Origin of the sequence: Agrobacterium tumefaciens (genome assembly GCF_031801495.1) — a bacterium.
Taxonomy (GTDB): domain Bacteria; phylum Pseudomonadota; class Alphaproteobacteria; order Rhizobiales; family Rhizobiaceae; genus Agrobacterium; species Agrobacterium tumefaciens_K.
On the sequence record NZ_JAOEGC010000002.1, the window covers coordinates 1,299,063 to 1,356,733 of the forward strand.

The window sequence follows — 57,671 nt, forward strand, 5'->3', positions numbered from 1 at the left end:
ACGATCTTTCCGAGGGGCTGAGCCACCCCGATCCGATCCTGCGCGCGCAAAAGCAGATGCAGCGCCCCTTGCCGAAACGTTTTTACAAGGACGTGACGATGACCGAGGCGCAAGACGGTACTTTCGCCATTCTTTTGGACGGCAAGACCTTGCGCACGCCCGCCAAAAACAGTCTGAGCGTACCGACAAAGGCCCTGGCCGAGCTGTTGCGCGATGAGTGGGACGCGCAGACGGACGTCGTCAATCCGGCGCTCATGCCGATCTCCCGCCATGTGAACACGGCGATCGATGGCATTGCCAGCGACACGCAGGCTGTATTCGAGGATATCCTGCGCTTCTCTTCCAGCGATCTCCTGTGTTATCGCGCCAGCGATCCCGCGAAATTGGTGGAGCGTCAGGCCACGCATTGGGATCCGGTTCTGGACTGGGCCGCCAACACGCTCGGCGCACGCTTCATTCTGGTTGAGGGCGTCATGCATCAGGAGCAGCCCAAGGAGGCCGTTTCGGCATTTGCATTCACGCTGCGCAAATACGATACGCCGATCGCACTGGCCGCACTTCACACCATGACGTCCCTGACCGGTTCCGCAATTCTGGCTCTTGCCGTGGCGGAAGAGGAACTGACACTCGAAGAAGGCTGGGCGCTTGCGCATCTCGACGAGGACTGGACGGCCGAGCAGTGGGGCGAGGACGAAGAGGCGCTGGAACGCCGCGCCTACAAGCTCGTTGAAATGCGGGCGGCGGTCGTCATTCTGGCGGCGCTGAAAGCGTCGGCTTGACGCTTTTTTAACCCTGATGATCGAATATGCGGCTACCTTACGTTAGGGGAGCCGCAGGTCATGTCCATTCGTCCAGGGCGCCTTGGCATTTTTATGCTGGCGTGTTTCGCGCTCATGTCGTTCCGGTTGGAGCCGGAAGCGACTGACGCCGGGCGGCTTCTTTACGATGTGCGCGGTGCATTCGTGGCGGCAAAACCCGACGTCTCGGCGCCCCTCATGCAATCCATTCATGCGCAGGTACTGAACGCCATCAAGAACACGGCGCGCGAAAAGATGCGGCCGCGTGTGGTGCTGACCATCCGCCTTGCATCGGTAACGCGCAACTCCATTTTCTTCGGCGAACGCGCATCAGCCCGTGTGGTTGTTCGTGCCGCAGCCGTTGCAACGGGCGAGGTGATTGCCGAAGCCAAATTCACCGCAACAGTAGTCGGCCTCAATGGCCAGTCGCTTGAGCAGGAGCTGGCCTACGGTGTCGCCGAACGGGTCATCCGGGAATTTCGCCTCAACAGCCCCGGTCCAGCGACACTTGCAACCGCGCTCTTTCCCTGACAGTTCGGAAACTACCGGGAAAGTGCGCGGGATTCCGGACAGGATCAGCCGAGGCGTTCGGCGTGCCATTTCAGGTGATCGTCCATGAAGGTCGAAATGAAGTAGTAGGAATGGTCGTAGCGCTCATGCATGCGCAGCGTCAGGCCGATGTCCGTGCCCTTTACTGCCTCTTCGAAAAGCCATGGACGAAGACCGTTTTCCAGAAAATTGTCGGCCTTGCCCTGATCGATCAGGAATTCAGGGAAACGCGCGCCATCCTCGACCAGCGAGCAGGCGTCGTACTGCCGCCATGCTGCACGATCCGCACCCAGATATTTTTCGAACGCCGGTTCCGACCAGTCTGCGGATGAGGGGGCGACGATGGGCGCAAAGGCCGAGCAGCTCTTGAAACGGTCGGGGTTCTTCAGCGCAATGGTCATTGCGCCATGCCCACCCATAGAGTGACCAAAAACGGCCTGACGGTTCATATCTGCGCGAAAATGCGTGGCGATGTAGGCGGGCAGCTCCTCGGTGATGTAGGTATACATCTGGTATTGCTCGGCCCACGGCGTTTCGGTTGCATTGAGATAGAAACCGGCACCCTTGCCCATCTGCCAGTTGGTCAGTTCGTCCGGCACGTCATTGCCACGCGGGCTGGTGTCCGGGCAGACGACGATCAGGCCGAGTTCGGAAGCCATGCGGCGATACTCACCTTTTTCCATGACATTGGCGTGCGTGCAGGTGAGGCCAGACAGATACCAGACGACCGGGCAGGGCTCGTTGATTGCCTTCGGCGGCACATAGACGGCAAAGGTCATCTCGCTTTTGCAGGCTTCGGACGTATGGGAAAATACGCCCTGCATGCCGCCGAACGCCGTATTTTGCGAAATGATGTTCATGAGATAGGTCCTTGATGATGCCTGGATTTGAAAAGATCAGCTCGCCAGGGAAACAGCAGCGTTGACGGCTGCCGCGACGAGGATCGTGTTGAAGAAGAACGAAACGACGGAGTGAGCCAACGTCACCTTGCGCATGGATGTCGTTGTCACACCGACGTCGGAAGTCTGCGCCGTCATGCCGATGACGATTGCGAAATAAAGGAAATCATAGCCGCACGGTTCTTTGGTTGCGGGAAAATCCATTCCGCCACGATGCTGCGGTTTCCCCTCGACGCTCGTCGGACGCCAGTAACGATGCGCATAATGAAGCGCCGTCATGGTGTGGATCGTCAGCCATCCAAGGACCACGGACCCGAAGGCGAGGCTCAGGGTCCAGACCGTCTGACCGGCCGTATGGTTCAGGGCTTCGAAAAGCGACACGACCGCGACGCCGACAGCCAGAAGCGTTACGGCGATGATCGCCAGCGCAGGCAGGTCGTCGCTATCGGCATGCGCTTTCAGATGTCTGGCAGTGAGGTGCGGAAGACGGACCGCCACCATGATGAGATAGACCAGAAAGAACAGGACGGCCGTAATTTCAACCGCCATCGACGGAACGAGGAGCGCTGCCGGGATGAGGCTGAGAACGCCGATGAAAAAGGCGATATAAAACGGCTGATGCCGATGGTACGAGCTGCTTTTCTGGGACGTTGTTGTCATGGGCGCACTCCGGCTGGCCGGTCACTTTTTGACACGGCGGCAGAACCGGTCAAGCGTCTCCAGAAACGCAGATCTGTCTCGCGGCGAAAAAGCTGCGTTGTACCCCTTGCTTTCGCCGGTTTCCCGCAAATGTGCACCGAGATCACGCATCGCGGTTGCCATGCCGATATTCGATTTGTCGAAGACGCGCCCCGTCGGACCGGTGACGTGGGCACCGTTCGCGACGCACCTTCCGGCCAGCGGCACGTCGGCGGTGATGACGATATCGTCTTCTCCGGCATGCTCGGCAATCCAGTTGTCAGCCGCATCGAAAGCGTTGGAAACGATGACATTGCGCACCATCGGATCGCGTGATGGCCGAAGCCCGGAATTGGCGACAAAAGTCACTTCCAGCCCATGCCGTTCCGCGACCTTCAGAATTTCCGCCTTGACCGGGCAGGCGTCTGCATCGACGTAAATTTGCGGCATGGGTGCTTCTCTGCTGTTTGGCTGTTCGTGAGCTTTCTATCGTCAACCCAAGGGATTACCAACCCCTGAGCAGGGTAGAAATGGCGGACGTACCCAACAGGTTTCAAATTGCGGAGATTCCCTTCATAAAGCTGTCATCGGTCATCCGCATAGCGTTACCGAAAGCAGGGACAAGGGGATCAGTTCGTGACATCTTCGGCAGACGCAGGCAGTGAGGATATGGCAAAGCAGCCCGGTGGTACGCCGACGGAAGTCTTTGTCGCATTCCTGAAACTTGGCCTGACCTCTTTCGGCGGCCCCATCGCCCACCTCGGATACTTCCGTGATGAGCTTGTGGTGCGTCGCAGGTGGATCGATGAAGCCGGATATGCCGATCTTGTTGCGCTCTGCCAGTTTCTTCCCGGGCCTGCCTCGAGCCAGGTAGGTTTCGCGTTGGGACTGCTGCGGGCAGGGCCGCTGGGCGGATTCGCCGCCTGGGCGGCATTTACGCTGCCATCGGCGATCCTGCTGCTGATGTTTGCGATGTCGGCGACGGCCTTTGACGGCCCTCTCGGATCAGGCCTGTTGCACGGCCTGAAAATCGTCGCCGTCGCCGTGGTCGCGCAGGCGGTCTGGGGCATGGCGCGCAGTCTCGCGCCGGACAGGGAACGTGCGAGCATCGCGCTTGCCGCCGTGGCCATCGTCGTTTTTGCAGCAGGTGCTCTGGGGCAGATAACGGCACTGCTGGTCGGAATGCTCGCCGGCCTGGTGTTCTGTCGGAGTGGTACCGTCGCGGATACGACACATCTGTCGTTTCAGGTGTCACGGGGCGTCGGCGCTGCCTGTCTCGTCACGTTTATTGTCCTGCTTGTGGGATTGCCTCTCGCTGCGGCCATTGCAGGCTCACAGGGCGTGAACCTGTTTGATGCCTTCTATCGATCCGGCTCGCTGGTGTTCGGCGGCGGTCATGTCGTGCTGCCACTCTTGCAGGCAGAAGTCGTGACACCGAACTGGATCTCAAACGATGTCTTTCTGGCAGGTTATGGCGCGGCTCAGGCCGTTCCGGGGCCGCTGTTTACTTTTGCTGCCTATATCGGCGCAACCATGGAGTCGCCGCCGAATGGCATTACTGGCGCAATCATTGGTCTGATCGCGATTTTCCTGCCCGGTTTCCTGCTGCTTGTTGGCGCGCTGCCATTCTGGAACAGTTTTCGCAGACTGCCCATGGCACAGGCTGGCATGCGCGGCGCCAATGCCGCCGTCGTCGGCATACTCGGTGCAGCGCTCTACAGCCCGGTCTGGACCAGCGCCATCCTGAACGCCTACGATTTCACGCTGGCCTTGACCGGATTCCTTCTTCTGGCCGTCTGGAAAGCGCCGCCTTGGCTCGTCGTGGTGCTCATGGGGCTTGGCGGAATGCTGCTCTCCTGACGATCTCCGGCGACCATTTTCAGAGGCGAGACAAAGGTGTTTTGTCGCGCCGCAAAACGCACGTTTAGCCTGCAGGAACGGCGCTTCCTGCCACATCTCGGTCGTTCTGCCCTTTGGGACCATGGCTGGTCCTCCGATACCGCCTAGAAACCGGGATTATCGAGGCTAAGGTAATTTTAAGCCGTTGGTTTAAGTAGGGTTTACGGAGAGGTTTGCGCCATCCGCGCCCTCCGTCACCCAAAAAGCTATCCAGAAAATCTCGTTCTTTCGACTGTTCTTTTTTTCGACTATCCGACTTTTTGCATCCGCAACTCTGCCTTGTTTTTGCAAGTCAGGGGAGGCGTCGAGGCGCTGGGTGCCGCATCGCGGCGATCGTTTTTTGGAGCGGATACAAACTTGGAATCACAGACCTCTACGTCGCTGCATGCCCATGGGCGGCAGACACGAAAATCGAACAGGATGGCGCATTTTCTTTCCGGTGTTTCCGTTTTCGTGCTGGCACTCAGCTGTTTCACGCGGCCGTCGTTTTCCGCCACTTTCACGGCATCGAACGAGACGGAACTCAATCAGGCCATCACCGACGCCGCAGCGAGTGGTGATACCTCTTCCACTATTGTGCTGACGGGCAGCTTTTCGGTTACCGGCACGCTTCCGACAGTCAGCAGCAACATCACCGTGGATACGGCGAGCTACACGCTGACCTTCGCAACAGCGGCCAACTTGGATATCGCCAGTGGGGCGACATTGACCTTTTCCGGCCAGTTGGCAGGCACCAACACAGTGCTTACCGTCAATGGCGATGGAACACTGTTGGTCGATGCCGCGGCATCCGGCATTAGCCGCATCACCGTCGACCATGGTGCGCTGGTGGTGAATGGCGGCGCAGATGTCGTCTTCGGAACATCGCTTGGCGCAACAGTCTCGCAGCTCGACATTGCCGGATCGGCTGGCGCCAACGGCAGCGTGACCGTATCGGGTGCCGGAACGCGCCTGATTGCCACCGGCTCGGATAACGTCGATCTCAGCAATGCCTCCGGCACGGTTGCGACGCTCACCATTCAGGATGGTGCGGCCCTCACCACGGGCACGTCGGCTATCCGCGTCCATACGATCAATTCGCTGGGTGTCGCGACCGTCAATGTTCTCGGTGCCGGGTCCAGCCTGCAGAGCAACAACTTCGGCTCCTATAACGGCACCACCACCATCAATATACTGGATGGCGCCGTGGTCGACATCAGTGCCGCGACAAACTGGGGTGGGCTTTCTGCCACGGCTTACGCGGGCGCCAATGTGACCGCTCTCGTTTCGGGCAACGGCTCCCGCTGGGATACTGGCGCGACATTCGCCATGCAGAAAGGCTCGCTCTCCATTCTGGACGGCGGCGTCGTGACTGCAACGACCATGAACATTGCCACGGCAGCAGGTGCCGTCGTTCCTGATTTCAGCGTGCTCGTCTCCGGTCAGGGCTCGGAACTCAGCGCAACCAACATCAATGTCGGCACCTTCGGAACGGGTGTGCTGACCATCGCCGACGATGGCGCGGTCATCGTCAATGGCGGCGCAAACGAACTGCGGATCGGTGGCACGGATGCGGACAGCAACGCATCGCTCAACATCGGTGGCGTTACCGGTCAGGCAGCACAGGCAGCCGGTACGCTCGTCGCCTCGGCGGTGACACTTGCCGCGAGCGCCGAGATCAATTTCAACCACACCGAATCCGGCTACGTGTTCGACACGCCCATCAATGGCAGCGGTGCGATCAACCAATATGCTGGCCGCACCATCTTCAATGCCGCCCAGACCGGCTTTTCCGGTACTGGCAGCATCTACGGCGGCATACTCGAAGTAAACGCGACATTGGGAGGCGTGGTGGATGTCATCTCCGGCACGCTTGCTGGAACTGGCACCGTCGGCAACACCACCAACCAGACCGGGGGCATCATCGCCCCGGGCAGCAACGGCATCGGCACGCTGACCATCGCAGGTGATTACCTTGGCAATGGCGGCACATTGGCGATTGAGAGCGTGCTGGGCGACGATGCCTCGGCCACAGACCGGCTGTTCGTGACCGGCAACACCTCCGGCAACACCCATGTCAGCGTGACCAACCTCGATGGTGACGGTGCGCTGACGGCGGATGGCATCAAGATCGTCGATGTCGCCGGTACCTCTGCCGGAGCTTTCTCACTGCTCGGTGACTATGTTTATGAGGGCGATCAGGCCGTGGTCGGCGGCGCTTACGCCTACCGGCTGTATCAGGGGGTGGATGGAGACTGGTATCTGCGGTCCGTTTTTGACGCGTCCCTGTCTACGACCGACCCCTTGTATCAGCCGGGCGTTGCGCTCTACGAAGCCTATCCGCAGATGCTGCAGATTCTGAACGAGCTGGGCACCTTGCAACAGCGGGTCGGCAACCGCTATTGGCAGACGGATCTGGAGCCGGTTGGGACATCCGGTCCGGATGGCGTATGGTTCCGCACGAAGGGCATGCACGGCAGCATTGACCCGAAATCCAGCACCAGTGGCGCTACCTACGACTACGATCTCTGGAAAGCCGAAGGCGGCGTCGACGGTGACGTTTACGAGAGCGCCAAAGGCCGTCTGATCGGGGGGCTTACTGCCCATCTCGGCACGATTACCGGCGATATTCACTCGGTCTACGGCAATGGCGAGGTCGACACGACGGGGTATGGCATCGGCGCAACGGTGAGCTGGTATGGAAATAACGGCTTTTACGCCGACGCCGTGGGGCAGGCCACCTGGTACGATACCGCCCTGAGATCCGATCTGGTAGATGGCGCTCTCATAAACAGCAGCAACGGCTTCGGTTATGCGCTGAGCCTTGAAACCGGACGCCGTTTCACCTCCGCTGCATGGGTTATCACACCGCAGGCGCAGCTCGTATATTCCTCGGTCGATTTCTCGACGTTCAAAGACCGCTTCGGTGCACGTGTATCGCTGAAAGACGGCGACAGCCTGATCGGCCGCCTGGGTGTGGCGGTGGAACGCGATGAGGCATGGCAGAACAAGGACGGCGGGGCCGTGCGCGGCCGCATCTATGGCGTTGCCAATCTCTATAACGAATTCCTGAACGGCACGACCGTCGACGTCTCGGATGTCGGCTTCGATAGCCATGGCGAGCGGCTTTGGGCAGGCCTGACGCTCGGAGGCTCCATGACGTGGAAGGAAGAGCGCTTCTCCGTCTACGGCGAACTGAGCGCCAGGACGGCACTCAACGCCTTCGCAGACCGCTATGCTCTAGGCGGTACTGCCGGTTTTCGGGTGAAGTGGTAGGGCAACCAGATGCCAATGAAAAGGGAAGGGGCGTACACTTTTGCCCCTTCTCGGAATGCCCGGTCGAGAAAAGGTGAACCGCACCGGGTGTGCCGCAGGCTCGACGCTGCCCAATAGCCGGTCAGGCAAATGTTGCCGCATCGCAGGATATGGCAGACCATTCCGAGGAGTCCACGGTGTATTCCTCGGTCGCTAATGTCGGCCGGTTTTGTTATTTCTTCTTACCTTGATCGTAATGCCACTTGATGGCGAAGAACATACCCGTGCCCAGCACGAGAATCTTGAACGGAAAGAAGACGAAAGGGAACCAATCTACCCATTCCATGACTTTGAATATCTCCTGGCTATTGTTTGACACTATCCGTCTTGAGGATCTCTCACACGGCATAAATGGACTTGCCCGATGTTTCCGGACCGGCTGTTCAGACGATCATCCGGGCAAGCGGTGATGGCTGGACGACAAGACCGGCAAGCTGGTTCAATCCGTCCTCGAGTTCGCTGCGGTCTGACGCGACGCCGAGGGAAATCCGTACAGCTTCCGTCGTGAACGTCCCAACGGCAAAGACAGAGCTTGGAACGATGAGAACGCCCGCGCGCACCGCTGCTTCGACCAGATCGTCGGCGCGCTGGCCGCTGGGCAGCCGTAGCCACAGGTGATGGCCGAACATGTTGGCGGAGCGATCAAAGTCACCGAGCAGTGATGAAGTTAGCATCTGCCTTGCCAGCGTTTCGCGTCTGATGGCGGCCGTCACGTCAGCGAGGGTCCCATCCATTATCCAGCTGCTTGCCAGTGCTGACATGAGCGGAGGCGCCATCAGCATCATGGCTCTGGTAACGGATGCAAGTTGCACGGAACCTGCCGACTTTGGCGCGAGAACATAGGCAACCCGCAAAGCCGGTGTCGCACACTTCGAAAGTGTCGAGATATGCCAGGTCGCCTCCGGCATGAGGTCCGCGAAGCTGCGGCCCGGTGCCTCAAGCAGGGGGCCGTAAGGATCATCTTCCACGATCGTCACGCCGTAACGGCGCGCAATTTCCACAATGGCCGCACGTCGCTGTGCTGGCATCGTCGTAGCCGTCGGGTTATCGATATTCGGAATCACGTACACAAGCTTTGGCGGCCTGATCCGGCAACTGCGCTCGAAATCCTCGGGTAGCAGTCCCTCGTCATCCATTGCGATCGGATCGATTGCCAAACGCATTTGAGCCGCGACAGCCTTCAAACCGGGATATGTAAATTCGCCGGCGGCGATGGTGTCGCCCCGCGACAGCAAAAGCTCGCAGATGGAAAAAAGCGCACTCTGGGCACCGGCCGCAACGACGATACGCTCGAAATCCGCAGTCTCGATACGCTGCTTGAGCCATCGGGTTGCTGCTTGTCTGTCCGGTTCCGCACCGGCACTATCCTGATAATGCAGGTTCAGAAGTCCCTTGCTGTTCGCAAGCACTGCCCCAACCCCTTTGGGTATCAACTGCTGGAAATCGACGCCCTTTGGCTGACATGGAATGTTCATGCTGAGATCGATTGGCGCGGAACGAGCCTTCGAACTGCGCTCGCTCGAATAGTCCCTCACGAAGGTGCCCCTGCCGATCTGCGCTTCTATGAGCCCGCGGCGGTGTGCTTCATTGAAGGCCCGGGTCACCGTTGTCAGGTCGACGCCAAGCGCCTCGGCGATGGAGCGCTGCGGTGGCAACCGGTCACCCGCCGTAATGATACCCGCCTGAATGTCCTGTTCCAGAGCATCCACCAGTCCGATATATTTCATGCGGCCACCGCCGACAATTCGCGCTTTCCACATAGTCCTAACCGATATTGTATGGTCGTGTATCCATACATTTTACCTATCACCCGGACATTCGGAAATGAAGCCCAATTTGCAACTCGCGCAAAATGTCGCAGGCGGCGGCAGGTTCCGAAGCAAAGCTTCCATGCGCTTCTGTACCTGTCTTGTTGAATGCTGCTTGCTGGATCAGCGCTTGAAGATGGGCAATCTTTTAAACGACGGGATATCTGCCCGACGCATGGCGGCACGATGCGCCTTGCACAGCAAGTCCCCGAAATGTCACCTCAAACGAGGCTCGGTCGCAGTTGACCGCGCTTCGGCCTACACTCGGCCTTGGCTCCTGTTGCCATCAAACGTTTGGCTTTTTCAGCTTGAAAAGTAACCACATTCGCTATGATTTGATCTGATTGCGCAGCCGGCCTTCGTTGAGCAGGATCCGAACGGTTGTCGCTGCGTTTCGGCGCATCTCTACCGCGGCATGGTCAGAATAGAATGCGTTGTGCGGGGTGATGACAAGCCTGCCTGCAAGCCAGTCTTCACGGTCACGCCACGCCGTCAACAGGGAATGGTTACCCGGCGGCTCCTTGAGGAGCGTATCGATGGCAATAGCGGCAAGCTGTCCGCTTTTAAGCGCCAGCTCCACCGCGTCGAGATCGGGTATCAATTCTCCGCGCGCAGTGTTGACGACTATTGCTCCCGGTTTCAAAGACGCGAGCCCCTGGGCGTCAAGCAGGCCGCGTGTTTCTGCGTTGGCCGGACAATGCAGCGTGATGATGTCGGAACGCGCCAGAACTTCGTTCAGTCGTTCGACGCGCTCATATCCGACGGCCTTTTCATATCCGGGTGGCTGACATGGGTCATACCCGAGGACATGGAAACCGAAAGGTTTCAGCCGATTGACAACCGCTGTTCCGATCCGCCCGACACCGATGACGCCCACTGTCGCCTTGTTGGAGCGTGATAGCGGTTTCAGACTGTGCACCTGCCAACCCGATGTGTATCCCCGCGCACGGGCATCGTGTTCCCACAATCGCCGATGCAGGGAAAGGATCATTGCCAGAGCGTGATCCGCCACTTCCTCGGTCCCGTAGTCGGGATTGTTGGCGAAGGGAATATTTGCGGCGTCGAGCGCATCAAGGTCGATTTTCTCATAGCCTACACCATAGCGGACGACGCCTTTGCAACGGTTGAGATGGGCAATGGTGACGGAACCCAGTCGAGCCCCCCAAACAAGCAAGGCATCAAGCCGTGCCAGACGCTCGGGCGTAAAGGTCGACTCGTCTGTGCTTGCGAAGAAGTCGATTTCGACGTCAGGACCGAGCACTTCGGCTTCAAGGTCTGGAATACCGATCATGTGGTCGGTAATCCCAACCACATGTTTTTTGGCGGATGTCATGCTCTGCGTCCCTGCAATCCCTGTCCTTGGTCATCGAAGCATCAAGAACCGCATTCTACTCGGCGGCAATTGTTGCCGAAAATGAGCGTGCGGCAACAAGCCGTGATGCCTCTGCCAGCGCCTGATTGACGCGGTTGTGGATTACCGGCGAAGGCACGCCGTCTGTGAAGTCTTTGCTCGATGCGTATATTGCGGTCGGAAGAACGAAGGCTTCGAAGAAGGCGAAGAGCGGCCGCAACTGATGCTCGACGATCAACGCGTGCCGATCCCCGCCACCGGTCGCGGTTAGAATGACAGGCTTGCCGCGCAGGTCGGTCGGGTCAAGCAGGTCGAAGACATGTTTGAACAGGCCCGTATAGCTGCCTTTGTAGGTCGGGGAGCCGATGACCAGCGCTTCTGCCTCGATGATTGTCTGGATGATCTTCCGGGCGGCAGGATCGAGATCGGATACGGACCTTGCTGTGGCAAGCGATGCCCCAAGATCTTCGACGTCGAAGACTGCGTGCCGCAGCCCCGACTGCGCTGCCAGAGATTCCGTCACGTTCTCAACGAAGCGCCTTGTGCTCGAAGGGCGAGCGAGATTGCCCGAAAAACCGACGATCAGGTTATTGCTCATGGAGAAGTTCCTTTCAGGCAGTCTTGAGAATGGATACGATCGATGGGTGGCTGGCTTGTGCGGCTTGTTCGCGTTTCCAGCGCTCGAAGGCGGAGCGTCCCAGGATCGAGACGGACGTGTCCTCCTGCGGGGCGTGTACCAGCACGGACTGGATATCGCGGAAATGCCGCTCGAGGCCTAAATTGGCACTCAATCCGGGGTTACCGATCCCGCGTACCGCAATCTGTGCGGCATCCCGGATTTGCCGGCCAGACAGCAATCGGGCGCGGATCAACCGGTCTGGATCGTTCAGGCTGCCTTCCAGTGCGCTGAAGATGATCTGCCGAGCCCCGGAAACAAGCAGGTCGATCTCACCTGACAATGACACGAAACGTTCGGTTTCCGCGATCGGACGGCCGAGATTGGCTGGAACGCGCTCATAGGCAAAACGAATGAAGGCTTCCTGTGCCGCTTCTGCTGCTCCCAGATAGATGGCGGTCAGGGCGAGGGTCATTGCGGCATGGGCGCGATTGTCCTGCTGGGCGACCGATGGGTCGACCAGTTCCAGCACGTTTTCTGAGGGAATTTCGACATCTGTGAATTCGACATCGTGCGAGCCTGTGGCGCGCATGCCGAGACTCTGCCAGTTTTCAATCACCGTGATACCCGACAGTCTGTTCGGAACGACAAAGGTGCCGACCCGCGGCGATGCCTCGTCTGTGTGTGCCCAGACCAGGAAATGGGTCAGGCCGTGAGCACCCGTCACAAACCGCTTCCGGCCGCTGATTGACCAGCCGGTCGCGGTGCGGTGAGCACGGGTGGCGGGCAGACCGCCACGCGCCGGCGATCCCAGTTCGGGTTCGACGCGTGCGGCATTGAGCAGCAGCGGTTGATGTTTCGCCTCCGCCAGCAGTCGACGATAGAGTGCTTCAGGCCAATGGCCTTTGGACGCCTGACCCAGATGGTTGAAGATCGTCATGGCGCTGATCAGCGCGACCGATGGATCGCCTTTTCCAAGCGCTGCGAGAATATGCGCTGCATCGCTCAGCGTGGCGGCGTCACCGCCATAACGGGCGGCAACGGTACTTTCGAGCAGACCGGCTTCGTGAACGGCCTGAATACCTGTCCACGGGAATTGACCGGTTTGATCCGCGTCAGGTGCTGCCTCGGCGAGAATGCGCGTTGTGGCGTCGAGGACGATTGGATCGTAGGACATGCAGCTTGGTACTTTCTGGCTTTCAGGCAACGGCCTCCTCATTGAGAGAGGGGGCGCTTACCTGCATTGAACGAAGAAGGCCGTGCGGTCTGGTGTCTGAGACCAGACCGCTTGCGTCACGCGGCGTTCTTTTTCTTGGCTTTTTCGCGTTCGCGAATGCCTTCGCGAACGAGCGGCAGGATGTAGCGACCGTAGTCGACCGCATCGTTGTAGTTGTCATAACCACGGATCGAGATCAGATCCGCGCCGAGATCGATATAGTCGAGAATGGAATCGGCGATGGTGCGCGGAGAGCCGACGAGCGCCGTTGTGGCACCGCTTGCATTTGTCGCGGTAACCGTCGGATACCAGAGGGCACGATCGTGCACATCGCCACGTGCGGCAATGTCGAGCAGTCGCTGGGAACCGACATTGGCGGGCGTGGCGGCATTGACGGGAGCGCGGGCCAGGCCTTTCTGGCGGTTTTCATTCAGTTTATCGAGAACTCGGTGCGCTTTTTCCCAAGCCAGTTCGTCGGTTTCTGCAACGATTGGACGGAAGGTGACCCAGATGCGCGGGCGGTCCGTTCGGCCGGCCTTGGCGGCTTCCGCATAGACCCGGTCGATCTGCTGTTTGGTCTCCTTCAGGGGTTCGCCCCAGAGCCCGAAAATGTCGCAGAGCGATCCGCCGATCCGGTACGCCGCATCCGAGGAACCACCGAGCGAAATCGGAATGAGCCCGTTTGTCGGACGCACGGCACTGCGGAACTGCTTGAACTGATAGTATTTTCCGTCGAAATCAAAGGGCTCCTTCGACGTCCAGGCAAGGCGCAGAATACGGATATATTCTTCCTGCCGTTCGTAGCGCTCTTCCTTGTTGAGGAAGTCACCCTCACGCGCCTGTTCTTCGTCGCTGCCACCGGCGATGAAGTGGACCACCACGCGGCCGCCGCTCATCTGATCGAGTGTCGCCAGGGATTTGGCTGCAACCGTCGGATAAACGGTGTTCGGCCGCAATGCCACGATGATCTTGATGTTCTTCGTATGTGCCAGAACCGTGGCGCCAATTGTGAAGGGATCGAAGGACGACGAGGAGTAGGGGATCAGCGTGTAGTTGAAACCATAATCGTCAAGCGCACGGGCGTAACGTTCGAGAAAAGCCGGGTCGACGGGGGCGTCGGGAAGTGGGGTCAGGTCGTTCGATGCGTTGGGAAAGCTGACGCTGATGAATTCCGCGGTCATGGGAGCTCCTGGGTTTTTCCGAATGTGGGGCAAGGTTAGGTTGGCGCAATGAGATGAGGAAGACAGGTCTTTCTTTTTCTATCGATTACGTAGAAAATATTCTCCACTGCGACCCGGCGCGTAGACATTGCGTCTACGTCATGTTCCGGTTGAACTGTTGCCTGCTTATGTGTCCAGCGCGGGCGACCAGCCGAAGGCGGGTGCCACCTCATGAGCAAGGTCCGTCAGCAGGCGCACATTTTCGGCAAGACCGAATGCGGGTGGCAGGAACAAGACGACCTCATCGGCCGCAGCAAGGCCGGGATCGTTATAGACCGCCTGGATCACCTGATCCGGTGTACCCTGAAAGACCGGAGAAATCTGCGCTCCCACCGGCTGCGCAACCGGTGCTAGCGCGCCCTTGGGACGGGATGCTGCAATGCCTTTCGTACGGCGCTCGAGATCGTAGGCCGCGTATTTGTCGCGCAGCTCGGCAGTTGTGCCGACGAGAATGGAAGCGGCGACTGCAACCGGCGGCGGCTCTGTTTTCCATGTCTTGCGCCATGTGGTACGGTAGGCCTCTATCAGCCGGGCCTGATATTCTCCGAACGTCTCGCCGTCCTCGTGGTCGTGCAGAACCGTCCCGGAGATGAGCCCGATACCGAGTTCTGCCGCCTGTATCGCGGAGCTGAGACTGGCCGACCCTTGACGAATGCGCGAACGCAACGTCGGGCTGTGCGGTGTTACGCGCAATTCTGCACCGGGAGAACTGCCGGGGTCGGCCTCGGTGACGGTGTGAAGAACCTCGCCCGAGATGGCTGAAAGAAAACGTGCCTGCCGGCGCTTGGCTTCGGTGCGCGCGTCGGTGTCGGACGCACCAAATACTGCATCGAAAGCGGCGTTGGCTCCGGTCGCAATGGCAAGTTCCAACCGGCCATCAATCAGAAGATCCGTGGTTCCCGCCGCTTCTGCCAGCAGGATAGGGTCCTGATATCGCATCGGGATGACGGCCGAGCCAAGGGTGATCTTTCGTGTATGCTGGCCGACCGCTGCAAAGAACGGCAGTGGTGACGACAGGTAGTGATCGAAATGTCGCTGATAGGCCCAGCCGGACTGATAGCCCAACCGCTCGGCCGCCTTGTAGAGTTCGATCCCGTCGCGCAATCCTTGCGCCGGCCCGGCATCGTCATTGAACGAAACCCGGGTGTTGAAGCCCAATCTCAGCTTCGGGCGAAACGAAGCGGGCAGGGTGCTGGCAGGTACCGCGATTGTCATGCTATTCGCTCCTCCCGGAGAATGCGATGCGGCGTCTGCTGCTGCGGTTGGCGTGCCGGGTCAGCAAAGCCCGCGGGAATGGATTCGAGGAGTGCAGCGGTATAGGGGTGTTGCGGATTGTCGAAGATGTCGGAAACGGCTCCATGTTCGACGATGCTGCCGTGCCGCATCACGGAAACGGTATGTGCGAGCTGGCGGACAAGTGCCAGATCGTGCGAGACGAACACATAGGTCAATCCGAGTTTGGCCTGTAGCGAGAGCAGCACCTCGACGATACCGGCCTGCACGCTGACATCGAGAGCAGACGTCGGCTCATCGAGAACGATGACATCCGGTTTGAGAACTAGCGACCGCGCGATAGCCACGCGTTGCCGCTGGCCGCCCGAAAGTGCGCCCGGCTTGCGTGTGAGAAGATGTTCGGCAAGTCCTACATTGGCCAGAGCCTCCCGGACCTGTTCATCGCGTTCCGCTTGTGTGCCGATCTTGAACCGGTCGAGAGGTTCTCGTACCAGATGCTCCACGGTCCAGGTCGGGTCGAGAGAGGTAAACGGGTTCTGGTAGACGAGCTGAAGATGACGCCAGACCGATCTGAGCGATGCGGTTGAGCGCCCGGCCAGGCGCTCGCCAGCGACGGAAATCTCTCCCTCATCCGGTTGCTCAAGCCCGAGCAGCAGGCGGATCGTGGTGGTTTTACCGGAGCCGGATTCGCCCACCAACGCATGGGTCGTGCCGGCTGCGACGCTGAAGGATACCTCGTCGACGGCTGTCAGGACATTTCCGTCGACGGTGAACTTCTTCGTGACAGCACTGACGTCAATCTTCGGCGCATCTCCGGCCTTGCCTCGACGCAAGCCCGGATCGCGCAGCCTGGCATAACGGTCGGGATTGAGGGCAGGCACATCGGCATGCAGCTTCCGGGCATAGGCCGACGCCGGGGACGAAAAGATATTCGATGTCTTGCCGGCTTCCTGCACATGGCCGTTCTTGAGGACGACGAGGGAATTCGTGCGTTCTGCCGCAATCGCCAGATCGTGGGTAATCAGAAGCAGGCTGATATCCAGCTCGTGCTGCAGGCGCGACAGCAGGTCGAGAATTCTCTTCTGGATCGTTACGTCCAGAGCGGATGTCGGTTCGTCCGCCACCAGAAGTGCCGGGCGCGGCAGGACGGCAAGCCCGATCAACACCCGTTGCAACATGCCGCCCGACAATTGATGCGGGTAGGAATCATAGATCCGTTGAGGGTTATCGAGCCCAACCTGAGCGAATGTTTCGAGGACCAGCGCCTTGCGGATCGCCGCATTCGGTTCATCGGTCAGAGCGGCGGCTTCCATGGCCTGTACGCCGATGGTGCGCACCGGGTTGAGCGCATTGCCGGGATCCTGCGGCACGAAACCGATGGCGCGTCCGCGAAGCGGACGGAACCGACGCTCGGGAAGCGCCAGCAGCTCCTGCTCTTCGAAGCGGACCTGGCCGCTGGCGTGTGCTCCGTTGGGCAGCAACCGCAAAACGGCGCGCGCGATGGTGGATTTGCCGGACCCGGATTCTCCGATCAGGGCAAGGCTTTTGCCACGTCCGAGTTCGAAGCCGACATTGTGAACGACCGCCTGCTTTTCATAGGCAACAGACAGATCGTTGACGCGCAGAAGAGGGGCGTCGGCCTGGGTTGCCGGTGCGGTCGTTGCGTCGCGAAGGAAAGATGCGGTCAGTCTGTTTTGCGGAGCCATCGGCTGATCCTGTTCACGGAGAGGACTGTTAAGATGGTGATGAAGGCAGGGGCGTAAACGAGCCACGGCCATTTCAGGTAGTCTTTGCCGATCGAGATCAGCAGACCCCAATCGGATGCGGGAGGCGGATCGCCATAACCGAGGAAGGCGAGGCTGGCGATCACGAGGATGGATTCACCGAACTGCAGCACGGCGAGTGGCAAGATCGAGCGCGATGCATTGGGCAGGATGTGGCGCCAGAGAATGAACCAGCGCGAGCCACCGAGCAGAAAGGCCGACTCCACGAAGGTTGCCTGTCGTGTCTTGATGACTTCCGCACGGGCTACGCGTGCGAAGATCGCGACCGCCGAAACGCCGGTGGCAATGGCGGCGTTGATGGTTTCAAAGCCGATTGCGGTCACGACGATCACGGCGAGGAGAAACTTCGGGATAGCCAGCAGGACATCGACAAGCCGGGCGAAGACGACATCGACCCAGCCGCCGAAAAAGCCTGACAGCAGCCCGATGATGCCGCCGACGACAACGCCGATCACAACGGCGACGAGAGCACTCGAAACGGAGGAGGCCGTGCCGTAGACGACGCGTGTATAGACATCGCGCCCGAGGTGATCGGTGCCGAACCAATGGCTGAGGCTCGGCCCAAGCAGTTTGTCCGCGGGGACGCCGACCACCGGACTGTAGCTGGTGAAAAGGCCGGGAAGCACCGACCATGCGATGACGATGGCGACGATCAGGAATGAAAGAGCCACGGTCGCGGGCATCCGGATGGCGGCAATCCGGCCGGCCAGACCGGCGCCCGGTAAGGATGAGTTGGAGACGAAGGTCATGGTGTCACCGTCTTGGTGGCGTCGAAGGAGGTTTCGTCCGATGTGGTCACGCGCCGTTTCGCCCCGCCCAGAATTTTGACGCGTGGGTCAAGCAGCGGGTAAAGGAGGTCGGCAATCAGGTTGACGAGAACAAAGACCACGGCTCCGAGGGACACGACGGCCTGCAGGACGGGAAGATCCTGTGTGCTGACCGAGCGCTGTACCAGACTACCGACGCCGGTGCGCCCGAAGACCGTTTCGGTAATCAGCGAACCACCCAGCAATTCGCCGACGGTTAGGGCAATAACGGTTACCACGGGCAATGAAGCAGGCTTCAGCAGATGTTTGGCGAAAAGTTTGGCCCGCCCGATGCCACGACTACGGGCGACGGTCGCATATTCCTGCTCGGCTTCCTTGTCGAGGTTTGCAATCAGGACTTCGGCTATCTGCGCGGAGACAGGTATACCGAGTGCGATTGCCGCAAACAGCGTTGCCCAGAAACTGTCCGGATTGATCACCCGAAAGAGGCCGATCTGGAAACCGAAGACGTGAATGAGGATCAGACCGATCACGAAATTCGGTACTGACAGGAAAAGCGACGGGAATCCGCGCAGCAATCCCTGACCATAACGTTTCGGGACAAAGCGAGTGCCGTAAGCCACCGCCATTGCCAGGATCAAGGCTACCGCAAGTCCTGCCCCCGCCAGAATCAGTGTCGAGGGAAGAACTTCGGCGATCAGCGTCGAGAGGGGCCGGTTGGACCGCATCGACACACCGAGGTCGCCGGTCAAAAATCCGGAGAGGGAATTCCAGAGCTGGACGATAATGGGTTTGTCGAGGCCCTGCGCCGCGATGATCTGCGCAATTTCCTCCTCGGTGAACCCGTTTTGTGGATTGCGCAGAACGCTGGTGATCGGATCGCCAGGCAGGATGCTGACGACCACGAAGGTGAAGACGTAGGCCAGAAGTATGACGATCACCGCTTGGCCGAGCCGTTTGGCAGCGTAGGTCAGGTAGGCATTTCTCACGCAGGCGACCCTCTCGGATTGAGTTTTGCGATGGCTATCAGTCGGCCAGAAAAGCCGTGTAGTAGCTGGCGTAAGCAACGCCGTTATACACTTCGCCCTTCAGTTTCGGGGACTGGACGTAGATGCGCTGCACGATCTGTGTTCTCGGAATGAAATAGCCCTGCCCGAGTACATATTCCTGAAGCTCCTTGAGAAGCGGATTGCGTTCTTCCAGAGAAGCCGCACCCGCGATCTTGTCGCGTAGTCCATTCAGTGTCGCATCGCGATCATCGAGCGCGAACCAGTTCTCGCCATTGTTGGCATTGGTCAGAATGCTGGCCACGGTTCCAGCGTCGATGAAACTGCGCGTCACCTCATAGGTGGGAATGGCCGGGCCGCCGTATTTGACTTTTTCTCCGAAGGTCACGACGTCATAAGCGCGGATATTGACCTTCCAGCCAAGCTTGCCGAGTTGCTGGGAGATGAGCTCATCCACGGATTTGGAGGTGGCAAGATAGGGGTTGGAGTGGAGCGTCAGCTCCAGCTGTTTGCCGTCCTTGGTTCGGATACCATTGGCACCCTTGACCCAGCCAGCCTCGTCAAGAAGCTTTTCCGCCTTGGCTGGATCATATGCGAGAAGGGCGCTTTCATCTGCCGCGCCCGGCACGTTGCTCTGGATGAACGACGTTGGCAGCTTCCAGTCTGCAGTGTAGACGGTATCGATGATTTCCTGACGGTTGATACCGGCCTGCAAAGCCTGACGGACTTTGACGTCGTCATAGGGGGCGTGTTTGGTGTTGACGGCCCAGCCGTTGACGAAACCGAGATAGCGCGGCGTCGCAACCGTGAAACCCTCTTCCTTGAGCGACTTCAGTTCCTGGGGGGAAGCGTTATAGGCAATATCCGCCTGGCCGGACTGCACCGATGCGACACGAAGCGACGGTTCGGACACCAGCTTGTAGGTGATGCTGTCGAGGAATGCGGGACCAGTGTGGCCGACTGCGGAGGGACCCCAGTTGTAGTCCTTGCGCTTGACGAGGGTAACATGGTCGCCCTCTTTCCAGGATTCCACCACGTAAGGCCCGCTGCCTGCGGTCTTGCTCAGATCGGCCTGTTGCGACGCAGGCTGCGCAATGCTCTTTGGCGAGATCAGGATCGACCCGTGATAACCCAGCGTCGGAATGAAGCCGAGCGTGGGCTTCTTGAAGAAAACCTTCACGGTCGTGGCATCGACCGCTTCTGCGTGGTCATAGGTCTTGGGGAACAGGCCGATCGGGTTGATGCCTTCGCCCTTGCGGCCTGCGTACCAGATATCTAGGTTCGCGACGACGGCAGCAGCATCAAGCGGAGAACCGTCGGAGAAGGTCACGCCACTTTTCAGATGGAGCGTGAATTCGGTTGCCTTGTCGTTCTGCTCCCACCGTTCGGCAAGCCATGGGCTCGCCTTGCCTTCGGCATCGACGTAGACCAGCTTGTCGGTAACGTGGCCCCAGATATGTCCCTGAAAGCTGGAGATGGCGCTGTTGTTTGGAATCCATGTGTCGCCGAGCGAGTCGATCAGGAAGGTGACGTCACCACCATCGTGCGGGGTGTCGGAAGCAAGAGCCGGGTTGAACCCGGTGGTTGCGATGAGAGCGGCCGCTGCCACTGCCGAAGTCAAAACGCGGCGTCTGGAAACTGAAAATAGGGAAGAACGTTCGGTCATGAATTTGTCCTGAATGTACGGGTTCGTGTTTTATGTTTTCGACCACCAGCTGCCGTAAAACGGCGCACGAAAGATCGCTTCCGCTGCAGCTCAAGCCGAGCGGGTGGAATTCCTGCCAGATGGTCGATATGGTGTGTTTTAGGCTGTCGAAACGGCCAGTCGGGTTATGAGCCCCACGCTACAGCTTAACCGTCAGCGGTCACATACATCGGGAGATGTGTATGCGGGTATGCTGTTCTGCCATCGAACAATCCCTTTGTTTTGGTATGCCTATCATGACCTATAGCCTAGCAGGGTCGGTCAAAGGAGAAAGACTAGTTATTCTTTTTCTAGAGAAATTATGGATTATTTTATTGCCGTTTCCGAAGGTGTTAGGATCGTCGTTTCCGAGTGCTGCCGATACTGACGGCGCCGTTTCCGGCCAGCGTATGGCGTGCTGACCGCGACGAAGCGGGGCAGGGCAGATCAATCATTCGTCACTGTCTTAACGAACGTCATTTCCTCGAAAATGCGAACCGGCGGCAACTCTCCTGTAAAACGTTCGACCTCCACCCTGGTAATCTGCCCTGTGCAACCCTGTGCCAGCTGTGACGTTCCGATGTCGCGCGTGAGGACATTCGGATTGCCATGAACACACATGGCGTTGTCGGCCGCCGGATCGTCCGGCTCGAACCATGCGCCGGTTGCGAGCTGCATAACGCCGTTGCGCACCGAACGGCTCAGCACTGCTGCAGCCAGACAACTGCCACGGCTGTTGAACAGCCTGACGATATCGCCTTCTGAAATACCGCGCGCTGCCGCGTCGATCGGGTTGATCCGGACCGGCTCTCTGCCCTTGATTTTCGTGGAGCGGCTGAAACTACCGTAGTCGAGCTGGCTGTGCAGCCTTTGATGCGGTTGGTTGCAGACGAGATGCAACGGATATTGGGCGATGTCATCTGCGGCTCCATCTCTGTTGGCGTACCACCGCGGATGCCCTCCACAATCGTCATAACCGAATCCCTCGATTGTCTCGGAGAAGATTTCGATCTTGCCGGATGGGGTTTTCAGCGGATGGGCGGATGGATCTGCCCGGAAGGCGTGGGCCGGCCCGCCATCATCGGGCTTGACCGGCAATCTCAACTCTCCCTTTGCCCAGAAAGCGTCGAAATCAGGCGCTTCGTAGCCACCAGCGACAAGCCCTTTGCGGGTTGTTTCGTAGAGGAAAGCGAGCCATTCGTGGCTGCTGCGTCCTTCGGTAAAGGCGTCGGCGTGGCCGAGGTGGCGTGCGATGTCGGAGAAGATGGCGTAATCGTCCCTGGCTTCACCCACCGGTTCGATCAGTTTCTTCATGGCAATCATCAGATCGTCCCGGTCTGCCGCGCCGATATCGTCGCGTTCGAGCGTCGTCGTCGCGGGCAACACGATGTCGGCGTGATGGGCGGTCGATGTCCAGGCGCTTTCATGAACGATAATGGTCTGCGGCACTTTGAACGCCGCACGCAGCCTGTTGATGTCCTGATGATGGTGAAACGGGTTTCCTCCAGCCCAGTAGACAAGGCGAATATCCGGATAGCGCAGGGCGTGACCGTTATAATGAAACGCATCACCCGGATTGAGGAGCATGTCGGCAATGCGCGCAACGGGAATGTAATCCGTCACCGGATTTCTGAACTGGTTGAGCGTTGGCAGCGGAACGGCCAGCAGGTTTTTGCCGATATTGCCAAGCGCTCCAAGCGAGTAGGAGTAGCCGCCGCCATCCAACCCGATCTGGCCAAGCATCGCCGCCAGGACGATGCCCATCCAGACCGGCTGTTCGCCAAAATCGGCACGCTGCAGGGAGTGGCTGACGGTGATCAGCGTTCTGGAACGAGCCATCTTGCGGGCTATTTCTCTTATGGCATCGGCACCGATACCGCAGATGCCCGTCGCCCATTCGGGACTCTTGGGGAGGTTGTCCGTCCGGCCGAGGAGATAATCTTCAAACCGCGCATAACCGACGGTGTATCGGTCGAGAAACGCCCGGTCGTGCAGCCCTTCCGTCACCAGCACATGTGCCAGTCCCAGCATGAGGGCGACATCGGTGCCGGGCGTGATTGGCAGCCATTGCGCATTCACCTCGGCCGGGAAGTCATCCCGGACGGGGCTGATCGATATGAAACTGGCGCCACGTGCGCTTGCACCGGCCAGCTTTTGTCTGACGACATGTTTGCTGATGCCGCCACCGTGCACATCCGCATTCTTGATTGCCATGCCGCCAAATGCCATCACCAGCTCGGTGCTGCGTTCGATGGCATCCCAGGTCACGCTCTTGCGGTCGACGTGATCGTATGGTCCGAGAACATGCGGAATGACAACCATTGCCGCGCCCGAACTATAGGTGTTGACTGACCGGACATAACCGCCCAGCACATTCAGAAAACGATGGATCTGGCTTTGCGCATGGTGGAAACGCCCCGCACTCGACCAGCCATAAGATCCTCCGAACACCGTCTGTGGACCAAAATCGCGGTAGACACGCTGAAGCTCGTTCGCGACGAGGGCCGTTGCTTCGGGCCAGCTGACTTCGACATAATCGTCTGCACCTCGGCTTTGTTCGTGACCGGGTTTGCCCTCAAGCCAGCCGCGCCGGACTGCCGGGCGTTTGATCCGTACCGGACTGTCCGCGACCGCTGCAAGATTGCCGAGCAGCGGCGAGGGATGCGGATCATCGGGGTGAGGGCGGATCTCGAGTTGGCCATTCTCGAAGCGACCGGAAAATGCACCCCAATGGGAGCTGTGGGGTTTAAACGAATTCATTGAGGCTCCCTCGCGTCACAACTTCCGCAAACAATGCCTTATTGCGGAAGAATCTTTCCCGGATTCATGATGCCACCGGGATCAATGGCGTTCTTGATGATCGCCATGAGTTCCACCGCATCGCCGTGCTCCTGCCGCAGATAGGCAATCTTGCCGGTTCCGACGCCATGTTCGCCGGTCGAGGTACCACCGACCGATATCGCATGTTGCACCATCTTCGTGTTGATGGCCGCAACCTCATCAAGTTCCGTCTGATTGCTCGGGTCCACGGCAAAAACCACGTGGTAGTTGCCATCGCCGACGTGGCCGAGAATGGCGGCGGGCACGGTGCAGCCGGCAAGCAGTTCGCGCGTTTTCAAAATGCAGCCACTTAGCTCCGACACTGGCACGCAGACATCGGATGACCAACCCTTGGCGTTGGCACGCTGCGACACCACGGCATAAAACGCGTTGTGTCGCGCCTTCCACAGCCGGTTGCGATCTTCGGGAGCATTGGCCCATTCGAAATCGCGACCGCCATTCTCCCTGACGATTTCGGCAACGATTTCCACCTGCTCCCGCACACTTGCCGGTGTGCCATGGAATTCGAAGGCGAGGGTGTCTTCAAGCGTAAGCGAGAGGTTGGAATAGGTGTTGACGGCTTGGATCAGACCGCGATCCATCAGCTCCATGCGTGCGACCGGAATACCGAGCTGGACGACCTGGATCGCCGCCGATACTGCCTGTTCAACATTTTCAAACGAGCAAAGCGCTGCGGATATCGTTTCCGGAATTCCGTAAAGGCGCAGCGTCACCTCGGTAATGATCCCGAGCGTGCCTTCGGAGCCGACGAACAGCCGCGTCAGGTCATAACCTGCCGAGGATTTGCGTGCTCGTCCACCAGTTCGGATGATCTTTCCATCCGGCAACACAACGGTCAAACCCAACACGTTTTCACGCATGGTTCCGTAACGCACGGCATTGGTGCCTGATGCGCGCGTCGAGGCCATGCCGCCAATCGAGGCGTTGGCGCCGGGATCGATGGGGAAGAACAGGCCCAGATCGCGAAGGTAGCTGTTGAGCTGCTCACGCGTTACACCCGCCTCAACCGTGCAGTCGAGATCCTCCGGGCTGATGCGGGAAATCCGCGACAGGCGCGACAGGTCGATGGAAACCCCGCCACGCACCGCAGTAAGGTGTCCTTCCAGAGACGTGCCGGCGCCAAAAGCAATGACGGGGACGTTTTCAGCCGCACAAAGGCGGACGATTTCGGAAACCTCATCCGTGGTTTCGGCAAAGACCACTGCGTCCGGAATGGCAGGCGTGTGGTGGGATTCACCGCGCCCATGCTGTTCACGCAGCGCCTGAGACACCGAGAACCGGTCCAAGAACCGCTGGCTCAGTGCTTCAGCCAGAGATGCCGGGAGCGCGCTCACGCACGAGCCCCCGTTTCGACCGGCGTGTTCCGCGGTGAGCCCCATTCGATACAGGAGCCGTCGTAAACAACGACAGCGTTTTTGCCGGCAAGATGCAGGCCGAAAGCAAGCGCCCCTTCCGTCGCGCCCGAACCGCAGTTTGCGATCACGGGACGGGACAGATCCAGCCGCACGGCCCCGAATGCTATGGCGATTGCAGCGGCATCCAGCAATTCCACGTCGAGATTGACCGGATCGGGATGGTCCAGATGCGTCGCCAGCCATCCGCTAGAGACGAAAGGGCCAGGCAGGGTGAGGAACATCGAGGACTCCGAAAAAAGGGTTTGCAGCAGATGCGGCAGAAAATGACGCTCGCGTCTTGCGGAGCGCGAAGACAGGAGGAGGTCAGGCAACCAGCTTTTCACCCTTGAGATGGCGTTCAAGGAACGCAGGCTGTCCTGCCCCCAGTAAAGTTCACCTTGATAACCATAGGTTGGCAGACCGAACACACCTGAGGTCTTGGCCATCTCAAAGTCGACGTCGCGGGACGTCTGGATCGCGTCGCTTTTAGCAAGTTCGTCCAAGGCAGCTCCGTCAAACCCTGCCGCGTTGGCAATCGAACGCCGCACATCTGCGTTGCCAATATCGTCACCGCGTCCCCAGAAGGCTTCCTGGAGGGCGCCGGTGAGTTTCAGCCAGTCTTGCCCGGAATGGATGGCGGCAAGTACCATCAGGCCCGCGGGCGTCGGGTCGGCGAGGCTGTCGCGGTTGTCCAGGCTCAACGCCTTGCCGCGCACCGCGGCCCAGCGCTTCAAGTCCTTTGTCCAGTACGCACGGCGGGCTTCTGGCCGGTTGCGGGAGTAAATGCCGCCATTGTCTTCGATCAGCGGGATAACGTGCGGGCGGATCGTCGCATCATGCTCTCGAGCCAGAGCGGCGAACGTTTCGAGGCCGATATAGGCCCAGGGTGAACCGACGCTAAAGAAATAGTCGATGGTCTTTGTCATTACTGATGCTTTTGCGATGGCTGGTGAGAAGATGTTTCCATATCAAACACTTGCAACGCACAATCCCTGGCGACGAGAACCGCCTGCGGATCGCGCCCGACAGCGACGGTCGCAAGAGCCCCCTCATAGAGGAGGGCGAGATGGGCGGCTGCCTGTTCAGGCCGGTTGGCCACCCTTGCCATGATGGCGTTGAAGATTTCCCGAACCTTTGTCTTATGGTGGCGAGCCACAGAAACAACGCGTTCGGAATCACCGTGCTCGGCAACAGCGAGCGCGAAGGCGCAACCGCGAAACTCGGGGCTGTCGGCTTTTTCGTGCAGTCTTTCGAAAATCACCCGAATCTGTTCCCGCGGCGTGCCTGCCGCCTGTCGCACTTCCTCGAGCGAACGGATAACCCCGTTGTGACGGGCCTGTAGATAGGCCGCGACGAGATGATCTTTGGAAGGAAAGTGCCTATAGAGCGTTGCCTTGGCAACGTTCGCCTCATCAATGATGCGATCGATGCCGACGGCTCTTATGCCCTCACGATAAAACAGTGCACTTGCGGTCTTAAGGATCTGGTCTGAAATGGTTTCTGTCATTGCATCGCTTTGATTTGATCGCAGGGAAGTACTGCTTACACTGCGCTAACGCGGGTTGGCTGTCTTGCCTGATCGGAGCTGTCGACAAGCGCCTGCACCTGCTGGAGCGGGAGCGCGCCGGAAAAGCCACCGCCATGCTCCAGCTTGCCGGTCAGCACCTGAACTGCCTCGTTGTAAGGCGTTGGCACCCCATGCAGGCGGCCAAGAAGAACGATCTCGCCGTTGAGATAGTCGACTTCACTTGAAGCGCCGCGCGTGAAACTTTGCCATGTGGATTGTTGGCCGGGCTGGATGCCGCTGTTCGGTGCTATTTTCCAGTTTGAGATGTCGACGGCCCTTTCGGCGGGCGAGGCGAAGGTATAGCCCGCAGCCTGCAGGGCATCCCGAGCCTCCGCTACCAGAGATTCGCCGATTGATGTCTTGAGATCGACCGCACCATCGAACAGTTCGAGCACGTTTTTTACGTTATGCAACAGCTTTGCCGATTTCCACCGGCGGATGTCCGCGCTGCTTTCCGCAAGATAACCCGCAAGGGTCAGGTCCGCGACAATCCGCTCGCTTGTCGCATCACGCCCTGCAGGAAAGCGACCGATAGTGACGATACCGAGTTGCGGATCACCGCCAACCACGACCTCGCCGGTCTTCGTGAAACGTGCAGGGGTCAGGATGCTTGCGCCATAGACACGGGAAAATGCCCTCAATGCAGCAGCCTCGGTTGCCAGACCGTTCTGAAAAGTGACGATCGGAAGACTTGCTGCAACGCCGTTTCTCTCACCCTTTATCGGGCGCCAAGACCAAAAGGCGAGGGCGCCGACCGCGTCCTGCGATTTGACCGTCAGCAGCAAAACGTCATCCGAAGTGAGTTCCGGAGGGCTGCTCACATCAAACGCGTTCAGGCTGAGCTGTCTTGCGCCGGACGGTCTCTGGAAACGAAGGCCATATTTCCGGATATGCTCGATTTGGGCACCGCGACCGATGAGTGCATAGTTGATGCCGGTGAGTTCAAATTGCGCAGCAAGGCTTGCTCCGATCGCACCTGCTCCGACAATTATGTATCGTGTCATTTGGTTCCTGCTCCGACATCCGCCCGCTTCACATCAAACAGCTTAACTCCATGCGCCGCGAAGCAGAAAGACAGGTCGTTCTTATTACAGTTAATTTATAGAAAATAATGCTTCTATTTTTCAGCTGTACGACCGCGCCGTTCCACCGGCCTCTGAATGACGTCGAATTATTGGGGCATCTCGTGATCCGAAGATAACGGCAGGCAATCAAGACCGTTTGAATCAGAGGATTTACCACTGTTTTTTTGTGATGGTACCAACTGGTTTCCCCAGCAACCTAGTTGCAGATATATTCGCGAATTTCTCGGCTACGGAGCGTATTACGGCGGATATTTCAAGGGAGCGAGGCAGGTAGAGAAGCCCTCCCATCGGTTTTTCTTCCTCAGTCTTATTGGCTTTCCGCCCATACCGGCCGTCAGCAGACATTACTCCTGACGAACGCAACTCCCGGCAAAGGTGGTAGCACTGCTTCCTGTAGAATTCTTGATGCCGGGTGCTTTACTCTATCGAAGTCTTGGGATGCGATCTCCTCCACGATCCGGCCTTCATCCATGATAATGCACCGTGCAGCAAAACGTCGGACCAGTCTCAGGTCATGGGTCACGAAGAGATAGGAGATCCCGTTTTCTCGCTGAAGCCGTGCCAGAAGAGCGAGAGCTGAGGCTTGCAGATGAATGTCGAGGTTTGAAACGGCCTCGTCCAGAATGATCAGCTCAGGATTGACGGAGAGTGCGCGCGCTATGCAAACCCGCTGCAACTGCCCGCCACTCACCTGGGCTGGCAGCCGATCGGCGATGTCCAAGGGCAGTTCGACCATCCTCAACATCTCTCGTACGCGCTCCTCCCGCTGAAATTCGTCCATCGACGTCAGGTGCCGTAGCGGTTCGGCAATGATCGCCCGGACCGTGAAACGAGCATTTACCGCACTCGGCGAATCCTGGAAAACGAGCTGGACCTCGCGTCGAAATGCTTTCGTGTGTAAACGATCGAACTTTGATATCGGCTTGCCACGAAACACAACCTCACCAGATGTCGGTTGCTCCAGCCCGACGAGAAGCCGGGCGAGCGTGCTTTTGCCGCAACCGCTTCGCCCCAGCAGTGCCACTGTCTCGCCCTGCTGAATGGAAATCGAGACATCCTGCAGGACTGCTTTTCGGCTGCTCGTCCCCACCAGCGAATGGGTCTGATAAGTCTTGCAGATATTCTGGGCGCGGATCAGGTTCATGTGCTTGGCTCCATTCCATAGAGCGAGAGATGCGCGCTGACCAACGTGCGCGTTACATGATGTTGAGGCCTATGAAAAATATCCATCACCGATGCCTGTTCGACGAGACGGCCGTGATCGATAACCGCCACATCGTCCGCCAGCCGGGCAACCACCCCCATGTCATGCGTGATGAGAAGGACGCCCATCCCCCGTTCTTCTGCCAGTTTCTCGATCAGTTCCAGAACGCGAAGCTGGACGACGAGATCGAGGTCGGTGGTTGGTTCATCTGCGAACAGGAACGGTGCTTCGCTCAGAAGCGCCAGCGCAATCATCATACGCTGCAACATGCCCCCACTCATCTCAAAGGCGTGCAGCCCAAGAATGGTCTTTATGTCGTCAAGCCCTGCCGCTCGCATCGAATGTTCGATCCGGTCCCCAGCGTCAGAATTCTGCTTGCCTAGAGCCCGCAATGTCTCGACGGCGTGGTCGCGCATCGTTCGGACAGGATTGAACGCACTTCTTGGATTCTGCATGATCGTGGCGACATGTCGTCCTCTCAGCGTCGCCGCATTGTACGCTTGGCCATCGATGGTCACGCGTCCATGCATCATGGTCACGCCGGGCGGCATGACACCAAGCGCCGCCGAACAGGTCATGGACTTGCCGGAACCGCTCGCTCCAACCAGAGCGAGAACGCGGCCACGCTGAACCGTGAGAGAAAGGTTGTCAACGAGCACACGCCGCTGACCGTCGATCATGGCGGTTGCGGTCAGTTCTTCGATGCAAAGGGTTTTACTGGTCAATGGCTGTGCTCCGCCTTGAGATGCGGGTCGAGACGGTCACGCAGGGCGTCCCCGAGAATGTTGAAGGCCATGACGCTCAGGAAAAGCGCCAGCCCCGGCCACAAGATCAACATAGGCGCCGTCCAGACGAACTGTCGGGCATCGCTGATCATGACGCCCCATTCCGCGGTGGGTGGAGTAACACCGAGGCCGAGGAAGGACAGGCCCGACACATGCAGCATGATATGGCCGACATCGAGGGTCGCCAGCACCACCAGCTGCGAGAAGGTTGCCGGCAGAAGATGCTCGACAAATGTCCGGATCGGTCCCGCGCCGCTCATTCGGGCGGCGAGCAGAAAATCCCGGTGCCTGAGCGACATGACGATCCCGCGCACGATTCGGGCGTACCAGGCCCAGTGCGAAAGAGCGATGGCGAGGATGACATTCGCGAGTCCGGTGCCCAGCATGCCGACCATGAACAACGCGAGGATGAGTGTCGGAAAGGTCAGAAACACGTCGGTGACGCGCATGATGAACTTATCTGTCCTGCCTCCGACAAAACCGGCCGCACCGCCGATGACGATGCCTAAGGCGAGAATAAGAGCAAGTGTGATCGCCACGGAGCCGAGCGAGACCTGCACCCCGGCAATCAGTCGGGAGAGGATATCGCGGCCGAGATGATCGGTGCCGAGCCAATGTGTGAGGTTTGGAGACTGCAGCCGCCGCATCAGTTCGACCTCGTCCGGGTCATAGGGCGCGATCCACGGTTCGGCGATTGCCGCAATGAACAGCAGCAGAACGACAACACAGGCCAGACGCACGGGCCATCGGCGCGGGAGCTGCCAAATGCCGGCCTTTTGAGTGACAAACGATGAAGCCGAATCCATCATTCCGCCCCCTCCGAGGACAGGCGGATACGTGGATCGGCCCATGCATAGACGATGTCGACGATCAGATTGCAGATAACGAAGATCGTCACCATGACCATCGTAAAACACTGGATGACCGGATAATCACGGTTCATGATAGCCGAAACGGCATAACGGCCAACGCCAGGCCAGCCAAATATGCTTTCGATGACCAGCGTGCCGCCGATCAGCTCGCCGATATGCATGCCGGTTGCCGTGATGATCGGCAGCCACGCGTTTCGAAGCACGTGGCTCCGCTCGATGGTACGCTCGGAGAGGCCACGCAGGCGCGCGTATCGGACATGCCGTTGTCCCGCCACTTCCAGCATGCTCGCGCGGAGCAGGCGAGCGTTGATGGAGAGCGACATGAAGGCTATGGCTATGGCGGGCATGATGAGGTGAGCTAGGCTCCCGCGTCCCATGGGCGGCAACCAGCCGAGCTGTATGGAGAACACCAGAACCAGCAGGAAACCGAGCCAGAAGTTCGGCATGGACACGCCGAGAAAGACGACGACCCGGACGACCTGATCTTGCCAGCCTTCGCGGTGGCGGGCGGCCCAGATGCCAAGCGGAATGGACAAACCAAGCGTCAGGACGAGCGCGACGCCCGCGAGCTGCAGCGTAGCGGGCAGAAAATAGAGGATGTCCGGCAGGACGGGCCTCTGGGTCGCGAAGGATATCCCGAAATCACCACGAAGCGCCTTCCCCAGCCAGTCGAGATACTGGGTCGCTATCGGTCTGTCCAAACCCAGCATCTGGCGCGCATCTTCCAGTGCCTGCGGCGTCGGAGGCACTTTTGAAAGGCGCAGATAATCCATGGCCGGATCGCTTGGACCGAGCCGTAACATCAGGAAGATGACCAGCGATGCCCCAAACAGCATAGGGACAAGCAGGATGATCCGGCGGGCGATGAAGGCAAGCACGTCAGTTCGCCTCCGGGACCAGTTTCTCGAAAGGTATTTCGCTCGACATCGCGCCAAAAGTGATTTTACCCACCTCTGGCTTTGCCACTGCAATCGCCGTCACATAGGTCAGAGGCAGATAGACGGCCTCCTCGTGAAGGCGGGTGAAGATATCCTTGTAAAGGTTTTGTCGGGCAGTCTCGTCGGTGGACACCAGAACCTGGCCTATCTTGGCGTCGATCTCCGCCTTGTCAGGAAGCCCGAGCTGCGCCTGATAATCGGCGTGGGAAGGTACACGCATGGAACTGACGAAGGCATGCGGATCGTAGGGTGCACCCCAGGTCCGGTTGAATATCATGCCGAAACGACCATCCCGCTGACGCGCATAAACGCTGCTCTCTTCTTCGCCCGTCAGTTTTACGTCGATACCGACCTTGCGCAGATCGGCCTGCACGATCTCGGCGATGGACTTGCTGACCGCGTCGGTACCGACAAAGCAGAGTTCGATGTTTAGAAGTTCGCCGCTCTTTTCCCGGATTCCGTCGCTCGCCCTGGCAAGCCAGCCCGCTTCATCCAGAATGCGTGCCGCCAAGGCTCGGTCGAACGCGTAGGGCTTGAGGCCGATATTGGCGTAAGGAACATTGTCCGCGAACAAGGTATCCGCACGCTTCTGCGTGCCGTATAGAACAGTGGCGATCATCCTATCCTTCTCGACCGCATGATTGATTGCCTGACGGACGGCAAGGTCTTTCGTTGCTCCGAGGTTGGTATTGATCGCCAGAACGCGCGTTTCAACCGGGGCGGAAAGCTCTGCCGTGTAGATACCCATCTTCTGGAAGCGCTCGTATGTATCCGGGGAAATATGTCCGTCAGTCCCGTAGATCAGGTCGATCTCACCTGTCTCGAATGCGATGGCGCGGGTGTTCGGATCAGGGATCACCTTCACGGTTACATCGCTATAGGCGGGCTTGGTACCCCAGTAGCCGTCGTTGCGCGTAAACACATCGCGCTCGCCCAGTTTCGTCTCGGTCAGCTTCCAGGGACCTGTACCAATCGGCGCAGCAATCCCGTCGACTGTGCCACCATTCTTGAACTGCGAAGGTGCGACGAAGCGGAAAGGGCGAGGCAGTGCCAGTTCCTGCAATAGTGGATAATATGCATCCTTGAGCGTAATCCGGACGCGGAATGTATCGAGGATCTCGGCAGCGACGATCTGGTTGGCAAGCTCAAGCCAGCTATGCCGGGCCCGGTTCTTCAACACGGCATCGATGTTTGCCTTGACCGCCGCCGCATCAAAGACCTCACCGCTGGAAAACGTCACGTCCTCCCGCAATTTGAACGTATAGGTCTTGCCATCCGGCGAAGCTTCCCACGACTGCGCCAACCAGGGTCCAACCGTTCCATCAGCGCTGTAACGAACCAGTGGTTCATAGACCATGTTCTGGGCAAACATCTGGTTCGGTGAATAGAGGTGCGGATTGAGTGGACCAACATTCATCGGCCAGGAGAAGTTCAGTTTCGGGTCGGCGTGAGCGCTGGAGGCAAAAGCAGCGGAGGCAAGCGCAAAGGCGAGCGCCAGCCCGCGAAACCTGTTCTTCGACATGAAAGAGCCTTTGGCGAAAGATTGTCGAGTATGATGATTTGTAAAAAATCGCATACTGCACTCTTCGTCAACGAGAACATACGCTATTTACCGTAGCTCGGATGGACAAAGTGATTTTTGGAGTCGAAAACAGGCCTGATCAGAGAGTTTAACGCCTGGAAGGAAACCGATGCAGCGGATCACCATCACCATCGACGATCACCTGATGGCGGAGCTGGACCGGATGATCGAGGTCAAGGGATACCAGAACCGTTCCGAAGCTCTGCGCGACCTTGCCCGCGCCGGGCTACAGCAAGCCTCTGTTGAAGAGGGGCAACTGGATACCTGTGTTGGAGTGCTGAGCTACACCTACGATCACAGTGCTCGCGATCTCGCCCGGAAGCTCACCAACACCCACCACGATCACCATGACATCTCGGTCGCCAGCATGCATGTGCATCTCGACCATGACCGATGCCTGGAAGTCAGTATTTTGAAAGGCAAGACGGATGAGGTTCGGCACTTTGCGGATCATGTGAAGGCCGAACGGCATGTCACCCACGGGACGCTGGTGGTACTGCCGCCGTGATAAACGGCATTGGAGAAGCTTAGCCAGGTACATCATGCCGGTTTGCAGGGTAGGGATCAGGCCTGTTCCAGCAAATGAGCCTTGAACGCTTCGGTCGGCGTCCTCTAGTTGTTTGGTCCTAGCATGTCATGGCTTGGGGTTCGAATGACGATTTCCGGCTTTTTATCGTTGAGTTGCCTGATGGCTTCGAACGGTGTTCCGAATCTCAGGGCTTTGAGTTGTTTGGCGTAGTTGTAGGCGGGTAGCCGAGCCTGAACTCTCAATGAAACAATCGCGGCTTCTTCAAGCGCCGACAAGACCGTACTTCTGCGCTCTTTGGGACCCATCGCGTCATCCTCGACGCCTGGCCGAGATCGCCATTTCCTCACTGTTTTTTCGTTGATGCCGTACCGCCGCGCGAGCGTCGCGGCTGGAGCTTTCGATCGCTGTAACTCTGCTCGAATGGCGTGCATGGTCTTGGCGCTGCCATGAAGAAATTGGCCCACAGAGTGTCCCTCTGTGATCGCGATAATGATACGCCATCACACCGTGGGACTAAACACCTAGGGTCTGAATGCCTTGCCTTTCATTCAGGCGGGCAAAGGGGCAGCAGAGCTCACAAGTCCTCCTTCGCGCAATTCCTGCCAGAAATCCGCCGGGACGGTTTCCTGAAGAGCTGCCCGGTCCTCGGCGATGCGGCTCGGCTGGCTGGCGCCGGGAATGACCGCAGCGACGGCCGGATTGGCGAGCGAGAACTGCAGGCCGGCTGCCTTCATGCTGATGCCGTAACGATCGACGATTGCCTTGATGCGGGCGATCTTTTCCTTCATCGGCGGCGTTACTGGTGCGTATTCGAAATTCGGTCCACCGACCAGCGCGCCGGAACTGTAGGGACCGCCGACCACGATGCCGAGCCCCCGTTCGGAGACAGTGGGCATGACACGCTGCAGGGCGCGATCATGGTCGAGCAGGGTATAGCGACCGGCTAACAGGAAGCCATCCGGCCGGGGTTCCTGCAATTCGAGCAGAAGTTCGATCGGCTCGACGCGGTTGACGCCCAGGCCCCAGGCCTTGATCACGCCCTCGTCGCGCAGCCTGTCGAGCGCCCTGAAGGCACCCTTGCGGGCGGTTTCGAAAACATCAAGCCATTCGTCGCCATAGAAATCCTGCGCAACGTCATGGACGAAGGCGATATCAATATAGTCGGTTTTCAGCCGCTTCAGGCTGTCCTCGATCGAGCGCAGGGTCGCGTCGGCGGAGTAGTCGTTGACGATCTTGTTGGGGCGGCCGTATTTGAACACATCGCCCTTTTCCCCGAGATCGCGGGCGCTGACATCTTCGAGCTCATCGAGGATGATGCGGCCGACCTTGGTGCTGATCGCATACTCCCCGCGCGGCTTGCCGGCCAATGCTTCGCCCATGCGGATTTCCGCCAGGCCGGCGCCGTAGAAGGGTGCGTTGTCGTAATAACGAATGCCGTCGGTCCAGGCGGCTTCTACGGTTGCCCGCGCTTCCGCTTCGGGAATGTCGCGGAACATGTTGCCGAGGGGGGCCGCGCCGAAACCGAGCTTGCTCGGAAGGATATCCTTGATTGCCATTGTCTTGATCCTTTGTTTGCGTCTGCCGAGTCAGGCGACCTGTACCGCATTCAGCACAAGAGCGGTCCGTTCGGCGATATCGTTGATCTTCGAGAAATAATTTTGGAAATGCGGTGTCTCGCGATGGGCGGCGACCGCGGCCTTGTCTGTATAAAGTTCATCGAGCACGAAGCGGGTGGGGTCGGCCTGATCCTGCCAGACGTCCCAGCGAAGGTTGCCCGGTTCGGCGCGGCAGGCATCCACCATGCCGAACAATAATTCCTTGAGGTCTTCGGCCCGGCCGGGCCGTGCGGCGAGGATTGCCATGATCTTGACGGGGGCGGACATTTGTTCCTCCAGTAATTTAGTGGATGATTTTGGCGGACGGGGTGCCTTTCGACGCCCCGTCATGCCGTAGAACCGTTCAGGCGGCTCTCGCCGCAGCGAGCGAACGGTCGAGGGCAGCGACCAGCCGGGCGGCCAGCTGCTTGTCAGAACGCGGGTTCTGGCCGGTGATCAATTCACGATCTTCGATGACGTTAGGTTCGAAATTAACGGTCGTGGTAATCACCTCCGCGCCAGCGATCTCAAGGGCATCGACCACATTGAAATACAGTTTGGCGTGCAGGATATAGTCCTCCACCACCTTTTCTTCCGTATTGGAGAATACCGTCATCTTGTAACCGGCGTATTGCCAGTCCTTCGCCCATTCCTTGGCCTTTTCAGGCGCACCGGTAACAAGAGCGGCGCGGAATTCACGGGCATGCGGCATGGCTGAGGCAACCGCGATCGGACCGTGGCAGAGAAGCGCGGTGGGCTTGGCCTTGTCATGGAAGTGGCGGAGGATCTCGCCGAGATCGGCATCCTGCATCAGGTCGACAACCGGAGCCTGGCCGCCGGGAACGAAGACACCTACATAGTTGTCAAGGCCCTCCTCAATGACCGAACGCAGCGTGCGAGGGGCATTCATGGCCGGATCGTTGGCGTAGTAGGCCTTGCCGCGGCGATAAGCCGCCTCGTCGCCCTCGAAATGGTCAGCGCTGTCGGATGCCTCGTCGATATGCGGCTTGGTGCCATTTGGCGTAGCGAGAACGATCTCGTAACCGGCGTCGACTGCTGCCATGGCCGGCACGACGGTTTCATTCAGATACTGGCCCGTGGCGCCGGTGCGGCCGCCCTGGACCTCGATGCGTGTGGCGTTGGAGCCGATCAGAAGAAGTTTACCCTTGCTCATTTTAGTCTCCATCAGGTTTGCCGTGAGGCTTGGTTGCCATCCTTTTCGGATGTGCTGACTATGCTCCCGGCCAATACATTTCGGAAATTTATTTATTTTATTCCAGATATTCACATGGCATTATAACTCCATGCGATATGACCTGAACCTGCTGCCCGTCTTCGTGGCGCTGATGGAAGAACGGAACGTCACCCGCGCCGCCGAGCGGCTGGGCATCACCCAGCCTGCGCTGTCGAATGCGCTCAACCGTCTTCGCGAGACGTTGCGCGATCCGCTGTTCATCCGCGAGCGCTATGGCATGCGGCCGACTCAGCTTGCCGAGGAAATGGCGCCGATGATCGGTGCAGCACTCGCGCAGTTTGACGACCTGATCACAGGCCAACAGGACTTCGATCCGGCCAAGGCGACGCGATCCTTCACGCTGGCATCGAACAGCTATGTGGAATTCGTGCTCATGCCGTCGGTTGTCGCCCGGCTGCGGGAGCTGGCGGGAGGCATCAAGCTCCGGCTCGTTCCTTACGGCAGCGATCTTGCGGAAACCGGCGTTGTATCCGGCACCACGGAAATGGTCCTCGGCCGGATCATCGACCCGCCGGACAACCTCGTGGTGCAGCATCTGATGGATGACGGGCTTGCCTGCGTCGTCCGGGCGGGCCACCCGGAGATATCCAGCAGCATTTCCCGCGAGCAGTATGAAGCGATGATGCATGTGAACGTCCTGCCGCCGGGCAGGCTACGCGCTGGCCTGTTCCAGGCGCTCGGCCGGCAAGGGGTGAAGCGTGACGTGGCGGTTTCGGTCACCCACTTTCTGGCCGTGCCCGAAATCATCGCGGTGACGGATTACTGTGCGACGCTGCCGCGCCTCATCTGCCGCGGGCTTGCGCGGGATCCGCGCCTAAAGGTGGTGCCGGCACCGGTCGATCTTGGCACGTTCCCCGTAGAGATGGCTTGGCATGCCCGTTACCGCAACGATCCAGCCCATCGCTGGCTGAGGGCGGTAGTAACTGATGTCGCGAAAACAGTATCGGCTGATGCGGCATTGAAAGCATGACTCTCTAGGACTTCGAGTCGTGCCATTAAATACCATTATGCCACACAGCATGCGTACTCAGACATTCACGCTATTTTGTCTACCCGTCGTCAGTTCTATACCTTCAAGAGCTTGGCCCTCACCAGGCCTCTCTCGAATCCACGGCTCTCCATGCAATCAGCAGTGAAGCAGTCCTATCTGGATCAGTGCATCCATTTACTGAAACGCAGGGATGTGCATTGCCATTTCGGCAACATAGCCTGCTAAACATTGGTCTGTTCAAGAACATTTCCCTTTGGCATTATGTCAAAAAGGAGCAATTTCAATGGCATATATCGTCACGGAGCCGTGTATCGACGTCAAGGATGGTGCCTGTGCACAGGTCTGTCCGGTGGATTGTATCTATGAGGGTGGCCGGATGTTTTACATTCACCCCGACGAGTGCATTAACTGCGGACTTTGCCTGTCCGTCTGTCCCGTCGATGCCATTCTTTCGGATGAGGCTGCTGCAGGTCGAAAGGATTTTATGGCTATCAACCGCGACTTCTTCAGTGCCGACATCAGCAATATCGGCTCACCCGGCGGGTGGGAAAAGTGGCGTTCTACCGCCATAGATCATCCGCAGGTGGAGCAGTTCGGACAATAGGCGGTCTTCAGGCAGAGCTATGCGTCGGCCATCTGTTCACGATAATACCGACGGGTCGCATCGGAGAGTGACTTTGCCAGACCACGCTGCTTTTCGAGCCGTGGCAGATCCGCTTTTGCCTGGGCGCGGAGTTCGCTACGGGCATTATCAAAATCCACATTGACCAGCCTGCGATCTTTCATCACGGTCGATCCATCGACAATCAGCCCTCTGGCATACCGGCCGGTCATTCGCGTCATGAGCGTCTCAGGCACATCGGCATCCGTGAAAATCGCATCCCGCGTCAGGCCACGATAGTCGATACAGACAAGGTCTCGGGCGGGTGGTGCATTGATGACCTGTGCTGCGCAATGAATGGCGGCTTTTAATGTGGTCTGCGCTGTCATTTTCTCATCCAGGTCGCACCCTGCCTGCAGAAGGCGAAAAAGTCTCATCTCACGCCAGAGATCCTGATCGTCATCCAACCCCGTTCCGTCCAGACCGATGGCGACTTTCAGACCGGCGCGCATCGCGTCTGATGCGGGTGCTATACCCGACCGCAGGCGCAGATTGGCAGACGGGTTCGACACCAGTTGTACACCACGTTCGGCCAGCAATTCACATTCGGCCTGCGTCAGCTGTACACCGTGCGCAACGGCAAGCCGCGGAGAAAGCAAGCCGATATCATCAAGATATCTGACGACGCCATTCGGAAACCGGCGGTCGAGCCAGGCGCGTTGCCGTGGGCTTTCCAGCAGGTGCATGTGCACACGTCGGTTATTGTTTGCAGATGCTTCTGCGATGGCTTCAAGCAGGGCATTCGAACACCATTGCGGCCCGATCGGACCATACTGAATATCAATAAGCCCGCCTGTATTTTCGGCTGCGACAATATCTGCAGCCTCCAGTTGGCGCGCAATCGACGCGTAACGGGGGATAGTCTCCTCAACTGCGCCCCATTCGTCTGCCGACATAAACGGCCTGAGCTGCGGTGGACCGCCGCCATAGGCCCACGGATCGAAGTCAAGCATCGGACAGGAAAGTGCAAGCCGGATGCCAACATCCGATGCCGCCTTGCACACGAGTGCTGCCTCTGTAATAAGGCTTTCCGCATTCAGGGAGTTGTGGCAGTGCATCGTTCCACCAACGCCGTTCAGCGCCAGCCGGGAGCATGCGACGAGCGCTTCCAGATAAGGGTCTGTGCGTGGGCGCAGACGCAGCCAGGGGATCCAGACTTCCAGTGCGTCGTCCAGCGCGGCAAAATCGAGTGTCCGGATTCCGTAGCCGTGGTCATGTGCGTTAATCGGAGCTGGCATTATCAGATCGCCGTCCCGAGCACCCGACTGTTCCGAAAGGGAAGCGCACTGCATGTCTTCAAATATTGCGTCGCCCTTATCCGGGACATGCAAGAAACGCGGCTTCATCAGGCTATTCCCCTATGTAGACTTTTAATCTGGATGTGAAGTCTTCGAGTTCGGTGCTCAGATGCTCGATAACAAGCTCGGTCGCCCGTGTCAGTTGCCGACGCCGTGTAGTGACAATGCCGACCTCAATATTGTTAACCCGCGAGCTGGAGATGCGGATCGCGACAACTTCACCGGCCTCAAGCTCGCGAAGAAAGCCAAGCGGGGTGAAGAATGCCACGCCGGAACCAGAAAGGATCAGTGGCTTCAGCATCATCTGGCTATTGGTGGCGACGAATGTGCGACTGACACGATCGAGCGCGCCGAGTTCCACGGCGATCATCGAACTCATCACCTCGTTATCGAGCTGTAGCAAAAGCGGAAATTGGGCGCATTCCTGTAGCGTAACGCTCTTTTGCCTCGATAACGGGTGGCCTGCGGCAACGATTGCCATTAACGGCATTTTGACGTTGAAGACGCACTCGATATCGTTGGGGCGAGCCAGATCGAATGTGACGCCGATGTCGCAATCACCCTCCGTCAAAAACCGGAAGATATTATTGTAGCTCTCGGTCCTCACGCGGAAATCGATAGCCGGGTGGCGCGCGTGAAAGCCACGGACAAAGTCCGGCAAAAACTGCACTGTCAGACTGTCAAGACAGGCGATGTGAACCCGTCCGGTTCTTTTTCCGGTCAAGTCGCCAAGATCGGATTTCATGATCAAATAGTCATGCAGCGTTTCGCGGGCATGGCGCAGTACGATTTCTCCGGCCATGGTCAGCCGGAGGCCATCGGAAAACCGCTCGAACAGCGGAGTTCCCAGCTCATCTTCCAATTTTTTGATCTGCCGGCTCAGAGCAGATGTCGCGACATTCAACTCTTCCGACGCCTTGCGGATAGAGCCGGATCGCGCGACCTCCGTAAAATATTTCAGGATGCTTGCATGCATGGTGATCTCCGGTCAGCATCGGTGCGCTTTTCGGAAATGAATAGCACGCTCAGCACCCTCGCCAAACGGGCTGTCTTTTCTCTTGAAATGCAAGGACGCCTTCCTTCGCATCTTCACTGCTCAAGGCTTTCAGCAATGCGGGGGTTCGGAGCGCCTGCGCTTCGGAGGGAGCAAGATGCCCGGTGCGATTGACCGTCTGTTTTATGGCCCTGAGAGACAAAGGCGCGCAGGCGACGATTTCGGCAACCCAGCGATTTACTGCCTCATCCAGATTTTCGGGTGTCACGACTTCGTTGACGATCCCGAATGCCTGCATTTCCACCGCGCTGAACTGCCGTCCGGTCATCATGATGCCCATGGCCTGGTTAAACGGAATCTTGCGCTGAAGCATCACCATGCCTCCGTCCAGTGGCATTCGGCCAACCCTGGCTTCTGGTAGTCCGAAACGGGCATTGTCGCTGGCGATGACGATATCGCAGCCAAGTACCATCTCGAAGCCGCCGCCGAGTGCAAAACCGTTGACGCGGGCGATGACCGGAATATCGAGGCTTTTTCGAAACGCGATGCCGCCGAACCCACTGGGGCGGCTTTCCGCCCAGTATTCCAGCCCGGTTTTCTGGATACCGGTGGCTCCGCCCTTGAGATCAGCGCCAGCGGAAAAGGCCCGTTCACCTGCGCCGGTGAGAACAACGCAACTGATATCGTCGCGTGCCTCGATAAGGCGCCAGATGCGCTCCAGCTCCAGCTCTGTTGCCGGATCAATGGCATTCATGCGCTCAGGTCGGTTGATGGTTACGCGCGCGACGCGGTTCTCGGTGCTGAAGAGAACACTCACGCCGCGTCTCCCGTGAGAAGGCCCAGGGACTGGATGATCTCATCATTATGTTCGCCAAGTTTCGGTGGTTTCAGACGAACCGAAACCTTCGCAGCAGACATTTCAATGGGTGAGCCGATGACACGAACAGGGCCAGCCGCCGTTTCGCCAACTTCAAGAATAAGGCCGTTTATCAACGTCTGTTCATCTTCGAGCGCTTCGGGAAGTGAGCGCACTGGCGCGCACAGAATATCGACGTCTTCAAGCCGCTTCAACCAGTGTGCTGTAGAGTTCGTGGCAAAACGCGCCCGGAAAATGGCGTGTAATTGGGGGCGTGTCTGCGCCTGGGCATCGAAATCCGCATGTTCGGACAATGCCGAGAGATCATCGATCTCAAGTGCATTGCAAATATCGCGAAGCGGATTTTCCTTGAAGGCGCCGACCATGACGATTGCGCTATCCGTGGTTTCGAAAACACCGCTGAGCGGAAAGGACGACCAGTTGAGTTCCTTGCCACGCATCATGTGCATGGTGCCTTCCTGCATCTGCATGGCAATCAGCGAACTGTATAGGCTGACGGCAACCTGCTGGCCTTCACCCGTTTTTTCGCGATGCAGGAGCGCCAGAAGAATGCCCTGTACGAGATGCATACCAGCCGAATAATCGGCAATCGTCGTCGAATAGATCGCCGTTGGATGGGTATAATCTGACTTGCGCTGCATAACGCCGGTCATTGCTTGGGCCAGCGTGTCCTGTCCGCCCTTGTGGCGATACGGGCCTTCGAGACCGAAGCCTGTGCCCACGGCAAAGATCAGCTTCGGATTGATCTTTTTGAGATCGTCGTATCCAAAACCAATGCGCTCCATCACGCCGGGGCGGAAATTATTCACGACGACATCGGCATGGCGAAGCAGTTCCCGGACGACATCGCAAGATTGCTTGTCCTTCAGATTGACGGACAGGCTGCGCTTGTTACGGTTCAGCGAGGTGAAGACAGGGTTGTTAAGTCCATCGGGGTCCGAACCCACGGACCAGCGGGAAAGATCCCCGATCTTCATCTTTTCGATCTTGATGACGTCCGCGCCATAATCGGCCAGCATCTGGGTGCAGCAAGGGCCAAGCATCACCTGCGTGAAGTCCACGACACGGATACCGTCGAGCGGGAGAGTTGTCATTCTGCAGCCTCCAGATAGCTTGCATTTGCAGAGGGGATATCACCGGGGTCGGCACCCTGGTTGCGAAGGATACTGCGGATCTTCGTGATATCAGCTTGTCGGGCCGTGACTCCGGCATTCAGGGCAACCACTGCGGCCACGCCTGCGGCCTCGCCCATGGCCATGCAGGGCGGGATTTCGCGGCTTGATTTCTGGGCCTGCGGTGTCGCCGAATAGTGACGTCCTGCAACGATCATCTGCTCCACATCCTTCGGCAGCATGGCGCGATAGGGCGTGTAGTAGTCGCGGCCACGGCAGATCGTATCTGCGAAATGCCGACGATTCATCACGTCATCCTTTGTCACGACATAGGAGCCTTCGAGAAGACGCGTCTGACGAACGCCGGTTTGAGGTGCGAAATCAACCACATAGGCATTTTCAAAGCCGGGCATTTTTTCGCGGGCGAAATCCAGCAGGCGACCAATGCGGCTTCGGCCTTCAATCTCGGCCGTGGTCAGGTCCTCTACCTTCAAACCGCTGAGTTTCGGCATATGCGGGCAGTTCAGCCACACGACGCCTGGCAGCGGCGTTTTCAACCACCAGAACGACCAGCATCCACCGATCAGGCGTTTCGCTTCATGATCAAGCTGCTTGAATGTTTCGGGCTCCTCGCGCTCGAAACGCTCAGCGGCATCGGTATCGACGCCGCCCCATCGCGACACAGTGGTGAGGATAAAATCGGACTCGGTGTTTGCCGCACCTGCATTGGCCGCGACATCAAGATCCCCGGTCGTATCTATGACGATGCTACCCATGATCGCTTCCAGTCCGGCTTTCGTCTGGCAGACAACGCCGGTAATCCGGTTGCCTTCCATGATGGCGGACGAGAACCAGCTATGCAGGCGAAGCTTTACGCCAGCCTCGGCAATCAGATCGTAGGACGTCTGCTTGAAGGCATCGGGATCGAAGGCCGCGGAATAGCAGATGGGATGAGGCATGGTTTGCGTATGGAAATCGAACAGGCCCCAGCGCGCCCAGCGTTGCCAGGCCGCCGGTGTATCGCGAAATTCGATCATGCGGTCACGTTCATCCGGAACCACGCAAAGGCCACGCTTTTGCATGCGCCCAATCATCTCGACGCAGATGCCCTGCACGGTGACTTCGGTTTCATTGACCATATCGTCAAGCACCAGCACCATGCCGCCGGATGCGAGACCGCCGAGATACGGGTAGCGCTCAATCAGGGTCACGCTCGCGCCATTGCGTGCTGCCGAAACGGCCGCCGAAATGCCCGCAGGGCCACCGCCAACCACGACGACATGCGAGCGATCCACGACTTTTACGCCGCGCGCTGGCAATTCAATTATCGATGTCATTTCATTTGCCTCCAGATAAGCTGCTTCAGTGAGCAGCAGCCGGCTTCCACCGGACAACTTTTGTCTCGACCAGCGATACGATTGAGAACAGAACCACCGCAGTCAGGGCTGCGATCACCACGGTTGCGTAAAGCAGCGGTGAGCGGAAATTATAAGTGGCCTCGATGATGAGTGCGCCAAGTCCGAAACTCGAACCGATCCATTCCGCCACGATAGCGCCCATGACACTGCTGGTGGCGGCAATCTTGAGCGCGGCAAACAGAAAGGGCAGGGACGCCGGTAGCTGGACTTTCCACAAAACTTCTCGCTTGTTCGCCGACAGAACCCGCATCAGATCAAGCATGGCCGGGCTGACGGATTTCAGCCCTTGAACCATGTTGACGAGTGTTGGAAAGAAGCAGATCAAACCGGCGATAATGATCTTGGGGGCAATTCCGTTGCCGAAGATCAGCACCAGGATAGGTGCGAGGGCTATTATTGGAATGGCCTTGATAAAGACGGCAATCGGATAGATCGCCCGTTCTGCCACGGTGCTGTGCACGAACCAGATTGCCAGAAGAATGGCGATCAGGTTTCCGAATATGAAGCCCAGCGATGCTTCGAGCAGTGTTGGGAGAAAGTTCTTCCAGAGGATAGGCGCGTTGTCCCTGAAGGCCAGAACGATTTCCCATGGGCTTGGCACCATGAAGGTTGGCACCTTGAAGACAGTCACCCCGATCTGCCAAGCTGCGACGAGACCGATCGTCGTCAGCAAGACAGGCATATTGCGGCTGAAGAGGCCAATGGTCATATCGGCCCACACCGCCTTTCGGGACGCGTTTTGCATTTTGATCGTGTCTGTAGTCGAGATTGAATTGCTCACAGGCATTCCTCCAGCAATGCACGCAGGTGGGCGGTTACCTGAATAAAATCGACGGTATCGCGTATGGCCAGCGACCGTCCCGCAGGAAGGTTCACCTCCAGAAATTCTTTTACGCGACCTGGATTGGCCTTCAGCATCAGAATCTTCTGGCCAAGAAACGCGGCTTCAGGGATTGAGTGGGTGACGAAGACAATCGTTGTTCCCGTTTCCTGCCAGAGGCGTAAAAGCTCCTCATTGAGCTTGTCACGGGTGATTTCGTCGAGTGCGCCGAAAGGCTCGTCCATCAGCAGAATACGGGGGCGGGTCACCAGAGCCCGCGCAATTGCAACACGCTGGCGCATGCCGCCAGACAACTCGTGCGGCAATGCCTTCTCGCGTCCGCCAAGACCGACCATCGCTAGCAGCTCGCGGGCGTCGGCGTGATCGTGTGACTTGCCTCCCCCGACTTCGAGGGGGAGGCAGACATTGTCGATCACATTGCGCCACGGAAGCAGCGTCGCGTCCTGAAAGACAAACGCGAAATCTCTATTCCCCCGTGCGACTTGCGGAGTCTGGCCAAGTACGGATATCTGCCCCTGCGATGGCTGTACAAGGTCTGCCATACAGCGCAGCAGGGTGGATTTTCCGCAACCTGAAGGTCCAAGCATCGTCACGAAGCCTCCTTCCGGAATGTCCAGAGAGACATCCGAAAGAGCGGTAAACTCGCTCTGGCCTTTTCCGAAACGCACCGAGACGTTTCTGATGGAAATTGCCGCTTTTGCCGTGGTCGGGCTTTCCTCGATGTTCCTGATTGCCAGCATGATCTCAGCCCAACTTCTTGCGGAAATCGCTTGTTGCCTCCAGCACGGAAAAGCTGACAACATCCTCCAGCGTTGGCACCGATTGCTTGAACTGGCCGAGATCGGCATAAGCCTTGATCTGATCGACCCAAGTCTGCCTGTTCATTGTGCCCCAGCCGTCCTTCTTTGTCGTTTCGCCAAAGGAGTAGCCCAGAACGGGGACAGCAGCTTCAAGCTCGCTTGCCTTGTCGAGGTTAGGGAATGCCTCGACCAGAATATCGACCGCTTCGGCCTGGTTGTCGCGGGCATAGGCCCAGCCCTTTGCCGTAGCCATCGTGAAACGCGCAAGAACGTCGCCGTGCTGGTCGATCTGGTCGTCTGTGGTGAAATAGACGTTTGCGTAGAGCTTCAGGCCCGCGTCCCACAGCATCATTTGTACGGAGTCTGCACCAAGGACCTTCATGGCGTTGATATTGGTATTCCAGCCGGTGACTGCCTGTGCCTGGCCCGTCAGAAGCTGGTTCATATCCGAACCCATGTTGACGATGGTTACCTTGTCTTCTGCGATGTCGTTTTTCGCAAGAAGGGCTCTCAGCAGGATCACGGCGGTCGGCTGCGTGGCGATCGTTTTGCCGATCATATCCTGTGGTGTATGAATCGGGCTTTTGCTCGCTGAGAAATAGGTGAAGGGGTGTTTCTGATAACCGGCGAGAAACGCCTTGATCGGAATGCCCGCACCGCGCGCCAGCATTACGGCCGGGCTGGACGATGTCTGGCCAACGGCAGCCTGTCCCGACGCGACACCCGCGACACCATCAATGTTCGGGCCACCAGGAACGATTTCAAGATTGATACCCTGTTCGTCATAAAAGCCCTTTTTCTTTGCCACGACTTCGCCAAGAACGCCGTTCGAGCCGAGCCAGCCCAGTTGCATTCTGACGTCGGCGATATCGACTGCATTCCCGGCGCGAACGCTGATAAAATTCTGCATTGTCGCCGCACCACCCAAAATGGCGGCGTTCGCCATAAAACGGCGGCGATTCATCAAAAAACTAGTCATGTATGTTCCCCTTATAAGAACTAGCTTCGCGGGTAGCGTGCTACGGCTTATCTGCCGTTGAGGGGATCATGCCGAACATAGGTGTTCTAATAAAGAACAATTATTCGCCTCATTGATTGCCAAAAAAGCAACGCATAAATCGCGACCTGTTTGTCCTATTTTTCATCATCGAGATCAGATTTGATGCAGGGGAGATGGCGTTTTTCATGCCGCCTGAACAAACTCCCGTATTTCCCTTTCGAGATTTTGCGTATCGTCACACGAAAGAGCGTATTGCGGCCGCTTGTTCTCAGATAAGGGTAATAGAATCAATGATCCGTTGGGGAATTCTGGGACTGGAGACATTTCAGAAAGCATGACGCGGCCTATAGGAATGAGCGTCGGCTCCACTCTTGTCCCTGTTGCAGGGCGAGATGAAACACGTACGCGAGATTTCGCCACACGTCGCCGCAAAACGGCAGCATTCCCGAGGCCGTGTACGCAATGCGTTTTGCCAATGATGTATTTTCAAGGATCACGATTTCGGAGGCTCACGGTCGCGCTGCAAGTCTGATGGTAAAGGGCATCAGGGCGTCACTAGGTTCGGCACGGGGCCGTGGGTTGCCAGCGTAGGCAAGCATATCCGTGAAGTTACTGACCATGTAACAGGCAATGTTGCCGAGACCATCCCCGTGGCAACGGAATATGATGCCTATTATTATCAGGTAAAGCGGGTGTAAGCCGCGCTTGCGGGCGGGGGCAGGGGAGCTGCCTTCCCCAACCCCGGGCCATGTCGAAAGCGACGCCGTTATGCCGTGCTTCACGGATTGGAAAGCACTGTGTCGCAAATGATCTAACGAGCGAAAACGCTGTCGAAATCCTTGAAGCCTTTGACTTCGATGGGATTACCGCTCGGATCGAAAAAGAACATCGTCCTTTGCTCACCGGGTTCGCCTTCAAAACGCACGACGGGCGGAATATCGAAAGCAATACCTGCCGTCTCCAGTCGGTCAGCAAGCGCAAACCATGCCTCCAGTGGCAGTACCACGCCCAGGTGGGGCATCATTACCATGTGGTCGCCGACTTTTCCTGTGCGCGTTACTTCGAAAGGCTTGCCTAGATGAAGTGAAATCTGGTGTCCGAAGAAATCGAAATCAACCCAGGTGTCCGTACTGCGCCCCTCCTCGCATCCAAGGACATCCCCGTAAAAAGTCCGTGCTTCGTCAAGACTGGTCACGTGGTAGGCGAGGTGAAAAAGTGATCTCATAGGCGACTCTCCAGAATGATGTTGATCCCAACATAGGGTTACAGTAGAGCAAGAGAAACTATAAATTTGTGTCTCTGAGGATAAGGATTTCTATATGGACATTCGCTTCCTGCAGAGCCTGCTTGCTGTCATCGAAACCGGCTCTATCACGGGTGCGGCCCGGCGGGAAAAGCTGACGCCTGCCGCGATCAGCCAGCGCATCCAGGCTCTGGAACGAAGCCTGAACTGCAAGCTTTTCTCGCGCGGCGCGCATTCCGTGCAGCCGACCGAAACATGCCTCGCATTGCTGCCTCGTGCACGGGTTCTGATCCGTGAGAGCGCTCATCTCATGGATGATGCGCTTGATGGAGATTTGAGAGGCGAGGTGAAGATCGGTGCGATTTCGACAGTACTAACCGGACTTTTGCCTGCATTTATACGCGAAACGGCAAGGCAAGCTCCCGATCTGAAGTTGCGGCTCGTGCCGGGATCGTCGTTATACCTGTTCGAGCAACTGCTTGCCGGCGCTCTCGATATTGCAATTCTTGTCGAGCCGCCTTTTGCGCCACCTAAATCATTGGTTGGCCACAGGATCAGAAGCGAACCGCTAGTTTACATGACCAGGGCTGATATAGCGGCGGATGAGGTCTTGAAGCATGCTGCGGGAGAACCTTTCATCCGGTATGATCCCGGATCCTGGGGAGGCCGTATCGTTGCGAGATATATGGAAACTTTCGATCTCTCGCCCGATATCGTTTGTGATCTCGATGCGCTGGAGACAATTGCGATACTGGTAGCCCAGGGACTGGGAAACGCTCTCGTTCCGGCGTGGCAAGGCCTGGTGCCGACGGGTTTCAACATCATCTCAGCTTCGTCCGGCACAACATTCTCCCGCAACATAGTGCTTATGCATGAAGCGATCCCGGCACGGCCAAGAGCTGTTGCTTTTCTTCTGGATTTACTCAAGCGCGGCGATCGCTAAAGACTGCGTATCTCGAAAGTTCAAGTCTCTTGAATAGCGCAATTTCTCGAACCCAAGCGCTCTTTTGCAGTCATGCGTTCCTGCGGGTCATTTTTTCAGTTTACTCTGGAATGCATTGCGCAACACAGTCGCTTCGGAGCAGGAGAGGTGTTTGAAACGCTCCGCGCCGTGGTCTATGCCTCTTACGAATCCGTTCAGCGCCGTCAATGTGACGGCCAGCAATAGCAATGAGATAGTGTAGGTTTCAGCGGAGCTTTAACTCCTTTGCCGCGACACTAATGCGCGTATTCTCGAGACGACGTCTTCAACCGGGTCAAGGGTTTCAGAATCGATCACCGCCTTGCCGACATCCAGGAATTCTAAGATCACCTTGCCGACCTCGGGGAGCGCAAGTTCTGATCCTTCCACAAAGTGAATCATCACGTCGAAATCTTCGACATAGATCCCCTCAAGAGCGATGGACTCCGACAGTTCGTCTCGGGCGTATGCGTCGGCCATAAGCTTCGCAACAACGGGGGTATCCGCAAAGCGGCGCATGTCGCCCATAGCTGCCGAAAAGCCCCCGGACCTCGTGGCAAACACGAGTTCCAACCCCGCATTTTTAAATTGATAGTACAGGGCTGCCAGTCTGAGCGGTGATGCCACTGAGACGACTGGCGTGTCTTCGTCCGGTAACAGAATCAGAACCCGAGAAGGAACGGTGTCGGTCATCGCATCTACCCCCATTCATTAATGGGTTTATGAGGAGAGATATTTGATCGCCAGTTGCATGTTGTGAATCGTTGTAAATACCCTACCTGGTGTAGCGAGGGTGATGGAACGGTCTGGCCCTTTTTTGGACCGAGGCATGGGATTCTGCGTCGACGGCGTCTCTCCAAAAGGGGAGCAGAACGTCATTCTACTGATAATTCAACGTTTCCTGAACTTCAGGGGGGCAGCTTACAACGACCCAGTTGGGCAGACAGTCGCCCGGACCACCCGCCGGCAGGCCGGACATCATACACATCGGTCTTGAGCCCAGTTCTCAAGCGACGCGGCTCGTATTGCGAAGACAGTCTGCCTGCGTTGTGTTCCCCGGGTGGGTGGGATTCCCGCCGGCATCCAGCGCAATGATTTCGAGGCCCCGACGTTTGAAGGATAGAGCATGTCCGGTTACCCGTACTCACCGGAAATGCTCTAGGCTCTATGTCTGAGCCCGACCAGTCTGCGAATGGCAATTGGGGATTAAAGATCGCGCTCCGGCGTTCGGACCGACTTTTTTCAAAAAAATTTATTCGACCGATGAAACCGGGGTGTTATTTTGCTTCCGCTCGATGGAGACAGACGGTGGAAGAGGGATTCATATTCGGCCCCTTCGAGCTGAGGGTGGCAAAGCGGACTTTGACGCGCGATGGAGAACCCGTCGCCGTGGGCAGTCGCGCGATCGACATTCTGGTGCTCCTCGTCACAAACGCCGGTCGACTGTTGACGAACGCCGAGATCGTCAAACACGCTTGGCCTGATACATTTGTCGATGACACCAACCTCCGCGTTCACATCTCGGCGCTGAGAAAGGCCCTCGGCGACACAAAGGCGGCTTCGCGTTACATCACGAATGTTCCGGGCCGCGGGTATGAGTTCATCTCGCCCGTCATCCTAAGTCGGCTACCAGCGGTGTCGTCACCAGACGAGCCTCCGAGGGCTCCCGCTACGGCACGCGGGCGTCAACGGGGTGGTCCTGCCATTTACGGCCGTGAACGAGCCGTCGAATTGCTCTTAGGGCAGCTCGCGAAATCGCGCCTGCTAACCATCGCTGGTCCGGGTGGAATAGGTAAGTCAACGGTTGCCAGGGTGGTAGTCGAACGCTCGCCGTCTGACATCATATGGATCGACCTTGCCGAGGTCAGTAATGGGGAGTTGATTCCGACAGAAGTGGCTTCGAAGCTGGAAATCCCCTCGAGAAGCGACGACATAAATGCAGAGGTCGCTGGGGTGATCGAGGGCCGCGATGTCATCATTGTTCTGGATAGCTGCGAACATGTGGTCCAGGACGCGGCGGTCTTCGTTGAGACGATCCTCAACCTGACCACGACGCCGTGTTTTGTGACGACGAGCCGGGAGCCTTTGCGGGCGTACGGGGAGTGGGTCCATCGTCTCGACCCGCTAGGCCTCCCCCCGGAGCATGTTACAGCGGCTGAGGCGCTTGAATCTGCCGCCGTCCAGCTGTTCGTCGAGCGGGCCGCGGCCGCCATGGGCGGCTATGTACTCAGCGACCTAGACGCACCATATGTCGTGGACATCTGCCGCAAGCTCGATGGCATGGCTCTTGCGATCGAGCTTGCAGCGGCGCGGATGGACACGATGTCGGCAAAGGCAGTTTCGGCCGCGTTGAACGACCGTTTTCGGATTTTGACACGCGGCAGGCGCACGGCGTTGCTTCGTCATCAGACCCTCCGCGCCACCCTTGACTGGAGCTACACGGTTCTCCCGCCAGAGGAACAGCGAGCGCTCCAGCAACTGTCAATCTTCAGGGGGGTGTTTACGACAACGTCAGCGTTCGCTTTGCTCGATGGTCGTGACGCAGTCGAGGTGATCGACAATCTTGTCAGCAAGTCGCTTATTGCAATCGAGCCTGGCTCCGATGGGAAACGGTACCGTCTGCTCGACACGACCCGCCTCTATGCATACGAGAAACTGATGGAAGGCGGTGAGATTGCCGACGTGTTCACGCGCTTGGCGGGCTTTCTCTCCGGGCTGTTCGAAGAGAACGAGCACACACTGTACTCGACGCCGACGGACGAATTGCACGAGGACTTCTCACAGCACGTACCAAGCCTTCGACAGGCGTTGGACTGGGCCTTTCACCCGGATGGCGATGCGATCGCGGGTGTTCGATTGACTGTCGCGGCACTGCCATTGTTTCTGCGCTTCTCGCTTCTCGACGAATGCTTCGTCTTCGTGAACAAAGGTATCGCCCACCTCGACAAACACCCCGGCCTCGACGAACGAAGCCGGATGAAGCTCTACGCCGCTCTCGGCTGGCCGCAAATGCGCTCGACCGACGGGCCGCAGAAGGGGATCGATGCATGGACCACGGCCCTTCGTATTGCCGAGGAACTGGGCGACCTCGACTATCAGCTCCGCTCTGTCTGGGCGCTCTGGGTTGATGCCATTAACCGTGCCGAGCCGCTTCTCGGGCTGGAGCTGGCCCAGATGTTCCAGGCGCGTGCGGTTACGTCGAGCGAGCCGATCGACCTGGTCATCAGCAAACGGATCATGGGCGCGACACTGCATTGGCTCGGCCGGCATGTCGAAGCGCGCGACCTCCTGGAGCAAATGATCGAGGAATACGACGCGCTCCCCCCTACAACCAGGTTCCAGTTCGACCAGAAATCCACCGCCAATATCATACTCGCAAGATGTCATTGGGTTCTGGGGAATACCGAAAAAGCGCTTCGGCTGGTCGAAGAGACTGTCGATTATACGGTGTCCATCGCCGATGAGCTTTCGCTGACCAACGTTCTCGCCGAAGCAGCATGCCCGATCACGCTCCTCATGGACAGGGTTGACCTGGCCGAGAAATATATCACTCTCCTCGCTGAGCACACCAAGTCCCTCTCACTCGACGTGTGGAATACATACGCGCGTTGTTTCCGCGCCGACCTGACCTTCCGCGAGGGAAGGGCGGAAGAGTGCTTTGCGGAACTCTGTGCGAGCATGGCTGTCCTGGAAAAAGCCGGCTTCACGCTGTTCAAGTCGGCGTTTCAGACGCTGGAAGCTCAGGCGCTCGCCAGTCTCGGTCGCTTCTCCGAAGCCCACCGCGTTATCGACAGCGCATTGGCCAATGGTCAAAGTTCCGGAGAGCGGTGGTGCCGTCCCGAACTCTTGCGGGTCAAGGCGCGGTTGATACTTCTGGAGGGAGGGACCGAAACAATCGGAACGGCCAATCAGTTCTTCGAGGCCGGCCTTGAGATGGCGCGATCCCAGAAGGCGTTGGCCTGGGAGCGTCGCATAAGGACCGATCTTTCAACCGAGCTTGCGGGATATGAGGGAGAGGTTTCATCACCCCAGGCTCTCGAGAAATCTACGAGGCGAGCGGGCGAGCGTCGAAATGCCGACCTTCGGTAACCGGTGTGTCCGATTTACCGGTTCGCACGGATTCACAACCATTTACTCGCCACTCGTGTAAACCCGAACGAGATTTCTGCCGATACCAACCGTCGGAGGACGAGAAATGATTTCGACATCAGCAGGCGTTACAAGGCGTAGGTTTCTCGCAACGACGGCCGCCGCCGCCACGGCGCTCTCTGCCAGGCCCGTGTGGGCGGCTGAGGCGCATCGGTTTAATCATGGAAATTTTGACATCACAGTCCTGAGCGACGGCTTCCTGACACTCCCGGCAGACGTTCTCCTACCCGATGCGTCGCCCGGAGAGCGCAAGTCGATACTGACTTCACTCGGTGGAGACATGACGGGAGCACCTGTTCAGGCTAACGTTCCGCTGATCCGCCATGACAATGATCTTATCCTGATCGACAACGGCGCGGGTGTGAATTTCCAGGAGAGCGCGGGCCGGTTGGCTGGAAATCTCAAGGCCGCAGGCGTCGCGCCGGAGTCGATCACAAAGGTTGTATTCACCCATGCGCATCCCGATCACTCTGGGGCGACCGTTACACCGGAAGGCAAGGTTCTCTACCCGAACGCGCATTACTATATCAGCCAGGCAGAGTGGGACTTCTGGACGGACAAACAATTCGAAACACGCAGGCCTGCGGCTCTTCATTGGTTTGCAAAAGGGGCGCAACGCGATCTTTTCGCGGTCGAAGACCGACTTACTCTATTGAAAGCAGGAGACGAGATCGTACCCGGAATGTCGGTCGTTGACACGCCAGGACACACGCCAGGACACATCTCGCTCGAACTCGCAGGAAGGGACAACCTGCTGATCACCGGCGACGCCTGCACGAACGACGTCATCTTCTTCGCGCATCCCCAATGGCATTTCGGCTTCGACACCGATCCGGAAACGGCCCTGAAAAATCGGCGGATGCTCCTCGACCGCGCTGCATCGGAGAAACTCAAGCTCCTGGGCTACCACTGGACCTATCCTGGCGTCGGCTACGCCGAGCGGCAGGGCGATGCGTATCGGTTCAGGATCGCCTAGCGCGGTCGATACCTACAGATCGGAGCCATGCAGGAGGCCTGAAGCATTGCTTACAGCCTCTCCTGTATGGGGCACCTGTCAGCACTTCTACACTTCCTCCTTATCATCAATTTACGACGCTTTACTCGATTTACACCGAACTCGAGGGCACCGTCCGTCTCGTCGCAACAGAGGCATCTCGCTTCACGGAGACGGATATGAACAGTACCGCCATCGCAGCGCAGCCGATCGCCACCAGGCGTGATTTCCTCCTCGTCGGAGGCGCGGCGGTCGCCGTCGCGTCGCTCCCCAAGTGGGCTTCAGCCGCAACGCAATCCAACTCAACTCAACAGGGGACTTCAAACATGGGAATTCTCACAACGACCGACGGTACCGAAATCTTCTATAAGGACTGGGGTCCCAAAGACGCTCAGGCGGTGGTCTTCCATCACGGCTGGCCGCTATCCGCCGACGACTGGGACAACCAGATGATGTTCTTCCTCAACAAGGGATTCCGCGTCATCGCCCATGACCGTCGCGGTCACGGCCGCTCCACGCAGACGGACACAGGCAACGAAATGGATACCTACGCGGCCGATGTCGCGGAGCTGGCCGAGAAGCTCGACCTCAAGAACGCCATCCATGTCGGCCATTCGACGGGCGGCGGCGAGGTGGTCCACTATGTCGCCCGCTCCAAGCAAGGGCGCGTGTCCAAGGCCGTGATCATCGGTGCCGTCCCGCCGATCATGGTCAAATCCGAGAAGAACCCGGGCGGCCTTCCCATAGAGGTCTTCGATGGTTTTCGCGCAGCCCTGGTCGCCAATCGCGCGCAGTTTTACCGCGACGTGCCTTCTGGTCCGTTCTATGGCTTCAACCGTCCGGGTGCGCAGGTCTCCGAAGGCATCATCCAGAATTGGTGGAGACAAGGCATGATGGGTGGTGCCAAGGCGCACTACGACTGCATCAAGGCCTTCTCGGAGACAGATTTCACCGAAGACCTAAAGGCAATCGATCTGCCGGTCCTCGTTATGCACGGCGATGACGACCAGATCGTGCCTTACGCCGATGCAGCACCGCTTTCGATCAAGTTGCTGAAGAACGGGACGCTAAAGACATATTCCGGCCTGGGTCACGGCATGTGCACGATAAATCCGGACGTCGTGAACGCCGACTTGCTCACCTTCTTTGAGAGCTGACGTCCGCGCGGCGTCAAACGCGTGCCGCGGGGATTGACCTGCTTTCCGCCCGGGTAAAGCCCCGCAGCACGTGTACTATCCAGGCCGCAATTCAAACGAGGGGATTTTCAATACTCATGATTCTCGCAAGGCATTTGGGCTCTTGGCGACTGCAACGGGCGAGGGGCCTTCACCCATACCTCCTACAACGATTTCGAGGTTGTGGCCGCGAACCTGCTCGACGGTGGCGACCAGAAGGTGTCGGATCGAATCCTCGGCATGGCGATCAAAAAGGACATGGCGACTCCGAACGCTGTGTGAGTTCATGCTGAACCGCGACTTGCGGGGCATCCAAAGCTAACTTGCATGCCGCATCTCCGCGAGAACTTTCTTCCGGAAAACTTCTGCAGGCGTTCGATAGCCAAGGCATTTGCGCGGCGTTGCGTTGAGCCGACTGCAAGCGATGGCACTAACAGTCAGCCCGGCCGTTCGCCAGCGGGCTATCTTACGACGTTCATCAAGACCAATGTGGGAGTAGGTGCGTTCCATTGCATCTTCCTTGTGACTGATAACCCATTGGTATCATTCGCAAGTCGCACTTCAAGCTTGAACCCACCCGGCCACACATCAAGATTGCATAAGATAGATTATGGAACTTTTGTGATGGTGAAATCTAGAGAAACAGCTCGATGGCGCTGGATGCCGTTGTTTTTAAACTGTCTCAACCCCACTGATACGTCCTTCGCGATTGCACCTGCCGATCTGGTTTGCCGCATCTTTCCCTTCCTGATTCGATGAATTGACAGTTTTCTTGTGCAAACCGGCGTTTTCGGTCGATAACCTTTCTTTGAGATGCTCTATCGGCGATAGCAAATCGCCCTGGCCACCCTCACTCGTCTTACAATTCGCCAGATGCCTCGCGGCGTCTCTGCTCTAGTTCTTCGCTGTAGCGCCGCAAAGTGTGACTTTCCGTCAGCAGGCCGACCGGCCGGTTTTCGATCCTGTCGTTGACGACAACGAGCGCTTCGCTTTCGGTGGCGTCGAAAGCGGCGGCGGCCTGGCGGGCGTTCATGGTCGGCAGCAAGACGTCGTTCTTGTATTGCAGATAGGTTTCGAGGCTTATGGTGTCCGGATCGCGGTCCATCGGGTCGGCATAGATATCAGGCACCAGCACGATGCCGGCGTACCGCCCGTCATCGTGGGTCATGATAACGCGTTGCGTTGAACCCAGCGGAAACTTCTCCTTGAAGGCCGCAAGCCCAATGCTGACATTGGCCTTGCGGATATCGGCACGCATCATCTTGCCGACGGTCAGATCACGTATCCAGCCGATGTCATGGGCGCTTCGGATACTTTCGCCGCGCAGATGAAAACGCCAAGTGGCGAATGAGTAGCCGAAGGTCGTGCGCACCACGAGCGATGTGGTGATGACGGCAGCCAGCACCAGAACCGAAATCTGAAAATCTCCGGTAAGTTCCAGCGCAAGGAATGTCATGGTCAACGGCCCGCCGATAATCGCGGCGGCGAAGGCGCTCATGCCGATCACGGCGTAGACGATCGGCGATGTCGAACCGTAACCGATATAGGGCACGCAGAATGCGAAAATCTTGCCCAACAGCGCGCCCATGAACAGCGATGCGAAGAACAGGCCGCCACGGAAATTCGAGCCGATAGAAATGGCGCTGGCAGCGGCTTTCAGCAGGAACAGTCCTGCCAACGCGTAAAACGGCAGGTCGGCATCGATGTTGAGGTGCAGCGCGCCGTGCCCGCTGGAAAGAACCTGGGGAGAGATCAGCGCCAGCGTACCGACGACCGTCCCACCAATCGCCGGACGCAGCCAGCTCGGAATGGCGCTCTTGCGTGCCGTTTCCTCGATGAAGGACACCGTCTGCATCAGCCCGATACCGATTACCGCACAGAGAATACCGAGAATGATTGTCGGGACGTAATCGGGCGCTGTCACTTTGTTCGCGTCAAACACGTCGATCGTCAGGCCGTGTCCGCCTATAAGGCCGGTGACGACCGTCGCGACCAGCGCCGAGACGACCAGAGGCGCGAGCGTGATGACCGTGTAGGTACCGATGATGAGCTCGATGGCGTAGAACGCCCCGGTCAGCGGCGCATTGAAGGCCGACGCGATCGCACCTGCCGCCCCGCAGCCGACGAGGATACGCATGTCCCCTCGCCGCAGTTTCAGCTTGATGCCGAGCTTCGATGCGACGCCGCTGGCGATCTGCGTGTAACCGGCCTCCAGCCCCACGGAAGCGCCAAATCCATTGGAAACAATATTCTGGATGCAGACGAGAATGCTGTCCGTCAGCGACAGACGTCCACCATGCAACGCATTGGCCTCGATGGGGTCGACCATCGGTTTCTTGCGAGTGCGCGACAGGATGAAGAGAATGACACCAAGAATGACGCCGCCGATCATCGGTCCCAGCAGCACCACCTGCCCAGACAGATCGCTGCTGCTCAATCGCTCAACGCCGAAGACCATAACATGCAACGCCGTGCTCAAGGCACCGATCAGTGACACCAGAAGACCGGCGGCAATGCCGATGACAACTGCAAGCGCCACCAGACCCAGTTCGCCGCGCCGGAACATGGCGCGCAGGCGGCTGGCACGCAGATTATCGAAAAAGCTCGCCATACTCGGTGCACGGAAAGGCTTGGTCGACATGATGTTCCTTTGCAGGCGATATCAGGGGGCTTCGATCTCGACCTCGAAGCGCATCTGGTCATAGGCC

Annotated in this window: 49 protein-coding genes and 3 pseudogenes (2 of these 52 cut by a window edge); 12 read left to right on the forward strand and 40 right to left on the reverse strand. The window is 58.2% G+C overall.

Features of this window, described 5'->3' with window-relative positions:
• Nucleotides 1-779, forward strand: partial view of an ATP12 family chaperone protein gene (locus N7578_RS15755; RefSeq protein ID WP_311111226.1) — the 3' portion only. The gene continues 16 nt to the left of window position 1, outside the view; only the last 779 of its 795 coding nucleotides appear in the window; its start codon lies off the left edge, out of view; its stop codon occupies nt 777-779.
• Between the two features lie 60 nt (nt 780-839).
• Nucleotides 840-1,328: a hypothetical protein gene (locus tag N7578_RS15760; protein ID WP_311111227.1), complete on the forward strand. Its 489-nt coding sequence runs from the start codon at nt 840-842 to the stop codon at nt 1,326-1,328.
• 44 nt (nt 1,329-1,372) lie between these two features.
• On the opposite strand, the gene fghA is transcribed toward N7578_RS15760, so the two are convergent.
• Genes fghA through N7578_RS15775 form a run of 3 tightly spaced genes read right to left on the reverse strand, consistent with a single transcriptional unit; the run spans nt 1,373 to nt 3,373 of the window.
• Nucleotides 1,373-2,206 carry an S-formylglutathione hydrolase gene (fghA, locus tag N7578_RS15765; RefSeq protein ID WP_311111228.1) on the reverse strand — a complete coding sequence of 278 codons (834 nt, stop codon included), beginning with the start codon at nt 2,204-2,206 and terminating at the stop codon, nt 1,373-1,375.
• Between the two features lie 36 nt (nt 2,207-2,242).
• Nucleotides 2,243-2,905, reverse strand: a complete 663-nt coding sequence (locus N7578_RS15770; RefSeq protein WP_311111229.1) for a DUF1345 domain-containing protein — start codon at nt 2,903-2,905, stop codon at nt 2,243-2,245.
• Between the two features lie 21 nt (nt 2,906-2,926).
• Nucleotides 2,927-3,373, reverse strand: a complete 447-nt coding sequence (locus N7578_RS15775) for a YaiI/YqxD family protein (protein WP_311111230.1) — start codon at nt 3,371-3,373, stop codon at nt 2,927-2,929.
• 219 nt (nt 3,374-3,592) lie between these two features.
• On the opposite strand from N7578_RS15775, the gene chrA reads away from it, so the two are divergent.
• Together chrA and N7578_RS15785 are read left to right on the forward strand one after the other, a co-directional pair.
• Nucleotides 3,593-4,783: a chromate efflux transporter gene (gene chrA / locus N7578_RS15780; RefSeq protein WP_311112527.1), complete on the forward strand. Its 1,191-nt coding sequence runs from the start codon at nt 3,593-3,595 to the stop codon at nt 4,781-4,783.
• A 396-nt stretch (nt 4,784-5,179) separates the two neighbouring features.
• Nucleotides 5,180-8,077 carry an autotransporter outer membrane beta-barrel domain-containing protein gene (locus tag N7578_RS15785; protein WP_311111231.1) on the forward strand — a complete coding sequence of 966 codons (2,898 nt, stop codon included), beginning with the start codon at nt 5,180-5,182 and terminating at the stop codon, nt 8,075-8,077.
• Between the two features lie 422 nt (nt 8,078-8,499).
• Here the strand turns inward: N7578_RS15785 and N7578_RS15790 are convergent, their stop codons facing one another.
• The 21 genes and pseudogenes from N7578_RS15790 to nikA form a co-directional block, all read right to left on the reverse strand.
• The gene (locus N7578_RS15790; protein WP_311111232.1) at nt 8,500-9,843 is read right to left on the reverse strand and encodes a PLP-dependent aminotransferase family protein; all 1,344 of its coding nucleotides are present in this window, start codon (nt 9,841-9,843) and stop codon (nt 8,500-8,502) included.
• 409 nt (nt 9,844-10,252) lie between these two features.
• The gene (locus N7578_RS15795) at nt 10,253-11,257 is read right to left on the reverse strand and encodes a C-terminal binding protein (protein WP_311111233.1); all 1,005 of its coding nucleotides are present in this window, start codon (nt 11,255-11,257) and stop codon (nt 10,253-10,255) included.
• Between the two features lie 55 nt (nt 11,258-11,312).
• The gene (gene msuE / locus N7578_RS15800; protein WP_311111234.1) at nt 11,313-11,873 is read right to left on the reverse strand and encodes an FMN reductase; all 561 of its coding nucleotides are present in this window, start codon (nt 11,871-11,873) and stop codon (nt 11,313-11,315) included.
• A 13-nt stretch (nt 11,874-11,886) separates the two neighbouring features.
• Nucleotides 11,887-13,068, reverse strand: coding sequence for an acyl-CoA dehydrogenase family protein (locus tag N7578_RS15805; RefSeq protein WP_311111235.1), 1,182 nt, complete (start codon nt 13,066-13,068; stop codon nt 11,887-11,889).
• Nucleotides 13,069-13,184: 116 nt separating this feature from the next.
• Nucleotides 13,185-14,288 carry an LLM class flavin-dependent oxidoreductase gene (locus tag N7578_RS15810; protein WP_311111236.1) on the reverse strand — a complete coding sequence of 368 codons (1,104 nt, stop codon included), beginning with the start codon at nt 14,286-14,288 and terminating at the stop codon, nt 13,185-13,187.
• Between the two features lie 165 nt (nt 14,289-14,453).
• Nucleotides 14,454-15,542, reverse strand: coding sequence for an LLM class flavin-dependent oxidoreductase (locus tag N7578_RS15815; RefSeq protein ID WP_311111237.1), 1,089 nt, complete (start codon nt 15,540-15,542; stop codon nt 14,454-14,456).
• A complete protein-coding gene (locus N7578_RS15820; protein ID WP_311111238.1) occupies nt 15,539-17,266 on the reverse strand; it encodes an ABC transporter ATP-binding protein in 1,728 nt (575 codons plus the stop codon). The genes N7578_RS15815 and N7578_RS15820 overlap by 4 nt, the downstream gene beginning before the upstream one ends.
• The gene (locus N7578_RS15825) at nt 17,245-18,093 is read right to left on the reverse strand and encodes an ABC transporter permease (RefSeq protein ID WP_311111239.1); all 849 of its coding nucleotides are present in this window, start codon (nt 18,091-18,093) and stop codon (nt 17,245-17,247) included. The genes N7578_RS15820 and N7578_RS15825 overlap by 22 nt, the downstream gene beginning before the upstream one ends.
• Nucleotides 18,090-19,100 (reverse strand): ABC transporter permease, encoded by a 1,011-nt coding sequence (locus N7578_RS15830; protein WP_311111240.1) that lies wholly within the window; start codon nt 19,098-19,100, stop codon nt 18,090-18,092. The genes N7578_RS15825 and N7578_RS15830 overlap by 4 nt, the downstream gene beginning before the upstream one ends.
• Nucleotides 19,101-19,137: 37 nt before the next feature.
• Nucleotides 19,138-20,784, reverse strand: a complete 1,647-nt coding sequence (locus N7578_RS15835; RefSeq protein ID WP_311111241.1) for an ABC transporter substrate-binding protein — start codon at nt 20,782-20,784, stop codon at nt 19,138-19,140.
• 465 nt (nt 20,785-21,249) lie between these two features.
• Nucleotides 21,250-23,562 (reverse strand): molybdopterin-dependent oxidoreductase, encoded by a 2,313-nt coding sequence (locus N7578_RS15840; protein WP_311111242.1) that lies wholly within the window; start codon nt 23,560-23,562, stop codon nt 21,250-21,252.
• 38 nt (nt 23,563-23,600) lie between these two features.
• Nucleotides 23,601-24,977, reverse strand: a complete 1,377-nt coding sequence (locus N7578_RS15845) for an FAD-linked oxidase C-terminal domain-containing protein (RefSeq protein WP_311111243.1) — start codon at nt 24,975-24,977, stop codon at nt 23,601-23,603.
• Nucleotides 24,974-25,279, reverse strand: a complete 306-nt coding sequence (locus tag N7578_RS15850) for a hypothetical protein (RefSeq protein ID WP_311111244.1) — start codon at nt 25,277-25,279, stop codon at nt 24,974-24,976. The genes N7578_RS15845 and N7578_RS15850 overlap by 4 nt, the downstream gene beginning before the upstream one ends.
• Nucleotides 25,280-25,361: 82 nt before the next feature.
• Nucleotides 25,362-25,963: pseudogene (locus N7578_RS15855) on the reverse strand (2-hydroxychromene-2-carboxylate isomerase).
• Nucleotides 25,963-26,544, reverse strand: a complete 582-nt coding sequence (locus N7578_RS15860; protein ID WP_311111245.1) for a TetR/AcrR family transcriptional regulator — start codon at nt 26,542-26,544, stop codon at nt 25,963-25,965. Before N7578_RS15860 ends, N7578_RS15855 begins: the two are co-directional and overlap by 1 nt.
• A gap of 35 nt (nt 26,545-26,579) precedes the next feature.
• Complete coding sequence (locus N7578_RS15865) at nt 26,580-27,608, reverse strand: 2-dehydropantoate 2-reductase N-terminal domain-containing protein (RefSeq protein WP_311111246.1); 1,029 nt, start codon at nt 27,606-27,608, stop codon at nt 26,580-26,582.
• Between the two features lie 415 nt (nt 27,609-28,023).
• Nucleotides 28,024-28,833: a nickel import ATP-binding protein NikE gene (gene nikE / locus N7578_RS15870; protein ID WP_311111247.1), complete on the reverse strand. Its 810-nt coding sequence runs from the start codon at nt 28,831-28,833 to the stop codon at nt 28,024-28,026.
• Nucleotides 28,830-29,618: a nickel import ATP-binding protein NikD gene (gene nikD, locus N7578_RS15875; protein ID WP_311111248.1), complete on the reverse strand. Its 789-nt coding sequence runs from the start codon at nt 29,616-29,618 to the stop codon at nt 28,830-28,832. The genes nikE and nikD overlap by 4 nt, the downstream gene beginning before the upstream one ends.
• Nucleotides 29,615-30,487 carry a nickel ABC transporter permease subunit NikC gene (gene nikC, locus N7578_RS15880; RefSeq protein WP_311111249.1) on the reverse strand — a complete coding sequence of 291 codons (873 nt, stop codon included), beginning with the start codon at nt 30,485-30,487 and terminating at the stop codon, nt 29,615-29,617. The genes nikD and nikC overlap by 4 nt, the downstream gene beginning before the upstream one ends.
• Nucleotides 30,484-31,428 (reverse strand): nickel ABC transporter permease subunit NikB, encoded by a 945-nt coding sequence (gene nikB / locus N7578_RS15885; RefSeq protein ID WP_311111250.1) that lies wholly within the window; start codon nt 31,426-31,428, stop codon nt 30,484-30,486. Before nikB ends, nikC begins: the two co-directional genes overlap by 4 nt.
• 1 nt (nt 31,429) lies before the next feature.
• A complete protein-coding gene (nikA, locus tag N7578_RS15890; protein WP_311111251.1) occupies nt 31,430-33,010 on the reverse strand; it encodes a nickel ABC transporter substrate-binding protein in 1,581 nt (526 codons plus the stop codon).
• 169 nt (nt 33,011-33,179) lie between these two features.
• Between nikA and nikR the strand changes: the two genes are divergently transcribed.
• Nucleotides 33,180-33,578 carry a nickel-responsive transcriptional regulator NikR gene (gene nikR / locus N7578_RS15895; RefSeq protein WP_311111252.1) on the forward strand — a complete coding sequence of 133 codons (399 nt, stop codon included), beginning with the start codon at nt 33,180-33,182 and terminating at the stop codon, nt 33,576-33,578.
• 239 nt (nt 33,579-33,817) lie between these two features.
• On the opposite strand, the pseudogene N7578_RS15900 reads toward nikR, so the two are convergent.
• The 4 genes and pseudogenes from N7578_RS15900 to N7578_RS15915 form a co-directional block, all read right to left on the reverse strand.
• Nucleotides 33,818-34,063: pseudogene (locus tag N7578_RS15900) on the reverse strand (IS481 family transposase); the annotation flags it as partial.
• Between the two features lie 84 nt (nt 34,064-34,147).
• The gene (locus N7578_RS15905) at nt 34,148-35,155 is read right to left on the reverse strand and encodes an aldo/keto reductase (protein ID WP_311111253.1); all 1,008 of its coding nucleotides are present in this window, start codon (nt 35,153-35,155) and stop codon (nt 34,148-34,150) included.
• A gap of 30 nt (nt 35,156-35,185) precedes the next feature.
• A complete protein-coding gene (locus N7578_RS15910) occupies nt 35,186-35,482 on the reverse strand; it encodes a putative quinol monooxygenase (RefSeq protein ID WP_311111254.1) in 297 nt (98 codons plus the stop codon).
• 76 nt (nt 35,483-35,558) lie between these two features.
• Nucleotides 35,559-36,368 carry a type 1 glutamine amidotransferase domain-containing protein gene (locus N7578_RS15915; protein ID WP_311111255.1) on the reverse strand — a complete coding sequence of 270 codons (810 nt, stop codon included), beginning with the start codon at nt 36,366-36,368 and terminating at the stop codon, nt 35,559-35,561.
• A gap of 130 nt (nt 36,369-36,498) precedes the next feature.
• Between N7578_RS15915 and N7578_RS15920 the strand changes: the two genes are divergently transcribed.
• Nucleotides 36,499-37,419, forward strand: coding sequence for a LysR family transcriptional regulator (locus tag N7578_RS15920; protein ID WP_311111256.1), 921 nt, complete (start codon nt 36,499-36,501; stop codon nt 37,417-37,419).
• 304 nt (nt 37,420-37,723) lie between these two features.
• Nucleotides 37,724-38,044: a ferredoxin family protein gene (locus N7578_RS15925; RefSeq protein ID WP_311111257.1), complete on the forward strand. Its 321-nt coding sequence runs from the start codon at nt 37,724-37,726 to the stop codon at nt 38,042-38,044.
• A gap of 17 nt (nt 38,045-38,061) precedes the next feature.
• Here the strand turns inward: N7578_RS15925 and N7578_RS15930 are convergent, their stop codons facing one another.
• The 9 genes from N7578_RS15930 to N7578_RS15970 all read right to left on the reverse strand — a co-directional run bounded on the left by N7578_RS15930 (nt 38,062) and on the right by N7578_RS15970 (nt 47,666).
• Entirely contained in the window at nt 38,062-39,339 is a 1,278-nt protein-coding gene (locus N7578_RS15930; RefSeq protein ID WP_311111258.1) for an amidohydrolase family protein, read from the reverse strand.
• 112 nt (nt 39,340-39,451) lie between these two features.
• Nucleotides 39,452-40,375, reverse strand: a complete 924-nt coding sequence (locus tag N7578_RS15935; protein WP_311111259.1) for a LysR family transcriptional regulator — start codon at nt 40,373-40,375, stop codon at nt 39,452-39,454.
• Between the two features lie 49 nt (nt 40,376-40,424).
• Nucleotides 40,425-41,210, reverse strand: coding sequence for an enoyl-CoA hydratase-related protein (locus N7578_RS15940; protein ID WP_311111260.1), 786 nt, complete (start codon nt 41,208-41,210; stop codon nt 40,425-40,427).
• Complete coding sequence (locus tag N7578_RS15945) at nt 41,207-42,364, reverse strand: CoA transferase (RefSeq protein WP_311111261.1); 1,158 nt, start codon at nt 42,362-42,364, stop codon at nt 41,207-41,209. Before N7578_RS15945 ends, N7578_RS15940 begins: the two co-directional genes overlap by 4 nt.
• On the reverse strand, nt 42,361-43,734 hold the full coding sequence (locus N7578_RS15950; RefSeq protein ID WP_311112528.1) for an FAD-dependent oxidoreductase: 1,374 nt from the start codon (nt 43,732-43,734) through the stop codon (nt 42,361-42,363). Before N7578_RS15950 ends, N7578_RS15945 begins: the two co-directional genes overlap by 4 nt.
• Before the next feature lie 10 nt (nt 43,735-43,744).
• Nucleotides 43,745-44,545 carry an ABC transporter permease gene (locus N7578_RS15955; protein WP_311112529.1) on the reverse strand — a complete coding sequence of 267 codons (801 nt, stop codon included), beginning with the start codon at nt 44,543-44,545 and terminating at the stop codon, nt 43,745-43,747.
• A 32-nt stretch (nt 44,546-44,577) separates the two neighbouring features.
• Complete coding sequence (locus N7578_RS15960; RefSeq protein WP_311111262.1) at nt 44,578-45,381, reverse strand: ABC transporter ATP-binding protein; 804 nt, start codon at nt 45,379-45,381, stop codon at nt 44,578-44,580.
• A gap of 4 nt (nt 45,382-45,385) precedes the next feature.
• Nucleotides 45,386-46,420, reverse strand: a complete 1,035-nt coding sequence (locus tag N7578_RS15965) for an ABC transporter substrate-binding protein (RefSeq protein ID WP_311111263.1) — start codon at nt 46,418-46,420, stop codon at nt 45,386-45,388.
• A gap of 832 nt (nt 46,421-47,252) precedes the next feature.
• Nucleotides 47,253-47,666 (reverse strand): VOC family protein, encoded by a 414-nt coding sequence (locus tag N7578_RS15970; RefSeq protein WP_311111264.1) that lies wholly within the window; start codon nt 47,664-47,666, stop codon nt 47,253-47,255.
• Nucleotides 47,667-47,760: 94 nt separating this feature from the next.
• On the opposite strand from N7578_RS15970, the gene N7578_RS15975 reads away from it, so the two are divergent.
• Nucleotides 47,761-48,627, forward strand: a complete 867-nt coding sequence (locus tag N7578_RS15975) for a LysR family transcriptional regulator (RefSeq protein WP_311111265.1) — start codon at nt 47,761-47,763, stop codon at nt 48,625-48,627.
• A 255-nt stretch (nt 48,628-48,882) separates the two neighbouring features.
• Here N7578_RS15975 and N7578_RS15980 read toward each other — a convergent pair whose 3' ends face one another.
• Nucleotides 48,883-49,338 (reverse strand): hypothetical protein, encoded by a 456-nt coding sequence (locus N7578_RS15980; RefSeq protein ID WP_311111266.1) that lies wholly within the window; start codon nt 49,336-49,338, stop codon nt 48,883-48,885.
• 474 nt (nt 49,339-49,812) lie between these two features.
• Here N7578_RS15980 and N7578_RS15985 point away from each other — a divergent pair, with 474 nt between their 5' ends.
• The 4 genes and pseudogenes from N7578_RS15985 to N7578_RS23775 all read left to right on the forward strand — a co-directional run.
• The gene (locus N7578_RS15985; protein WP_311111267.1) at nt 49,813-52,734 is read left to right on the forward strand and encodes a winged helix-turn-helix domain-containing protein; all 2,922 of its coding nucleotides are present in this window, start codon (nt 49,813-49,815) and stop codon (nt 52,732-52,734) included.
• Between the two features lie 106 nt (nt 52,735-52,840).
• Complete coding sequence (locus tag N7578_RS15990; RefSeq protein ID WP_311111268.1) at nt 52,841-53,770, forward strand: MBL fold metallo-hydrolase; 930 nt, start codon at nt 52,841-52,843, stop codon at nt 53,768-53,770.
• A 344-nt stretch (nt 53,771-54,114) separates the two neighbouring features.
• Nucleotides 54,115-54,945, forward strand: coding sequence for an alpha/beta hydrolase (locus N7578_RS15995; protein WP_311112530.1), 831 nt, complete (start codon nt 54,115-54,117; stop codon nt 54,943-54,945).
• 126 nt (nt 54,946-55,071) lie between these two features.
• Nucleotides 55,072-55,221: pseudogene (locus N7578_RS23775) on the forward strand (pyruvate/2-oxoglutarate dehydrogenase complex dihydrolipoamide dehydrogenase); the annotation flags it as partial.
• Between the two features lie 601 nt (nt 55,222-55,822).
• On the opposite strand, the gene N7578_RS16000 reads toward N7578_RS23775, so the two are convergent.
• Both N7578_RS16000 and N7578_RS16005 read right to left on the reverse strand, forming a co-directional pair.
• The gene (locus tag N7578_RS16000) at nt 55,823-57,604 is read right to left on the reverse strand and encodes a chloride channel protein (protein WP_311111269.1); all 1,782 of its coding nucleotides are present in this window, start codon (nt 57,602-57,604) and stop codon (nt 55,823-55,825) included.
• A gap of 21 nt (nt 57,605-57,625) precedes the next feature.
• A protein-coding gene (locus N7578_RS16005; RefSeq protein WP_311111270.1) for an MBL fold metallo-hydrolase crosses the window boundary here: on the reverse strand, nt 57,626-57,671 show its final stretch. The gene runs 779 nt beyond the window's last position; the window shows 46 of its 825 coding nt (coding positions 780-825); its start codon lies beyond the right edge, outside the window; it ends in the stop codon at nt 57,626-57,628.

Bases quoted from the DNA above. Each gene is read 5' to 3' on its own strand.
- N7578_RS15760 (WP_311111227.1), top strand. From the start codon at position 840: ATGTCCATTCGTCCAGGGCGCCTTGGCATTTTTATGCTGGCGTGTTTC.
- fghA (WP_311111228.1), bottom strand. From the start codon at position 2,206: ATGAACATCATTTCGCAAAATACGGCGTTCGGCGGCATGCAGGGCGTA.
- N7578_RS15770 (WP_311111229.1), bottom strand. From the start codon at position 2,905: ATGACAACAACGTCCCAGAAAAGCAGCTCGTACCATCGGCATCAGCCG.
- N7578_RS15775 (WP_311111230.1), bottom strand. From the start codon at position 3,373: ATGCCGCAAATTTACGTCGATGCAGACGCCTGCCCGGTCAAGGCGGAA.
- chrA (WP_311112527.1), top strand. From the start codon at position 3,593: ATGGCAAAGCAGCCCGGTGGTACGCCGACGGAAGTCTTTGTCGCATTC.
- N7578_RS15790 (WP_311111232.1), bottom strand. From the start codon at position 9,843: ATGAAATATATCGGACTGGTGGATGCTCTGGAACAGGACATTCAGGCG.
- N7578_RS15795 (WP_311111233.1), bottom strand. From the start codon at position 11,257: ATGACATCCGCCAAAAAACATGTGGTTGGGATTACCGACCACATGATC.
- msuE (WP_311111234.1), bottom strand. From the start codon at position 11,873: ATGAGCAATAACCTGATCGTCGGTTTTTCGGGCAATCTCGCTCGCCCT.
- N7578_RS15805 (WP_311111235.1), bottom strand. From the start codon at position 13,068: ATGTCCTACGATCCAATCGTCCTCGACGCCACAACGCGCATTCTCGCC.
- N7578_RS15810 (WP_311111236.1), bottom strand. From the start codon at position 14,288: ATGACCGCGGAATTCATCAGCGTCAGCTTTCCCAACGCATCGAACGAC.
- N7578_RS15815 (WP_311111237.1), bottom strand. From the start codon at position 15,542: ATGACAATCGCGGTACCTGCCAGCACCCTGCCCGCTTCGTTTCGCCCG.
- N7578_RS15820 (WP_311111238.1), bottom strand. From the start codon at position 17,266: ATGGCTCCGCAAAACAGACTGACCGCATCTTTCCTTCGCGACGCAACG.
- N7578_RS15825 (WP_311111239.1), bottom strand. From the start codon at position 18,093: ATGACCTTCGTCTCCAACTCATCCTTACCGGGCGCCGGTCTGGCCGGC.
- N7578_RS15835 (WP_311111241.1), bottom strand. From the start codon at position 20,784: ATGACCGAACGTTCTTCCCTATTTTCAGTTTCCAGACGCCGCGTTTTG.
- N7578_RS15840 (WP_311111242.1), bottom strand. From the start codon at position 23,562: ATGAATTCGTTTAAACCCCACAGCTCCCATTGGGGTGCATTTTCCGGT.
- N7578_RS15850 (WP_311111244.1), bottom strand. From the start codon at position 25,279: ATGTTCCTCACCCTGCCTGGCCCTTTCGTCTCTAGCGGATGGCTGGCG.
- N7578_RS15860 (WP_311111245.1), bottom strand. From the start codon at position 26,544: ATGACAGAAACCATTTCAGACCAGATCCTTAAGACCGCAAGTGCACTG.
- N7578_RS15865 (WP_311111246.1), bottom strand. From the start codon at position 27,608: ATGACACGATACATAATTGTCGGAGCAGGTGCGATCGGAGCAAGCCTT.
- nikE (WP_311111247.1), bottom strand. From the start codon at position 28,833: ATGAACCTGATCCGCGCCCAGAATATCTGCAAGACTTATCAGACCCAT.
- nikC (WP_311111249.1), bottom strand. From the start codon at position 30,487: ATGATGGATTCGGCTTCATCGTTTGTCACTCAAAAGGCCGGCATTTGG.
- nikA (WP_311111251.1), bottom strand. From the start codon at position 33,010: ATGTCGAAGAACAGGTTTCGCGGGCTGGCGCTCGCCTTTGCGCTTGCC.
- nikR (WP_311111252.1), top strand. From the start codon at position 33,180: ATGCAGCGGATCACCATCACCATCGACGATCACCTGATGGCGGAGCTG.
- N7578_RS15905 (WP_311111253.1), bottom strand. From the start codon at position 35,155: ATGGCAATCAAGGATATCCTTCCGAGCAAGCTCGGTTTCGGCGCGGCC.
- N7578_RS15910 (WP_311111254.1), bottom strand. From the start codon at position 35,482: ATGTCCGCCCCCGTCAAGATCATGGCAATCCTCGCCGCACGGCCCGGC.
- N7578_RS15915 (WP_311111255.1), bottom strand. From the start codon at position 36,368: ATGAGCAAGGGTAAACTTCTTCTGATCGGCTCCAACGCCACACGCATC.
- N7578_RS15920 (WP_311111256.1), top strand. From the start codon at position 36,499: ATGCGATATGACCTGAACCTGCTGCCCGTCTTCGTGGCGCTGATGGAA.
- N7578_RS15925 (WP_311111257.1), top strand. From the start codon at position 37,724: ATGGCATATATCGTCACGGAGCCGTGTATCGACGTCAAGGATGGTGCC.
- N7578_RS15930 (WP_311111258.1), bottom strand. From the start codon at position 39,339: ATGCCAGCTCCGATTAACGCACATGACCACGGCTACGGAATCCGGACA.
- N7578_RS15935 (WP_311111259.1), bottom strand. From the start codon at position 40,375: ATGCATGCAAGCATCCTGAAATATTTTACGGAGGTCGCGCGATCCGGC.
- N7578_RS15945 (WP_311111261.1), bottom strand. From the start codon at position 42,364: ATGACAACTCTCCCGCTCGACGGTATCCGTGTCGTGGACTTCACGCAG.
- N7578_RS15955 (WP_311112529.1), bottom strand. From the start codon at position 44,545: ATGCAAAACGCGTCCCGAAAGGCGGTGTGGGCCGATATGACCATTGGC.
- N7578_RS15960 (WP_311111262.1), bottom strand. From the start codon at position 45,381: ATGCTGGCAATCAGGAACATCGAGGAAAGCCCGACCACGGCAAAAGCG.
- N7578_RS15965 (WP_311111263.1), bottom strand. From the start codon at position 46,420: ATGACTAGTTTTTTGATGAATCGCCGCCGTTTTATGGCGAACGCCGCC.
- N7578_RS15970 (WP_311111264.1), bottom strand. From the start codon at position 47,666: ATGAGATCACTTTTTCACCTCGCCTACCACGTGACCAGTCTTGACGAA.
- N7578_RS15975 (WP_311111265.1), top strand. From the start codon at position 47,761: ATGGACATTCGCTTCCTGCAGAGCCTGCTTGCTGTCATCGAAACCGGC.
- N7578_RS15980 (WP_311111266.1), bottom strand. From the start codon at position 49,338: ATGACCGACACCGTTCCTTCTCGGGTTCTGATTCTGTTACCGGACGAA.
- N7578_RS15985 (WP_311111267.1), top strand. From the start codon at position 49,813: ATGTCTGAGCCCGACCAGTCTGCGAATGGCAATTGGGGATTAAAGATC.
- N7578_RS15990 (WP_311111268.1), top strand. From the start codon at position 52,841: ATGATTTCGACATCAGCAGGCGTTACAAGGCGTAGGTTTCTCGCAACG.
- N7578_RS15995 (WP_311112530.1), top strand. From the start codon at position 54,115: ATGGGAATTCTCACAACGACCGACGGTACCGAAATCTTCTATAAGGAC.
- N7578_RS16000 (WP_311111269.1), bottom strand. From the start codon at position 57,604: ATGTCGACCAAGCCTTTCCGTGCACCGAGTATGGCGAGCTTTTTCGAT.